The organism is Pseudomonas sp. AC255 (assembly GCF_979258175.1).
Map to the genome: position 1 here is coordinate 2,047,508 of NZ_OZ409841.1, position 57,671 is coordinate 2,105,178.

Annotated in this window: 47 protein-coding genes and 2 pseudogenes (2 of these 49 running past the window's edge); 12 read left to right on the top strand and 37 right to left on the bottom strand. The window is 58.6% G+C overall.

Annotated features, from left to right (window positions below; all coding sequences use genetic code 11):
- From ACZZ0K_RS09500 to ACZZ0K_RS09530, 7 genes and pseudogenes are all read right to left on the bottom strand, one after another.
- Nucleotides 1–304: the start of an MFS transporter gene (locus ACZZ0K_RS09500; RefSeq protein WP_252882125.1), read on the bottom strand. The gene continues 995 nt to the left of window position 1, outside the view; only the first 304 of its 1,299 coding nucleotides appear in the window; the start codon lies at nt 302–304; its stop codon lies beyond the left edge, outside the window.
- 57 nt (nt 305–361) lie between these two features.
- On the bottom strand, nt 362–1,369 hold the full coding sequence (locus tag ACZZ0K_RS09505) for a sugar kinase (RefSeq protein ID WP_252882124.1): 1,008 nt from the start codon (nt 1,367–1,369) through the stop codon (nt 362–364).
- Nucleotides 1,362–2,144 carry a sugar phosphate isomerase/epimerase family protein gene (locus ACZZ0K_RS09510; protein WP_150740936.1) on the bottom strand — a complete coding sequence of 261 codons (783 nt, stop codon included), beginning with the start codon at nt 2,142–2,144 and terminating at the stop codon, nt 1,362–1,364. Before ACZZ0K_RS09510 ends, ACZZ0K_RS09505 begins: the two co-directional genes overlap by 8 nt.
- Before the next feature lie 147 nt (nt 2,145–2,291).
- Nucleotides 2,292–3,320 (bottom strand): LacI family DNA-binding transcriptional regulator, encoded by a 1,029-nt coding sequence (locus tag ACZZ0K_RS09515; RefSeq protein ID WP_290127630.1) that lies wholly within the window; start codon nt 3,318–3,320, stop codon nt 2,292–2,294.
- A gap of 133 nt (nt 3,321–3,453) precedes the next feature.
- Complete coding sequence (locus ACZZ0K_RS09520) at nt 3,454–4,095, bottom strand: DUF1345 domain-containing protein (protein WP_252878283.1); 642 nt, start codon at nt 4,093–4,095, stop codon at nt 3,454–3,456.
- Between the two features lie 162 nt (nt 4,096–4,257).
- Nucleotides 4,258–7,356 (bottom strand): efflux RND transporter permease subunit, encoded by a 3,099-nt coding sequence (locus ACZZ0K_RS09525; protein WP_252882123.1) that lies wholly within the window; start codon nt 7,354–7,356, stop codon nt 4,258–4,260.
- Nucleotides 7,357–7,371: 15 nt separating this feature from the next.
- Nucleotides 7,372–8,528, bottom strand: a pseudogene (locus ACZZ0K_RS09530) (efflux RND transporter periplasmic adaptor subunit).
- 253 nt (nt 8,529–8,781) lie between these two features.
- Between ACZZ0K_RS09530 and ACZZ0K_RS09535 the strand changes: the two are divergent.
- Both ACZZ0K_RS09535 and ACZZ0K_RS09540 read left to right on the top strand, forming a co-directional pair.
- Nucleotides 8,782–9,483 (top strand): response regulator, encoded by a 702-nt coding sequence (locus ACZZ0K_RS09535; RefSeq protein WP_016774890.1) that lies wholly within the window; start codon nt 8,782–8,784, stop codon nt 9,481–9,483.
- Nucleotides 9,484–9,487: 4 nt separating this feature from the next.
- Nucleotides 9,488–10,789: an ATP-binding protein gene (locus tag ACZZ0K_RS09540; RefSeq protein WP_258706768.1), complete on the top strand. Its 1,302-nt coding sequence runs from the start codon at nt 9,488–9,490 to the stop codon at nt 10,787–10,789.
- Between the two features lie 15 nt (nt 10,790–10,804).
- Here ACZZ0K_RS09540 and ACZZ0K_RS09545 read toward each other — a convergent pair whose 3' ends face one another.
- Nucleotides 10,805–10,984, bottom strand: a complete 180-nt coding sequence (locus ACZZ0K_RS09545; RefSeq protein WP_016774888.1) for a hypothetical protein — start codon at nt 10,982–10,984, stop codon at nt 10,805–10,807.
- A gap of 286 nt (nt 10,985–11,270) precedes the next feature.
- On the opposite strand from ACZZ0K_RS09545, the pseudogene ilvA reads away from it, so the two are divergent.
- Nucleotides 11,271–12,260: pseudogene (ilvA, locus tag ACZZ0K_RS09550) on the top strand (threonine ammonia-lyase, biosynthetic); the annotation flags it as partial.
- A gap of 30 nt (nt 12,261–12,290) precedes the next feature.
- Here the strand turns inward: ilvA and ACZZ0K_RS09555 are convergent.
- Together ACZZ0K_RS09555 and eco are read right to left on the bottom strand one after the other, a co-directional pair.
- The gene (locus ACZZ0K_RS09555) at nt 12,291–12,596 is read right to left on the bottom strand and encodes an NIPSNAP family protein (protein ID WP_258706767.1); all 306 of its coding nucleotides are present in this window, start codon (nt 12,594–12,596) and stop codon (nt 12,291–12,293) included.
- A 14-nt stretch (nt 12,597–12,610) separates the two neighbouring features.
- Nucleotides 12,611–13,096, bottom strand: coding sequence for a serine protease inhibitor ecotin (gene eco / locus ACZZ0K_RS09560; RefSeq protein WP_258706766.1), 486 nt, complete (start codon nt 13,094–13,096; stop codon nt 12,611–12,613).
- Nucleotides 13,097–13,465: 369 nt separating this feature from the next.
- Here eco and ACZZ0K_RS09565 point away from each other — a divergent pair, with 369 nt between their 5' ends.
- Nucleotides 13,466–13,735 carry a DUF1652 domain-containing protein gene (locus tag ACZZ0K_RS09565; protein ID WP_041480220.1) on the top strand — a complete coding sequence of 90 codons (270 nt, stop codon included), beginning with the start codon at nt 13,466–13,468 and terminating at the stop codon, nt 13,733–13,735.
- Here the strand turns inward: ACZZ0K_RS09565 and ACZZ0K_RS09570 are convergent.
- The 22 genes from ACZZ0K_RS09570 to ACZZ0K_RS09675 form a co-directional block, all read right to left on the bottom strand.
- A complete protein-coding gene (locus ACZZ0K_RS09570) occupies nt 13,732–14,130 on the bottom strand; it encodes a hypothetical protein (protein ID WP_095180121.1) in 399 nt (132 codons plus the stop codon). The genes ACZZ0K_RS09565 and ACZZ0K_RS09570 overlap by 4 nt on opposite strands.
- Before the next feature lie 90 nt (nt 14,131–14,220).
- A complete protein-coding gene (locus ACZZ0K_RS09575) occupies nt 14,221–14,490 on the bottom strand; it encodes a DUF2790 domain-containing protein (protein ID WP_095180120.1) in 270 nt (89 codons plus the stop codon).
- Between the two features lie 270 nt (nt 14,491–14,760).
- Nucleotides 14,761–15,153, bottom strand: a complete 393-nt coding sequence (locus ACZZ0K_RS09580; RefSeq protein WP_463559080.1) for a sel1 repeat family protein — start codon at nt 15,151–15,153, stop codon at nt 14,761–14,763.
- Complete coding sequence (locus tag ACZZ0K_RS09585) at nt 15,150–15,749, bottom strand: SEL1-like repeat protein (RefSeq protein ID WP_460061532.1); 600 nt, start codon at nt 15,747–15,749, stop codon at nt 15,150–15,152. The genes ACZZ0K_RS09580 and ACZZ0K_RS09585 overlap by 4 nt, the downstream gene beginning before the upstream one ends.
- A complete protein-coding gene (locus tag ACZZ0K_RS09590) occupies nt 15,746–18,301 on the bottom strand; it encodes a LysM peptidoglycan-binding domain-containing protein (RefSeq protein ID WP_463559081.1) in 2,556 nt (851 codons plus the stop codon). Before ACZZ0K_RS09590 ends, ACZZ0K_RS09585 begins: the two co-directional genes overlap by 4 nt.
- Entirely contained in the window at nt 18,298–18,531 is a 234-nt protein-coding gene (locus tag ACZZ0K_RS09595; protein WP_463559082.1) for a hypothetical protein, read from the bottom strand. The genes ACZZ0K_RS09590 and ACZZ0K_RS09595 overlap by 4 nt, the downstream gene beginning before the upstream one ends.
- Nucleotides 18,504–19,307 carry a LysM peptidoglycan-binding domain-containing protein gene (locus ACZZ0K_RS09600; RefSeq protein WP_463559083.1) on the bottom strand — a complete coding sequence of 268 codons (804 nt, stop codon included), beginning with the start codon at nt 19,305–19,307 and terminating at the stop codon, nt 18,504–18,506. Before ACZZ0K_RS09600 ends, ACZZ0K_RS09595 begins: the two co-directional genes overlap by 28 nt.
- Nucleotides 19,308–19,335: 28 nt before the next feature.
- Nucleotides 19,336–20,193, bottom strand: a complete 858-nt coding sequence (locus ACZZ0K_RS09605) for a DUF4123 domain-containing protein (protein WP_095180118.1) — start codon at nt 20,191–20,193, stop codon at nt 19,336–19,338.
- The gene (locus ACZZ0K_RS09610) at nt 20,184–22,232 is read right to left on the bottom strand and encodes a type VI secretion system Vgr family protein (RefSeq protein WP_258706764.1); all 2,049 of its coding nucleotides are present in this window, start codon (nt 22,230–22,232) and stop codon (nt 20,184–20,186) included. Before ACZZ0K_RS09610 ends, ACZZ0K_RS09605 begins: the two co-directional genes overlap by 10 nt.
- A 275-nt stretch (nt 22,233–22,507) precedes the next feature.
- Nucleotides 22,508–23,128: a transglycosylase SLT domain-containing protein gene (locus ACZZ0K_RS09615; RefSeq protein WP_016774877.1), complete on the bottom strand. Its 621-nt coding sequence runs from the start codon at nt 23,126–23,128 to the stop codon at nt 22,508–22,510.
- A gap of 44 nt (nt 23,129–23,172) precedes the next feature.
- Nucleotides 23,173–24,111, bottom strand: coding sequence for a carbohydrate kinase family protein (locus ACZZ0K_RS09620; protein ID WP_252878274.1), 939 nt, complete (start codon nt 24,109–24,111; stop codon nt 23,173–23,175).
- Nucleotides 24,112–24,124: 13 nt separating this feature from the next.
- Nucleotides 24,125–25,621, bottom strand: a complete 1,497-nt coding sequence (gene xylB / locus ACZZ0K_RS09625; protein WP_258706763.1) for a xylulokinase — start codon at nt 25,619–25,621, stop codon at nt 24,125–24,127.
- Between the two features lie 203 nt (nt 25,622–25,824).
- Nucleotides 25,825–27,297 carry a mannitol dehydrogenase family protein gene (locus ACZZ0K_RS09630; protein ID WP_463559084.1) on the bottom strand — a complete coding sequence of 491 codons (1,473 nt, stop codon included), beginning with the start codon at nt 27,295–27,297 and terminating at the stop codon, nt 25,825–25,827.
- Between the two features lie 15 nt (nt 27,298–27,312).
- The gene (locus ACZZ0K_RS09635; RefSeq protein ID WP_258706761.1) at nt 27,313–28,416 is read right to left on the bottom strand and encodes an ABC transporter ATP-binding protein; all 1,104 of its coding nucleotides are present in this window, start codon (nt 28,414–28,416) and stop codon (nt 27,313–27,315) included.
- Nucleotides 28,417–28,580: 164 nt separating this feature from the next.
- On the bottom strand, nt 28,581–29,411 hold the full coding sequence (locus tag ACZZ0K_RS09640; RefSeq protein WP_016774872.1) for a carbohydrate ABC transporter permease: 831 nt from the start codon (nt 29,409–29,411) through the stop codon (nt 28,581–28,583).
- A gap of 8 nt (nt 29,412–29,419) precedes the next feature.
- Complete coding sequence (locus tag ACZZ0K_RS09645; RefSeq protein WP_041480415.1) at nt 29,420–30,346, bottom strand: carbohydrate ABC transporter permease; 927 nt, start codon at nt 30,344–30,346, stop codon at nt 29,420–29,422.
- 156 nt (nt 30,347–30,502) lie between these two features.
- A complete protein-coding gene (locus ACZZ0K_RS09650; RefSeq protein WP_056789755.1) occupies nt 30,503–31,813 on the bottom strand; it encodes an ABC transporter substrate-binding protein in 1,311 nt (436 codons plus the stop codon).
- A gap of 342 nt (nt 31,814–32,155) precedes the next feature.
- Entirely contained in the window at nt 32,156–33,061 is a 906-nt protein-coding gene (locus ACZZ0K_RS09655) for an AraC family transcriptional regulator (protein WP_056789758.1), read from the bottom strand.
- An 88-nt stretch (nt 33,062–33,149) separates the two neighbouring features.
- Entirely contained in the window at nt 33,150–34,013 is an 864-nt protein-coding gene (locus tag ACZZ0K_RS09660) for a PI-PLC domain-containing protein (protein ID WP_258706760.1), read from the bottom strand.
- Between the two features lie 107 nt (nt 34,014–34,120).
- Nucleotides 34,121–35,425: a glycosyltransferase gene (locus tag ACZZ0K_RS09665; protein ID WP_258706759.1), complete on the bottom strand. Its 1,305-nt coding sequence runs from the start codon at nt 35,423–35,425 to the stop codon at nt 34,121–34,123.
- A gap of 96 nt (nt 35,426–35,521) precedes the next feature.
- Entirely contained in the window at nt 35,522–39,010 is a 3,489-nt protein-coding gene (locus ACZZ0K_RS09670; protein WP_258706758.1) for a M35 family metalloendopeptidase, read from the bottom strand.
- A gap of 606 nt (nt 39,011–39,616) precedes the next feature.
- Nucleotides 39,617–39,976: a response regulator gene (locus ACZZ0K_RS09675; RefSeq protein ID WP_095180108.1), complete on the bottom strand. Its 360-nt coding sequence runs from the start codon at nt 39,974–39,976 to the stop codon at nt 39,617–39,619.
- Nucleotides 39,977–40,240: 264 nt separating this feature from the next.
- Here ACZZ0K_RS09675 and ACZZ0K_RS09680 point away from each other — a divergent pair, with 264 nt between their 5' ends.
- The 5 genes from ACZZ0K_RS09680 to ACZZ0K_RS09700 are packed head-to-tail and all read left to right on the top strand — an operon-like array spanning nt 40,241 to nt 46,767.
- Complete coding sequence (locus tag ACZZ0K_RS09680; RefSeq protein WP_258706757.1) at nt 40,241–43,714, top strand: response regulator; 3,474 nt, start codon at nt 40,241–40,243, stop codon at nt 43,712–43,714.
- Nucleotides 43,714–44,547 carry a CheR family methyltransferase gene (locus ACZZ0K_RS09685; RefSeq protein ID WP_016774863.1) on the top strand — a complete coding sequence of 278 codons (834 nt, stop codon included), beginning with the start codon at nt 43,714–43,716 and terminating at the stop codon, nt 44,545–44,547. The genes ACZZ0K_RS09680 and ACZZ0K_RS09685 overlap by 1 nt, the downstream gene beginning before the upstream one ends.
- Nucleotides 44,544–45,137, top strand: coding sequence for a chemotaxis protein CheB (locus ACZZ0K_RS09690; protein WP_252876376.1), 594 nt, complete (start codon nt 44,544–44,546; stop codon nt 45,135–45,137). The genes ACZZ0K_RS09685 and ACZZ0K_RS09690 overlap by 4 nt, the downstream gene beginning before the upstream one ends.
- Nucleotides 45,131–46,345: a hybrid sensor histidine kinase/response regulator gene (locus ACZZ0K_RS09695; RefSeq protein WP_041480260.1), complete on the top strand. Its 1,215-nt coding sequence runs from the start codon at nt 45,131–45,133 to the stop codon at nt 46,343–46,345. Before ACZZ0K_RS09690 ends, ACZZ0K_RS09695 begins: the two co-directional genes overlap by 7 nt.
- A 44-nt stretch (nt 46,346–46,389) precedes the next feature.
- The gene (locus ACZZ0K_RS09700; protein WP_056789776.1) at nt 46,390–46,767 is read left to right on the top strand and encodes a response regulator; all 378 of its coding nucleotides are present in this window, start codon (nt 46,390–46,392) and stop codon (nt 46,765–46,767) included.
- Between the two features lie 43 nt (nt 46,768–46,810).
- On the opposite strand, the gene ACZZ0K_RS09705 is transcribed toward ACZZ0K_RS09700, so the two are convergent.
- The 3 genes from ACZZ0K_RS09705 to ACZZ0K_RS09715 all read right to left on the bottom strand — a co-directional run bounded on the left by ACZZ0K_RS09705 (nt 46,811) and on the right by ACZZ0K_RS09715 (nt 51,167).
- Nucleotides 46,811–48,481: an ATP-binding protein gene (locus ACZZ0K_RS09705; RefSeq protein WP_150635167.1), complete on the bottom strand. Its 1,671-nt coding sequence runs from the start codon at nt 48,479–48,481 to the stop codon at nt 46,811–46,813.
- Complete coding sequence (locus ACZZ0K_RS09710; RefSeq protein ID WP_056789781.1) at nt 48,478–49,980, bottom strand: ATPase domain-containing protein; 1,503 nt, start codon at nt 49,978–49,980, stop codon at nt 48,478–48,480. Before ACZZ0K_RS09710 ends, ACZZ0K_RS09705 begins: the two co-directional genes overlap by 4 nt.
- 131 nt (nt 49,981–50,111) lie before the next feature.
- A complete protein-coding gene (locus ACZZ0K_RS09715; protein WP_258706756.1) occupies nt 50,112–51,167 on the bottom strand; it encodes a tetratricopeptide repeat protein in 1,056 nt (351 codons plus the stop codon).
- Nucleotides 51,168–51,338: 171 nt separating this feature from the next.
- Here ACZZ0K_RS09715 and ACZZ0K_RS09720 point away from each other — a divergent pair, with 171 nt between their 5' ends.
- From ACZZ0K_RS09720 to ACZZ0K_RS09730, 3 genes are read left to right on the top strand one after another with little or no spacing between them, the layout of a single operon-like run.
- Nucleotides 51,339–53,474, top strand: a complete 2,136-nt coding sequence (locus ACZZ0K_RS09720) for an FUSC family protein (protein ID WP_258706755.1) — start codon at nt 51,339–51,341, stop codon at nt 53,472–53,474.
- Nucleotides 53,464–53,664, top strand: a complete 201-nt coding sequence (locus ACZZ0K_RS09725) for a DUF1656 domain-containing protein (protein ID WP_024013080.1) — start codon at nt 53,464–53,466, stop codon at nt 53,662–53,664. The genes ACZZ0K_RS09720 and ACZZ0K_RS09725 overlap by 11 nt, the downstream gene beginning before the upstream one ends.
- Nucleotides 53,665–53,689: 25 nt before the next feature.
- Complete coding sequence (locus ACZZ0K_RS09730) at nt 53,690–54,613, top strand: biotin/lipoyl-binding protein (RefSeq protein ID WP_371699471.1); 924 nt, start codon at nt 53,690–53,692, stop codon at nt 54,611–54,613.
- 223 nt (nt 54,614–54,836) lie between these two features.
- Here the strand turns inward: ACZZ0K_RS09730 and ACZZ0K_RS09735 are convergent, their stop codons facing one another.
- Nucleotides 54,837–56,258, bottom strand: a complete 1,422-nt coding sequence (locus ACZZ0K_RS09735) for an efflux transporter outer membrane subunit (protein WP_039761555.1) — start codon at nt 56,256–56,258, stop codon at nt 54,837–54,839.
- Nucleotides 56,255–57,671, bottom strand: partial view of an efflux RND transporter permease subunit gene (locus ACZZ0K_RS09740; RefSeq protein ID WP_041480270.1) — the end only. 1,775 nt of this gene lie beyond the right edge of the window; only the last 1,417 of its 3,192 coding nucleotides appear in the window; its start codon lies off the right edge, out of view; its stop codon occupies nt 56,255–56,257. The genes ACZZ0K_RS09735 and ACZZ0K_RS09740 overlap by 4 nt, the downstream gene beginning before the upstream one ends.

Consider the following 57,671-nt stretch of genomic DNA (forward strand, 5'->3'; position numbering starts at 1 on the left):
CGTTGGATACCACGCCAGTCAGCGTAGCCAAGCCGCCCCAAAGAATCAGGCTGACGAAAATCAACTTCTTGACGCTGTGTTTTTGCGCGTAGATCGCGCCTGGAACCTGGAAGAAAAAGTAACCGAGAAAGAACAGCGCACCGAGCAGCGAGGACAGACCCGGTGTGATCATCAGGTCTTCGGCCATGCCCGATGCGGCGGCAAAACCGTAGTTGGCGCGATCGAGATAGGCCAGGCTGTAAGTGATGAACACGATCGGCATGATGTACCACCAGCGGCGGGTGGCGAGGGTAGCGGTTTTCATCGGTGTGACTCCTGAGCTTGTTGTTTTTGTCGCAGCAGGTTCATTGATTTGCGGTGATCAGGCGGGCCTCTTCGCGAGCAGGCTCGCTCCCACATGTGAAATGCGTTCCCCTGTGGGAGCGAGCCTGCTCGCGAATTCAGCGGTCAACTCCAAGCGAGAAGGCAACCCCTCCATGTCGCCACGACTCTGCACCGCGCGACTGCCAATCCAGTTCGCCCGCTGCACGGCCTCGGCAAAACTCTGATGCTCGAGCAGGGCGCTGATCATCCCCACCGCAAAGCCGTCACCGGCGCCCACGGTATCGACCACGTTGCTCACCGGCACGCCAGCAACGAAGCCCTGATCCAGCTGCGTGCGGTAGTAAGCACCCGCAGGCCCGAGCTTGATCGCCACGGCCTCGGCGCCCTGATCCAGATAGAACGCAGCAATGTCGGCCGGGTCGTCGAAACCGGTGAGCAAGCGACCTTCACTCAACCCCGGCAGGACCCAGTGGGCAAGGGCGGCGAGGCGATTGATCTGGCGGATCATCTCGCCCTCGCTGGCCCACAGGCTCGGGCGCAGATTCGGGTCGAATGACACGCTGCGCCCGGCGTTGCGCATCCGGGTCATCAGCTCGAAGGACATTTCCCGGCTGGAACCTGACAGCGCCGGCGGAATACCGGTGGCGTGCAAGTGACGGGCGCTCAGCAGGTTGTCGCTGATGGAGTTGGGCGACAAATGACTGGCCGCCGAACCGCGCCGGAAATATTCGACCTGCGGGTCGCTGCCATCGTCGTTGCGCGATTTGAACTGGAAACCCGTTGGATGGTTTTTATCGACTTCGACGTGGCTGCAATCCAGACCTTCCTTGATCAGCGTCTCGACCACAAAGCGTCCGAGCGAATCGTTACCGACCCGGCTCAGCCACGCGACGTTGAAACCCAAGCGCGACAAGCCGATCGCGACGTTGCTGTCGGCCCCGGCAATCCGTTTGTGAAACTGCTCGACCTTGGCCAGATCGCCGGTCTGCTCGGCGACCAGCATCGCCATGGTTTCACCGAAAGAAAGAATATCGATCTCAGACATGAGCTGGCTCCAGGCGCGATTGACCGAGGCGGGCGAGGGCGGCGACGTGTTCGCGGGTCAGTTGCACCAGATCATCGCCTTGCAGCGGGTACTCGGCGGCGCGCATAACGCCTTGGTCCATGTGCCGCAGCAGTTGTTCCCACAGATGCAGATCGCTGATGGCCGGCGGTACGGCGATCAGTTTGCCGTCGGCGCGGCGCGCAACGGCTTTGCAATGCACATAACCGACGTGACGGCCGAGCGCGCGTGCGGCGCTGGCGGCGGACTGGTCCTGCCAGTGCCAGTTGCCAATGTCGAAGGTCATCTTGATCGGCAGGTTGTACTGCTCGACGGCGGCAAAGAAACGCTGGAACGGCTCGATACGTCCGCCGTGCAAGGTCTGGTCGTTCTCCACCAGCAGTTGCACCGGGCTTTGCTTGAGTCGCTCGGCCAGTGCCTGCAAGTCAGAGTTGTCGGTGAAATAACCGAGGGACACTTTCAGCCATTTCGAGCCGAATGCCTGGGCCTGTTGCAGCGCGGTAATCAGTTCGGGATTTGGCTGCGCTTGCCCTGCGAGCCAGAGTTCGGTGGGTGAGGAATAAATGCTTTGCAGGCCCTGCGCCTGGGTAGCCTGAGCCAGTTGCGCCGGGTCTTCACGGGTCAGCAGCTCTTCACGCCACTCGATGCGATTCGCCCCGGCTGCCGCGAGGATGTCGATAAAACAATCCTGCCCACGCTGGCGAACGAGCTCGGCACCGTAGCTGGACAGACTGATGGAAACGGCGGGTTTATTCATTGTTATTGACCTCTGAAACCGGTTTCATTTTTGTTCAAAAAAATCAGGTGATTCTGTAGTTTTTTGCAGGCCCTTTCGCGAGCAGGCTCGCCCCACATTTGCAACACGGTCACCTGTGGGAGCGAGCCCGCTCGCGAAAGCGCCAGATCAGACGCCGCCAATTCCTCGGGTCGAACCCCGCTCAATCAGCACCGGCGCAAAATCCACAATTCGCGCCACCTCATCATCCCCGCGCAAGCGCTTGAGCAGACACTCAAACGCCCGCGCGCCTATCTCTTGCGTCGGCTGTGCCAGCGCGGTGATCCCGCTGCCCACCAGCGGATACCAATCCAGATCATCCAGGGCAATCAGCCCGACATCCTCGAACAAGCGCACACCGAGTGCGCGCAACGCGTGAGTCGCCGCCAGCGCCGCCACGCCATTGGCGCAAAACAGTGCTTTCGGACCGTCACCGGAGGTGCTTAGAAAAGTTTGCAGTTGCGCCTTCAGATCATCGCCGGTTTCCAGCACCGCCCCGGTCAGGGCCGAGCGTTGGGCAATCTGCGCTTGAAAACTGCTGACCCGTTCGATCCGCGAGCTGGTGCCGTCAAACGGTTCGGTGACCATCAATAGGTCCCGATATCCGCGCTGCTCAAGGTGTGTGAGTGCCATTTCAACCGCTTGCGGGTTATTCAGTCCGACCATGTCGCTGTCCAGCCCGTCGACCTTGCGGTCCACCAGCACCAGCGGCATCTCGCGGCGCAGCTCGTGCAATTCGTCACGGTGATGGCCCAGCGTGTTCACGATCAGCCCTTCGATGTTGTACGAGCGCAACAGCGCCAGATGCTGGCGTTCCTGCTCGTCATCGCGGTCGGTGTTGCACACCACCAGGCTGTAGCCGTGCGCACGGCAGGCGGTTTCCAGCCCGTGCATCACGGCAATCGAATAGGGGTTACGGATATCGGCGACGAGCATGCCGATCAGCCGAGTGCGTCCGCGTTTCAGGCCACGGGCCATTTGGTTGGGGCGGTAGCCGAGTTCATCAATCGCCTGCTCGATGCGCCGGGCAATGGCATCGGAGAGCAGCGCGCGGTCTTCGCCGATGAAGCGCGAGACGCTGGCCTTGGATACACCGGCGCGTTCGGCAACATCAAGCATGGTCACGCGGCTGCGCTGGGCGGCGGAGAAGTCGTTCACGGTCTCAAACCTTGTTATTGGATTTATAGGCCAGGCAGCGCCTGAAACCGGTTTCAGGAAACACCAGAAGCAATTCGGTCGTCAAGTAAATGATCAGAGGATTGCCCTACGTTACCGACGGGCGGGTGATTGCCTACCCGAACAAACCGGCGGCAATATTGATCGAAAAGCCCAGAATCGCAGTGTTGAACACAAAACCGATCAGCGACTGTGCCAGCACGATTTTGCGGATGCCTCGCGTGGCTACGCCAACATCCGAAGTTTGGACTGCAACGCCGATGGTGAACGAGAAGTACAGAAAATCCCAGTAATTGGGGGTGGTCAGTCCTTCAGCAAAACGCAGCGCCGGCTCTTTGCCGTCCCAGGTGTAAAACAACCTTGCGTAGTGCACGCAGAAGATCACTCCTATCAGCAGCCACGAGCCGGTCACCGTCAGTGCTGTGAGCCCGTAGTGCATGAGTTTGCGTGAGGTTTCCAGGTCTTTGCTGCCGGCCAGTTCAAGGGTGATGGTGGCGAGACTGGCCAACGCTGCAATGCACACCACAAACAGCACCAGCCCGGCGTTCTCGTCTTCGACTTCGGCGATGCGTCGCACGTCCGGTGCCTTGGCGCGAATGGTCAGCCAGAACATCAGAATCAGGTATGTCCAGACACCGACGTTCCAGCCAATGAGGATTTTGCTGACGATGGAACCGGCCGGGACCAACAGGCCGCTGGCGAGGCCGAGCAGAGCGGCGGCGGAGAGGCGAGGGTGGGTGCGGGCGAGGAAGCGCATGGTGACTCACGTTGGTGAACTGTCAGCGCACCATAGCGCAGGCGATCCGGCTTTTGTAGGAGCTGCCGAAGGCTCGGGCCGCGATCGGACGATCTTTCGACCTTAGCTTTTCAAGATCAAAAGATCGCAGCCTCGTTGCACTCGACAGCTCCTACATTTGGATCAGTGGGGTTTGGTGAACCGTTGTACGAGTTTCATCACTACGACGAAGAAGACTGGGACGAAGATCACCGCCAGCGTCGCCGTAACCATCCCACCGATCACGCCAGTGCCGATCGCCTGTTGGCTGGCCGAACTGGCGCCGGTGGCGATGGCCAACGGCACCACACCGAGAATGAACGCCAGCGATGTCATCACGATCGGCCGCAGACGCAAACGCGCGGCCTGCAACGTCGCATCGATGAGATCGTGACCTTCGTCATACAAGCTCTTGGCGAACTCGATGATCAGGATCGCGTTTTTCGCCGACAGACCAATGATGGTGATCAGTCCGACCTTGAAGAACACGTCGTTGGGCATGCCGCGCAGTGTCACGGCGAGTACCGCGCCGAGCACACCAAGCGGGACAACGAGCAATACAGAGGTCGGAATCGACCAGCTCTCGTACAGCGCCGCCAGACACAGGAATACCACCAGTAGCGACAAGCCAAGCAGAATCGGCGCCTGATTGCCTGACAGGCGTTCCTGCAACGACAAACCGGTCCACTCTTGACCCAGACCTTTCGGCCCCAGCGCAACCAGTCGTTCGATTTCCGCCATGGCCTCGCCGGTACTGTGCCCGGGTGACGGTTCACCAGATATCGCGATCGCCGGATAGCCGTTGTACCGGGTCAACTGCGCCGGGCCTTGAATCCAGTTGGCCTGAACGAAGGCCGACAGCGGCACCATGTTCCCGGCGTTGTTGCGCACATGCATTTTCAGCAAATCATCCACCTGACTGCGCTGATCACCTTCGGCTTGCACGACCACCCGCTGCATACGGCCCTGATTGGGGAAGTCATTGATGTAGCTCGAACCCACGGCAGTGGACAGCACGTTGCCGATGTCGGCGAACGAAACGCCCAAGGCATTCGCCTGCTTGCGGTCGACGATCAGTTGCACTTGCGGTGCTTCTGCCAGCGCGCTTTCACGGACGTTTATCAATACCGGACTTTTCTCGGCGGCGGCGAGCAGTTCCGTACGCGCCTGCATCAACGTCGCATGGCCCAGACCACCGCGATCCTGCAAGCGGAACTCGAAACCGCTGGACGTGCCAAGGCCATCCACCGGCGGCGGCAGCACCGAGAAGGCCATGGCGTCCTTGATCTGGCTCAGCGCCGCGTTGGCGCGGTCGGCGATTGAGCTGGCAGTATCGTCACTGCCACGTTCCGACCAATCCTTGAGTGTCGAAAACGCCAGCGCTGCGTTCTGCCCGCTACCGGAGAAACTGAAACCCAGGATCACCACACTGTCACTGATTCCCGGCTCACCGGCGTTGTGCGCTTCGAGCTGTTCGGCTACTTGTACAGTGCGGTTCTTCGTTGCGCCGGGTGGCAATTGAATATCGGTGATGGTGTAGCCCTGATCCTCGGTCGGCAGAAACGAGGAGGGCAGGCGCGCAAAACAGATTCCGAGTCCAATCAGCAGGACCACGTAGATCATCAGGTAGCGACCCGTACGCTTGAGCGCATAGCCGACCCAACCCTGATAACGGTCGGTCAATTGCTCAAATCGGCGATTGAACCAGCCGAAAAATCCGGACTTCTCGTGATGCTCGCCTTTGCCGACAGGCTTGAGCAAGGTCGCGCACAATGCCGGGGTCAACGTCAGAGCAAGGAACGCCGAGAATAGAATCGAGGTGGCCATGGACAGCGAGAACTGTTGGTAGATCACCCCGACCGAACCCTGCATGAACGCCATCGGAATAAACACCGCGACCAACACCAGCGTTATGCCGATGATCGCCCCTGTAATCTGCGTCATCGCCTTGCGCGTGGCTTCCTTGGGCGACAGGCCCTCGCTGGCCATGATGCGCTCGACGTTCTCCACCACGACGATGGCGTCATCCACCAGAATGCCGATGGCCAGCACCATGCCGAACATGGTCAGCACGTTGATCGAGAACCCCAGCGCCAGCATGGTCGCGAAAGTGCCCATCAACGCCACCGGCACCACCAGCGTCGGGATCAGCGTGTAGCGCACGTTTTGCAGGAACAGGAACATCACCGCAAATACCAGCAGCATCGCTTCGCCGAGGGTGTAGATCACTTTGGTAATCGAGACTTTGACGAACGGCGAAGTGTCGTAAGGAATCTTGTATTCCACGCCGGCCGGGAAGTAGCGCGCCAGTTCGTCCATTTTCGCCCGCACCAGTGTCGCGGTGTTCAGCGCGTTGGCGCCTGGAGAAAGCTGCACGCCAACGGCGGTGGACGGCTTGCCGTTCAGGCGTGTACCGAACTGATATTCCTGACTGCCGATCTCCACTCGCGCGACATCACCGATGCGCACCGTGGAGCCATCGCGATTGGCCTTGAGCACGATGTCGGCGAATTCCTGCGGCGTCGACAATTGGCCTTTGACCAGAATTGTCGCGGTGATTTCCTGCGTCGAAGGTGACGGCAGATCACCGATGCTACCTGCTGAAACCTGGGCGTTCTGCGCAACAATGGCTTCGTTGACATCGGCCGGCGTCAGATTGAACGCGATGAGCTTCTGCGGATCGATCCAGATGCGCATAGCCCGCTCGGCACCATACAACTGCGCCTTGCCGACACCGTCCAGACGCTTGATCTCGTTCATCACGTTGCGCGCCAGATAATCGCTGAGCGCCACGTCATCGAGCTTGCCGTCGCTGGAGGTCAGGGTGATCAGCAAGAGGAAACCGGAAGAGACCTTCTCCACCTGCAACCCCTGCTGATTGACCGCTTGCGGCAGGCGCGACTCGACCACCTTGAGGCGGTTTTGCACATCGACCTGCGCCAGCTCGGGATTGGTGCCCGGCTGAAAGGTTGCCTTGATCGTCGCGCTGCCCAGGCTGCTTTGCGATTCGAAATAGAGCAGGTGATCGGCACCGTTGAGCTCTTCCTCGATCAGGCTGACCACGCTTTCATCGACGGTTTGCGCCGAGGCGCCAGGGTAGACGGCGTAAATCTCGATTTGCGGCGGGGCGACGTCGGGGTATTGCGCCACCGGCAACTGCGGAATGGCCAGCGCACCGGCCAACAGGATGAACAGGGCGACCACCCAGGCAAACACCGGGCGGTCGATAAAGAACTGCGGCATATAGAAGCGTCCTGCTTACTGACCAGTGGTCTGGGCAAGTGGAAGTGGGGTTCGTCGATCTGCACCTTTTCCCCGGGACGGGCGTGTTGCAGGCCTTCGATGACAACACGGTCGCCGGGCTTCAGGCCGCCGGTGACGATCCAGCGATTGTTCTGCACCGCACCCAGTTGCACCGGTTGCTGCGCCACGCGCATCTGTTCATCGACAGTCAGCACCTGGGCAATGCCGGCACTGTCACGCTGCACCGCGCGTTGCGGTACGGTGATGCCGTTCTGGATGGTTGCCTGCTCAAGGCGTACGCGGATGAAGCTGCCCGGCAGCAAGTCGAGATCCGGATTGGGAAACTCGCTGCGCACAATGATCTGCCCGGTGCCGGGATCGACAGTGATGTCGCTGAACAGCAGCTTGCCGGGCAACGGATACACGCTACCGTCATCCTGAATCAGCGTGGCCTTCGCTTGATCCTGACCGACTTCCTGCAACTGCCCGGAGCGCAATGCCCGGCGCAGTTCATTGAGCTCGCGGGTCGACTGGGTGAGGTCGGCATGGATCGGGTTGAGTTGCTGAATCAACGCCAGCGGCGTGGTTTCGTTCTGCCCGACCAACGCACCCTCGGTGACCAAGGCGCGACCGATACGGCCGGAAATCGGCGCGGTGACGGTGGCATAGCCGAGGTTCAGTTTCGCCCGTTCCAGCGCCGCTTTGCTGGCAGCGACATCAGCTGCCGTCTGCCGTGCAGCGGCGCGGGCGTTGTCGTAGTCCTGACCGCTGATGGCCTGGTCCTCGATCAACTGCGCATAGCGTTGTTCTTGCAATCTGGCCTGAAAGGCGTTGGCCTCGGCTTTGCGCAGCGCGGCTTCGGCACTGTCCAGATCCGCCTTGAAAGGTGCCGGGTCGATGCGGAACAGCACATCGCCTTTTTTCACGTCACTACCTTCGCGGTAGGTGCGTTGCAACACTACGCCGGCCACTCGCGCACGCACTTCGGCAATCCGTGGCGCGGCGATGCGGCCGCTCAGTTCGCTGCTGATCGACAATGGCTGGGTTTTGATGGTCTCGATGCGCACGGTGGCTGGTGGTGCTTGCTCTTCGGCGTTCGAGGATGAGTCACAGGCGCTCAGCGTTAGCGCCAATGCGATCAGGCCGAGCCCGGCCAGCAGTTTTCCAGACATGTACAACCCCCAATATTGAAGGCCGCATCCTACGGCCAGACCGGGAGGTTAGCGGTGAAGCTTTGTAGCTGCTGTGTGAAATTGTGTAAGGGTTTTGCTCGGTGGTGCGCGAGGGCGTATATCCTGCAGGCCTTGAAATTTATTGCGACAGTTCGATCGCTTTCGCGAGCAGGCTCGCTCCCACAGGAGATCGCATTTCAATGTGCGAGCGAATGAGTCCCGACTGTCGCCACAGCATTCTCTGGAACACCCCATGCCCAACATCCTCCTGGTCGAAGACGACACCGCCCTCGCCGAACTGATTTCCAGCTACCTGGAGCGCAACGGTTATTCCGTCAGCGTCATCGGCCGTGGCGACCATGTGCGCGAGCGGGCGCGGATCAGTCCGCCGGACCTGGTGATCCTCGACCTCATGCTGCCGGGCCTCGACGGCTTGCAGGTTTGCCGTTTGCTGCGTGCCGATTCGGCGACACTGCCGATCCTCATGCTCACGGCCCGCGATGACAGTCATGATCAGGTACTGGGCCTGGAAATGGGCGCTGACGACTACGTCACCAAACCCTGCGAGCCACGAGTGCTGCTGGCGCGGGTGCGCACGTTGTTGCGGCGCAGCAGCCTCGGCGAACCGCTGGCGGTCAACGATCGGATCGTCATGGGCAATCTGTGCATCGATCTGTCCGAGCGCACCGTGACCTGGCGTGATCAAGCGGTTGAACTGTCCAGCGGCGAATACAATTTGCTGGTGGTGCTGGCCCGACATGCCGGCGAAGTGCTGAGTCGCGATCAGATTCTTCAGCGGCTGCGCGGTATTGAATTCAATGGCACTGACCGCTCGGTGGACGTGGCGATTTCCAAGCTGCGGCGCAAATTCGATGATCACGCCGGCGAGGCGCGCAAGATCAAGACCGTGTGGGGCAAGGGCTATCTGTTCAGCCGCTCCGAATGGGAATGTTGAGCTGATGTTTCGCATTCTGTTTCGCCTGTATCTGGTGACGATCGTCTCCTATAGTGCGGCGATCTATCTGGTGCCGGATCTGGTGGTCATGGCCTTCCGTGATCGCTTCGTCACCTACAATCTGGAATTCTCCCGAGGTCTGCAATCGCTGATCACCAAGCAGTTTCATGCTGCGCCGCAAGAGCAATGGCCGGCGATTGCGGCGGCGATGGACAAGGAATTCCAGCCGCTGCACATCGTCCTGACGCCAATCGACGACCCGGTGTTCACGCCCATCGAGCAGGAACGTTTGCACCGTGGTGAGAACGTGGTGCGCATCGGCGATTGGGGCTGGCGAACTTTGGCAGTCACTCCGCTGAATGCGGACATGGCCGTGCGTATGGTCGTACCGCCGGATCCGGTCGACGTCGATCTGTTGTACTGGAGCATTAATGTGCTCATCGGCGCCATGTTGCTCGGCTGCCTGCTGCTCTGGTTGCGCCCGCACTGGCGCGATCTCGAGCGCCTGAAAGGCACCGCCGAACGCTTCGGCAAAGGCCACTTGAGCGAGCGAACCAGAATCGCCCCGAGTTCGAACATCGGCAGCCTCGCCAACGTGTTCGACACCATGGCCGGCGATATCGAAAACCTGCTCAACCAGCAGCGCGATCTGCTTAACGCCGTTTCCCATGAGCTGCGCACGCCGTTGACGCGTCTGGATTTCGGCCTGGCGCTGGCGTTGTCAGAAGACTTGCCGGCCGCCAGCCGCGAGCGGCTGCAGAGTTTGGTCGCGCATATTCGTGAGCTGGATGAATTGGTGCTGGAGTTGCTTTCCTACAGCCGTTTGCAGAATCCGGCGCAGTCGCCTGAGCGCATCGAGGTGTCGCTGGACGAATTCATCGACAGCATTCTCGGCAGCGTCGATGAGGAGCTGGAGTCGCCAGACATAGTGATTGACGTTCTGCTGCACGGTCAGCTCGAACGCTTCGCGCTGGATCCGCGCCTGACCGCCCGGGCCATCCAGAACCTGTTGCGCAATGCCATGCGCTATTGCGAAAAGCGCATTCAGATTGGCGTGCAGGTCATTGCTGGCGGGTGTGAGATCTGGGTTGACGACGATGGCATCGGCATTCCCGACGATGAGCGCGAGCGGATTTTCGAACCGTTCTACAGGCTCGACCGCAGCCGTGATCGCGCGACGGGTGGGTTCGGCCTCGGTTTGGCGATAAGCCGCCGAGCGCTGGAAGCGCAGGGCGGCACACTTACCGTTGAGAGTTCGCCGCTGGGTGGGGCGCGATTCAGGCTGTGGTTGCCGGCCACGGCCTGAACCGTATGACGAATTTCAGGGCTGCGTTGTGCCGCTGGTCTGCAACACACATTGCTGGGTTTTACTGTCCCACACCTGGCCTTTCGGACATTCGGGCTTTTTCACGGCGTCGCTTTCATCGACAGCGAATACAGCAGGGCTGGACAGGGCGGCGACCAGCAGCGGGACGGCGAATAGCGCTTGGCGGATATTCATGGTCAATCTCCACTTTCATCGGCTTGGAGCGGAAGTTGTTGTGCTCTTTTGCAGTGACTGTTCAGTCATTAGGAAGATTCAAAGTTCTGCAGCGGGCCATTGACTTGTCATCCGCTGGCAGGCTAATTTCCAGCCCATGACTTTCACCGTATCGCGCTGCCAGCCAAGCATTATTACCGCCATTCCTCATTTGGCGGGCTAGCTCACGGCTGCAGCACCCAACCCGCCCTAGAGGCGGGTTTTTACTTTCTGTCTCCGGGGTTCTGAAAAATGTCAGGAGACGACCATGCCGCACACCCCCGACCAGCAAGCCCTGCTTGAGCATTACGTGAAAAAGATCCTGGCCGCACCGGTGTACGACATTGCGGTGCGTACGCCGTTGCAGCCTGCGCCGGCGTTGTCGGAAACATTGGGCAATCGGGTCCTGCTCAAGCGCGAAGATCTGCAACCGACGTTCTCTTTCAAGATCCGTGGTGCTTACAACAAACTCGTGCAACTGAGCGATGAGCAGCGAGCGCGGGGAGTGATCACTGCATCGGCGGGTAATCACGCGCAGGGGGTAGCGCTGGCGGCACGGGAATTGGGCATCGCCGCGACGATCGTCATGCCGTCTACCACCCCTGAGCTCAAGGTGCTCGGCGTGCGCAGTCACGGTGCCGACGCATTGCTGCATGGCGAGAGTTTTCCCTTTGCTCTGGCCCACGCGTTGCATTTGGCCGAGCAGAGCGGATGCACGTTCGTTTCACCCTTCGATGATCCTGACGTAATCGCCGGACAAGGCACCGTGGCTATGGAAATCCTGCGCCAGCATCAAGGCACGCTGAACGCGATCTTCATCCCGGTCGGCGGCGGAGGTTTGATCGCAGGTATCGCGGCCTACGTCAAATACCTGCGCCCGGAAGTGCGGATCATCGGCGTCGAATCCGAACATTCGGCGTGCCTGCAAGTGGCTTTAAGTGCGGACGAGCGGGTGGTCCTGCCCAGTGTCGGCACCTTCGCCGATGGCGTAGCGGTAGCGCAGATTGGCGCGTATGGCTTTGAGGTTTGCCGCTTCTGTGTAGATGAAGTGATCACGGTCAGCAATGACGAACTCTGCGCCGCGATCAAGAATATCTACGACGATACCCGTTCGATCACTGAACCTTCGGGTGCGCTGGCTGTTGCGGGGATCAAGCAGTACGTGGCGCGCAGTGGGGTTCGCGATCAGACATTCGTCGCCATCGACTCCGGGGCCAACATCAACTTCGACAGCCTGCGCCATGTCGCCGAACGCGCCGCTGCTTGCGGCGTGCCGGCGTGATGTCGATCAGGGCAGCAGCGGGCGCAGAAACGTGCGCTCGTAACTGACGATGAATTTCTTCTCGACCAGATTGGCAACCAGTGCGGTGCTTTCCGGGTCTGTCATTGCAATATGTCGATAGCTTTCGTAATCGGCCAGCGACGGGAAACTGAACAGGCAATAAGCAATGTTGCTCGCGCCCTCCGAGGGGAGGAAGTAGCCGTGGTGGGTGCCGCCCAAGCGCTCAACGATGTCGAGCCACGCTTTGGCATAGGCTTCGAAAGCGGGTAACTGGTAAGGATCGATCACATATCTGACGTGGCAAGTAATCAAGGGCTGGGCTCCGGTTATTCCTGCAGGGCGGTGCCGACTTTGTCCGACGCCGACCAGATGCGATAGCGCACTTCGACGTCCGACGGCGCGTACACCACGACTGGCAACTTGCTGTTGTAGCGCAACATGAAGCCGTCACCGACGACCGGAACGAAAGCGCGCTTTTTCTGGCTGCCGGGCGGGCAGGCCATCATCGTGCTCATCGGACCGATGACCTTTTCCAGGCGATAGTACGGATAGCCCCAGCCTTGCAGGTTCTTTTCATCGAGCACACCGCCCAGACGTTGACGGTTGCAATCCACCTCCAGAGTTTTGCCGGCGAGAATTTCAACCTGGAAATTCTCCTCCTGCTCTTGTTTGGGCAGATGGATGACCTGACGGGTAAACCCGGCTTCGGCTTTGGGATACGGCGCGACGTCTTCGAGCTTGGCGGCGTGGGCTAGAGTGGAAAGGTTGGCGATCAACAGGCCGGTGATCGCGCAAACGCTTAAAGAATTCATGAAGGCCTCCGTGCGGGTTGAATTGCAATGGGAGACATTCTTGCCGTCATAGTCTGCGAAAGCAAATTTGCCCGGAGATTGCAGATTGCAGTGGACGGGTGGTCGATTCATGCAATTTGCAAATAGCAGGATACTGGCCACATTTCCAAGTGCTTGATTTTGAAGGGAGCAAAACGAACCGATCAAAGGCACGTTTTATGCGTTCTTTTGGTGAGGCGCACAGGATTTGGGCGCCTACACTCCAATGGGCATTTCGCAGTACCACCACTTGCCGCACCAGGGAAACAGCGGGGGCACACCCGTGAAGGCGCAGCAGAGGGTCAGCGTGAATACTTGATTGGCAATCGCACAGAAAGGAGAGGGTTCGCCATGTTTTTATCTGCCTTGGAATTACGCAACATCATTGAAAGCAGCTTCCTGCCGAAACGCTGCCAGTGCACGTTGACACCAGACTTGTCGATGTCCGTCAAAGTATTTGGCGACCATCGAACCGACCAAGCCGATCTCTACGTCAGTGGAATCGACGCCAGCCGCCTGAACAGCTGCCGTGAAATCAACAACCTGGTCGCTGGCCTGCGTTCCGACCTCGCGCAACAGACCACGACACATCAAACCAGCGCTCGTTCTCGAGCCGTTTAACCCACCGTCTCACCCAGTTCGTCCGTCACGCGCCGGGCCTGCACAAAACCAAGGCCCAGCGCGAACTCGACCAGCACCGCGAGCAAGATCCCGGGGCCGGCATGACCATTGAGCCATTCGCCAAAACCCAACGCCGCCAAACCGAAACAGCCGACGATAAAACCATTGCTCAGTGCACTGCGTGCCACTGACGGCGGAGCATTGCGCAGCAAATAAAACATGACCCCCAACGCCGCAAACAGCACCGCGCTGCGCCGAGCGACTACGCCAGTGCCTTCCGAATAGCCAATACTCCAGATCGCCAGCAACGCCTCCGGAAAAAATCCCCAGACCAGCGCCAGCAGAAAACACAGGATTGAAGTGAAGCTCGACAACGTGCGGAACGACAACTGCATGGCCAATCCTTGCGGCAGTAGGGAAGGCCCCGAGCATAACCGCCGAAGCCACCCCAAGCCTATGGCCAACCGGAAAATCAGAAGCGTCTGTCAGTTCTGTTGACTGCAAGCGTCAGATAATTTCCTGTAACTGATTTGTGCGGGCTTGCCGGTGTTGTCGATGTATTTCATGTCGGCGGTGATGACTTTGCATTCCGAGGTCGGCGGCTCGGTTAGCGAAAGCACCTTCGCCACGTGTAGTGGCATGCCGTATTGGTAGGGTGTTTGATTCGATGTGGCGGAGGTGACGTTGGCTTGGGCCAGTGCGGCGTATGAGCTGCAGGCGAGGGTGGCAGTGAGCAGGAAGGGACGAATGTTCATGAGAGGACTCCAGCGTTGCGGGTAGGCGCCCGGCACGAAGCCGGGCGAGCCTGCCGCACTGGGCGTCAGCGGGGGAAAGCTGAGGGTGTGCGGTGATATGGAGTCTCTGACTGTGGCGTTAAGGCTGAGTTAACCGATGTGAACATGAGCTGAGTTATTTACGGTTGCTTTTCCCTTGTCTCGGGCATTTGTCGTTTGCGATATGAATCATTAGGGTACAGGCTTTGACGTGCTCGAAAAAAATTAATGATAAGGCTGTGCTGCTAAATTTCAGTACCCTAACTTATCTGGAAAAAACGAGAGCGGTGGGTGAGTGGCCTTCCACGTTTTTGCGAGTTCTTTTGCTTTTTCTAGTTGCTCTTTTGACAGCTTTTTTTCTACTTCCGGCAATACGTCGTTAACGTTGTTTATTACGTTTCCACCACCATCAAGCTCCAGTAGATTCGACAATAGTGCGTATGACTTTACCGGGTCTGATTCGAATCCGTATTTTGGTTCAGCTTCGCCAATATATGACGCGTAACCAAAAACTGCAGATGCATAGCCTGAGGCTGCAGCTTTTTCATTCCATTTTCTAAATGATGACAAATCGGCTTTTTCAATCCTCGTAGCGGCAAATCCCATCATGGCTGGTGGATAACCATTCTCTGCAGCGGCTTTCATCCATTTTTCGATTTCATCTGATCTGCTAGAGGGTAGTAGGAACATGCCTCCCCCTCTTGATACTTGGTCGCTAAACGAAATTGCGCTAATGCAAAACCTTTTTCTGCGGACTTTTCAAGCCATTCATCGTTTCCTGTTATCTCCCATAGTAGGTACATCGACTCAGCGTCACCATGAGATGCCTGATCTGTAGCAAGGGTTTTGGCTTTGTTCATCCAATCTTTAGGCGATTGCTCAGAGGAAGAACAATTATTCATAGTTACGCACAAATCTTGATCCGCGCCGCCGAGCCGAATCATAGAGTAAATATTGCCTTTCTTTGCTGACTCCTCGTAAGCCTTTTGCGCTTCTTGGGTCATATATCTGTTGTTTTTTCTTATTGATTCTCCTAGATAGTAAAGTGCTTCATTGTCACCACCCTTTGCAGCGATTTCTAAAAACTCGATTGCGGATATTGCTTTGTATTGATTGTAGAGCTCAATGCCTTTCTTCTTCGCTTCTTCTTGCTCTTTTGTTAGTGTTGCATTAGCGGTATTGCAGAGAAATATAAGGAGGACACAGAAGGTTGTAGCGAACAATTTTTTTAAGTTTATCAATTTGATTTTCCCGCTGGAGCTGAAAATTTCACAGAAGGCCTTGGTATGTAGCTGTTTTCATGCATAACAATTTTGCAGGATCCATCAATCGGCCCACCTAATATCGAAGCATTTTTCTTATATCGAGCCCTAGTAGTGTTTCCGAGTGCTTCAGTTACCGCAAGCACTGGTTCGCTCATGAAATTGTCCAACAAATAGCGGTTTTCACAGTATTTTTGCCCTGTATCAACCGGTTCGACCCCGAATTTGTTCATGCATGCGCAAGCTAGCTCAAATTGTTTTTGAGCCTCCGGTAGGCTTCCTTTCTCTTGAGCGTTAGTAGTTATATGAGTAATTATCATCTCGATCGCTGTCTGTTGCGCTAAATATGCTGTATCTCTAGTATATTTTTTCTTGCCATCGTTTGAAGCGCTAATGCTAGTTTGTTTCGCTGTGGCTATGGCGAACTCCTCCGGATTAGATATCAGTGTCAACAAAATCGGGCCTAACGCGGCAGGGGTGGCCTCTACAACCCATTTTTTTAACTCGTCTGGATTTTGGTATTCAATAATAGCATGAGCAATCGGACCACCTTTTCCTCCGCTGGTCATCGCGTCATACAAGTCCATGACAACACTCCAACCCATCAGGTAAGACATTTCCACACTAAGCCCAGCAGCTCCTAATGCGTTCAGCGCCGATGCAAACTGTCCCGCTTCTGTCTCCATCCACTCCACTTTTCTGCCTTTGGCTCTGTGCAACTCCCGGCGATACAAGTTTACAAGGTCAACCACTGCCTCATAACCAACTTCGAACTTGAAGCTACCATTTGCACCTGGGCCAAGTACCACAGCCGCTTTCAAGTTCAAAATAAAACGCCCCTTATCGAGAGACACCTGCGCCGTTCCCTGAAAGCCCGCGCCAAACGCCACCCCAACTGAACCGCTCAACTTGGCCAGCGTCAACCATGGATTTGCATTTTTCGCGTCTTTAGCGCTGCCAATCCCCGTTGAAGGTGCGGTGCGTAAGGCGGCGAGTTCTTTTGGCGGCGCCCAGTTCAATACGCCGGTAAGCTCAATGGCGGCTTGCAAACCCCCAAAGACATTGAAGCTGGCTTTTGCGCCGTTTTCGATTTGTACTTTTGCGAAACGTCCGCCGCGCAGTTGCTCTGTGCTTTTGGAGTCGGCGTAGGTGCCGGATTTCGACTTGTGTTCAAGATCAGGAGTAGGACTATCGTCACCGCTATCGGTTTTTGCTTGCTTGGCGGCTGCGTGATCGGCGCGTTCTTCTTTTGCAGAAGCGTCTTCACGTTGTGCGCGTTTTACCGGGCTCAGCGACGCTCCATATTTGACGTTGCCGAAGATAGGGCTCAGCTCGACGCTGCCAGCTAACAATAACGACGCTCCAGCGTAACCCCAGGCCTTTGCACCAAAGTGAAAGGAGAAGCGGCCGAAACTCATTTGTCGTGGGCTGCCGTCCAAGAGATAGTCAAGCATGATTTCTTGAGCGTTGGCTTTGGCAGGCATGTCCACTTTCATTAACTGAACTTCGCCCCGTGCCAAGTCCAGGCTCAATCCCATCTCCCCAGATATCTGGAAGCCTTCCGCGGCGGACATCTTCGGGCCTTCTAGCTTCAGTTCACCGTGAATGCTCGGCTGTGGAGGAGTCAGGCAGCGGACGAATTGAGCCTGAGGACTTGCATCAAACAGCCTTACTTCGCCGCGCACACTTTTCTGGAACACTAGTTGCTGAAGGTGCTTGCCCCAGTTAGTTAGGGCCGCGTCGTCTTCTAGTTCAGTAACCTCATAACCTTGCTTTTTCAAGTGCGCGTAAAAGTCTTTAGCTTTGAACCAGCCTTTTTCGTCGAAACAGTCGCCAGCCTGATCACTGATTTTTATTGCGCCCTGATCCAAGAGCCATTGGCGGAACGAACTGATTTCACTGTTTTTATCGGAGCCTTCGGTAGCATCGGTTGGTAGACTTTCTTTTACCTTCTTTATCGAGCCAGCCGCCTTTTTTAAATCTTCTTTGATGATTTTTTTTGCATCTTTCAGGTTCGCCATGCTGAACCATCCAAGGGGCGTGCCCTTGGCGTCAGAAAGGCTGACTTCACGCAGTGGAAAGCCTGGCTTTACCATACGGTCGATTGGTTTCGGTTGGAACTCTTCTGGTTCCCAAATTAAATAACGACCAGGTTTACTGGTGCTGACATTTTTTTGGGCTGTGGCCTGGAGGTCATCTTTGATTTTTTGTAGTTGATCCCACTTGGCACGTTCTGCATCAACGAGGCCGGCTGGCGCCTGGGCATTTTGGCCTGTTGCCTCGATCCAGCGTTTGTATTTCTCTTGAAGCTGCGCTGTAACTTCTACCTGCTTTTTCTCTGTGTCCAGATACAGTTTGAACTGCTCGATACCGGAAGGGAGTCCGTCACTGATCAAGGCGAATTCCGGAAGAGCAAGACCATACTCGGACGCTTTGATGATGGATTCAGTATAAGCGTGGTAATCAAGCGCTTCGCCATTTTTGTGTAGTGTGTAGACATAACCGACCAGATCGGCGGTGCAGTCAGTCATGCCACTGCAGATATTGTCGTAACTTTTTTCTTTTCCGCCAAGGCTTTGGCAACGTCTTCCAGCGATACCTGCTTGAAGTCTTTGTTGCCGAGGAACTTCTTGCGAGCCTCCAGATAAGCTTGCACACGTGCCCGCGCTTCAATCGCCCTCTTGGAGTACAGCGAGCCGCTTTCGTAGGTGTAGCCTTCCAACTTAGCGGCCGCTACCGCTTCTTTTTTAGCGCGACCCACTCAGCCCGCCGCTTGTAAAAATCGGCATATGCTTTGTGAACGTGCTGGTCAGTAGCTATGTCTGTCGCTAGACGGTCGAGGCGAGATACCGGCGTGTCCTCATCCGTGGACTGAGCAGGAGCGACTGCCGGTTTGTTTCCATTAGCGTCGTTCTGCCTTTTTTTAGCGGTGGCGGGATCGATTTCGATCTCATCGCCCATCGCTTCAAACTCTTCCATGCGTGCACGCTGCGCGCCAGTGAGAAAGTTGCTCAACTTGGGCTCAAGGAAGTATTCCAGCAAACCAGATTCCTGCAACCCGTTCAGGCGTGCATCACGTGATTTGCTGGGCGCAATCATTTTATCCAAGGCAAACATGGATTCTTTGATAGCGGACTTTGCCCGTTCGGGAAGCAGCCAAAATTCTTGTTCTTCGGTGGCATAAATCGCACTGGCAAACTTTTTCGAGCAGGGAGGCGCGTGCGGTTTGAAAGTCTTTGAGCTCTGATCTGGGGTGTCTTTGACAGGCTCCAGTTCAACCAGATCCTCCGCAGAGCACTGAGTTGCGGCTTCCGGGGTCGTTTGCGCGGGCGGTTGAGCTGCGGCAGGTGTCTGAGCGGCAGGCACAGCAGGCGATTGAGCGGCTTTTGGAACGCTCAGGTTCCATCCGACTTTGACATTATCCGGGTTGGTGATGAAGGGGTTCATCTGACGAAGTTGCGCCACAGTAGTGTTGTAGCGCGTAGCAATCTGGCCCAGAGTTTCGCCGGGCATTACGGCGTGATTTGTAATTTCCATGGTGATTCCGTTCTGTTGTCGCGTCGCCTTAGTGTTGGGCAACGGCGGCTGATTCCAGGAGCCGATCTACTTTGATAAACGACTCGTCCTTTGATTGCAGGATCGCCATGATCCCAGGCTGGGTCTCGAACAGCGGACCGTTCACGACATGGCCAAGCTTGAGCAGGTGATCGCCATCATAAATGTTGTTTTTGAGCAGCATGTCGAGGTTGTCCGCCATGTCATTCAAGCGGTCATCGGATGGCTCATTGAATGCTGTGTATTCCTCATCGATCCAGTACATCCAGCCCAGGCGCGCTTGTACTTTCGCGGCCGCCTCGGGCAGATTGAACGCCGCTCTGTCACCGTCCCACGTTGATTGATCGGTGGCCTTCCAGGTCAGCCATCGCCCACGCTCTTGACCGAAATGAATCGGCGCAGGGCTGTAGACCGCCTCCCAGCAGCCTAGTAACTGGTCGAATGCTTTATCGGCGGTGTAGGCCAGCGCAGCCCATAAACTCGGCTTGTGGAAACTCAGCAGACTTTGGCCACCTGAACCATCGTTTGCCTTAAGCAGCCAGCGCGCATGAGCCAGAGCTTTTTCAGGATCCCGGGTTGAGATTGCAATTCCCGAAAAGCGTTCCTCACATAGTTCCACAGCGACCTTTGCCACTTTGCCGCCCTTTGGGGCCACCAGCCACAATGGCTCGTCAGGAATCTCTGCAAGGTCTGTCCCTACAAACAGACCTTGAGCGACGACGGGTTCGCCTAATCGATAAAGACGACCCAAAGCGTCTGGCTGGAGCCCTTGGTCGATGATGAAACACAGCGATTCGCTTGTAGCGGGCAGGTCTGAAAAGTCGTAACGAGGCTCGGCGAGGAGAGCGCTCAGCGCTTTTACATGCATGTGCAATCCTTACGGCTGCAAGCGCCGTTACTCTGTTTTCCGCACAGCGGGGTGATACCTGACTCATTAAGACGGGCAGGGAGCGGTGCTTTCCCCGCCTTATCCGCATCCACAACCTTCATCGGCCCCGGCAACAACGGCGCCGCCGGCGTGCCCACCCCGGGCGAGCCGCCGGTATTGACCTTCACCTCAGCGCCGCTGATGGTCACGCCACCCGCATCGACCTTGACGAAGCTGCCGCCAGCCTTGGCGGTCAGTTCCATGGCGCCTTCGACCACGACTCTCTGGCCGGCGTAATAATGGATTTCGTTGCCGGCCTCAACAAACTGCCCAGTCCCAACCTTCACATGCTGCGTCACTCCCACCGTCAGGTGATCATCCGCGCGCATCTCACTGATGCGATTCAGATGGGTGATCCGGTGTTCTTCGACCTTGAACTCGCTCAACACGTTGGCTTCAACGGTGTCGTGGCGTTCGTTGCCGACGCGGATTTTCTGGTCGTGTTCGATGTTTTCGTCCCAGTCGCGCTGGGCGTGGATGTAGATCTGTTCGGCGCCTTTTTTGTCTTCGATGCGGAATTCGTTGTAGCCCTTGCCGCCCGGGGAGCTGAGGGTTTTGAAGGTGCTGCGGGTCTTGTTGGCCGGGAGGTCGTAGGGGACGACGTTTTCCTTGTGGTACAGGCAGCCGGTGACGAGTGGCTGGTCGGGGTCGCCTTCGAGGAAGGTGACGAGGACTTCCATGCCGATGCGCGGGATGGCAATGCCGCCGTAGGCTGCGCCGGCCCAGCCGCTGGCGACGCGCATCCAGCAGGTGGTTTTATCGTCGGACTGGCCGTCGCGGTCCCAGTGGAATTGCACCTTGATGCGGCCGTATTGATCGCAGTGGATTTCTTCACCGGCAGGGCCGGTGACGACGGCGGTCTGGCTGCCGAGGACTTTCGGTTTCGGGTGTTCGAGGGCAGGGCGGTAGTGCGCGTCCCACGGGGTGGCGAGGAAGCTGTTGCGGTAGCCCTGATGGAAATCGCTTTTGTTGTCGGTGACGTCGCTGGTGACGTTTTCGCCGAGCACTTGCGGCTGTTTGCCTTCGTGGAAGACTTCCAGCAGCAGCCACAGGTCGTTCCACTCGGCGCGCGGGTGTTCGGCGAGCGTGAGGAAATGGCCGCTGGTCAGCGTCGGTTCATCACCTTTGCCTTCGGCGAGTTTGTAGTCGCTGCGATGGCGTTCGAGGGCGCGAGTCGAGAGGAACTTGCCGCGCTCGCGGGTGGTGAAGCGGCCGGGGTAATCGTAGTCTTCCAGATCCGGGGCGAATTCGGATTTGACCGCGCCTTCGGGCAGCAGCTTTGGTTTTTCGAAATCGTAGTCGCGACGGCTGACGCGGGTGGTGCGGGTTTCCAGGCGCAGGTTGAAGCGCTTGATCACCGGTTTCTCCGCAGCCATGCCGGAGTCTTGCTGATAGCTGACCGGCTTCAGTTTGCGGAATACGGTCTGGTCGTCGCCGAACACCAGTTTGTGGCCGCTGCTGCTGTGCTGGAAGTGGAAGTGAATGCCTTCCTCTTCGCACAGACGCTGGATGAAATGCAGGTCGGACTCGTCGTATTGCACGCAATAATCGCGTTCCGGATACTCGGCGCCGAGCTGGAAGCTGTAGGCGTCGGAGAGAATGCCGCGATCTTCCAGCACCTGGGCGATGATTTTCGGCACCGTCAGTTGCTGGAAGATCTGCTGATCATGGTTGTGCTGCAGATAGGCCAGTTGTGGCATCAGGCTGATGCTGTAGCGGGTCAGGGTCTTGCCGGAGTCGCCCTGCTCGATGCGATAGACCTGGCCGTGAATCTTGCCTTCGCCGGTGGCGCCGAACGTCAGGCAGGCGCGCTTGTGCAGCAGCTCTTCGAGCTTCAGGTCGGGGCGGGCGCTGACCAGTTCGAGGTCGAAACGGAACGGTTCGTTGAGGGCTTCGCGACCGGTGAAGCTGAGGACTTGCAAGTCGGCGTTGGCGTCTTCGATCGAGAGGGTGATGTGGGTTGCATTGGCGTCCAGCATGCCTTGAATTCCGTCCGTTGAATAAGCAGGTGATGGATGTTGCAGGATTAGACGGCCTCATTCAAGGCGCAAATGGCGTAGGTGTGGGGCCTTGATGCCATAGGGAAAACCCTTAGGAGGGCGGTTTGGGTCAGTGAAATCGGGCCTTTCATAGACTTTGATGGTGTTTGAGAGATTGCCATCGCGGGCAAGCCCGCTCCCACAGGTTGCTCGTGTGTAGACAAAATCGGCGTTCACTAAGGTCCTGTGGGAGCGAGCCTGCTCGCGATGGGCTTCTACAACCAATGCCAGAACCGGCTCCAGAACCCGCGATTGAGGTCTTCCTTGCACCCGGCGTATTGCTGCGCATACAGATCCGAACGGTTCTGCACCTTGCGTGCGGTCGGCGGTAGCCAGGCTTTGCTCGCGTAGGTCTTGTTGCGGAAGCCGCCCCAACCTTCGTGGTAGTTCAGGTACTGGTTATAGGCGTCGTATTTGTACACGCCGTTGATCGAGGTGGTCTTGTCCATGTACCAGCCGACGAAGTCGATGGCGTCGTCGAAGTCTTCGCGGTCGGCCCAGTTGCGGCCGGTGCTTTTCTGGTAGTCGGCCCAGACTTCATCCTTGGCTTGCGCATAACCGGAAGCGGTCGAGACGCGGCCCCAAGGAATCACCCAGAGCAGGTATTTGCGCGGCGTCTTGGCGTCGTAGCGGTAGCCGGATTCCTGATACATGATCGCGAACGGCACCTGGATCGGCACGCCCCAGCGTTTCTGGGTGACTTGCGCAGCGTCGTACCAATCGCTTTTCTCGCGGAAGATTGCGCAGATGTCTTCCGGGGAGCGGGGCGGCGAGGTGCCGCAACCGCTCAGCAGGGTGGCCAGGGTCAGGAGGGCGAGGATGTGCCTGTGATTCAAGAGCTGTTTTCCGTCGTGCGCAAAAAGGCCGACAGTCTACGCGCTCAGCTCAATTGATGACGATAGGGCAGATCCGGACCGGTTTTGCTGCAGGTCAGTGCGGCGGCTTGTACGGCGAACCTGAGCATGCCGTCGATTTGCTCTCGACTGAGCTGCTGGACGCCTTCGACCGAGTCCAGCGAATGTTCGGTCAGCCAGGTGATCAGCGCGGCCTGGAAGGTGTCGCCGGCGCCTACCGTATCGGCGATCTGAACCTGATTGGCCGGCACCGACCACGAGCCATGGGTGCGACTGAACACCGTTGCGCCGTCGCCACCGCGTGTCAGGAACACGATCTGGCAGCGATGCTCGAGCCAGCTTTCAATAACATGCTGCGGATCCTGCTCGGGATAGAGCAGGCTCAGGTCTTCGTCGCTGACTTTGATCAGATCAGCCAGTCGTACCAGCGTGGCGATGCGTTCGCGCCATAGCTCGATGTTCGGCTCGGGATTGAGGCGCACGTTGGGGTCGAGGCTGATCAGGCGTTTGCCGCTTTCGCGTTGGACCAGTTTCAGCAACGTGTCGCCAATCGGCTGCACCACCAGCGAAAACGAGCCGATGTGCAGGCCGCGCACCTCGTCGCCAAGTGTCGGCAGATGCGCCTCGCTCAGTTGCCGATCGGCGCAGCCTTCGCCACGGAAGCTGTAATGCGGCGAGCCATTGGCGCCTACCGCGACCATTGCCAGGGTGGTCGGGGCGGCAAAATCCACCAGATAATCCGGGCGCACGCCTTCGTCCTGCAGCACTTGCTGCAAACGGCGGCCGAGGTAGTCGGTGGACAGCCCACCGAAGAGCGCCGAGTCCACGCCCAAACGCCGCAAACCTACGGCAACGTTGAACGGCGAGCCGCCGGCAATTGCCTTGAAATTGACTTTCGAGGCCAGACCGCTGGCGTCGTTTTCGCTGAAAAAATCAAACAGGGCTTCGCCACACACCAGGTACATAGTTGTTTGCTCGTTATAGGGTTGCGACATGCTGTTGATAGCGTTCGTAAGCCTGCTGGAACGCCGCGACATTGGCGGCGATCGGCAGGGTTTCACTGCGCGCGTCGAGTTTGACGCAGCGTTCGCACAGATCGGCCAGGGACACATCATCGCCGTTCGAGCGCGATGCGCACCACGCCGCTTGAATCGCCGCACCCAGTGCGGCGGCTTCGCTTTGTTCGGTGCAGATCACCGGGGCGTTCATGATGTCGGCGACGATCTGCCGCCACACCGCGCTCTTCGAGCCGCCGCCGATCAGGCAGATGCGCAGGCTTTGTAAACCATTCTGGCGGAGCAAATCCAGCCCATAGCGCAAACCGAAGGTGGTGCCTTCGACAGCCGCGCGGCACAGATTGGCCTGGGTCAGATTGTCCATCGTCAGCCCGTGCAGGCTGCCGGTGGCGTGGGGCAGGGCGGGCACGCGTTCGCCGTTGAGGAACGGCAACATGCTCACGCCTTCGGCGCCGATCGGCGACTGCGCGACCAGTTCGTTGAAGGTCGGCAGATCGAGCCTGAACAGTTCGCGAATCGCACCGGTGGCGTTGGTCAAATTCATGGTGCAGATCAGCGGCAGCCAGCCGCCGCTGGAGGAACAGAACGTGGCAACCGAGGCGTCGGCGCTGACGTTCGGTGCGTCGGAGAACGCGTAGACCGTGCCGGACGAACCGAGGCTCATGGTGATCGCGCCGGGCTGGATATTGCCGGTGCCGATGGCGCCCATCATGTTGTCGCCACCGCCGCTGGAAACCACCGCGTTGGGGTTGATGCCGAGTTGCTCGGCGATTGCCGGGAGGAGAGTGCCGACGGCGGCGTGCGCGTCGATCAGCTCCGGCAGCGCGGTTTGCAAACGGCCGCTGGCGTCGATGTCGCGCAGGATCTGCACATCCCATTGCCGCGTGCGCACGTTGAAATAACCGGTGCCGGAGGCATCGCCGTATTCGCTGCAAGCGCGGCCGGTGAGCCAGTAATTGAGGTAGTCGTGGGGCAAAAGGATTCGGGCGATGCGTGAGAACACGTCGGGATGCTGCTCTTTGGTCCACAGCAGTTTCGACACCGTGTAGCCCGGCGCAATGACCACGCCGAGGCGTTCCAGCGAACCTTGCTCGCCGCCCAGTTGCGCGAGCAAGCGCTCGTTTTCAGGTGTGGTTTCGGTATCGCACCAGAGCTTGGCCGGGCGCAGCACTGCGCCTTGCTCATCGAGCAGGACCAAACCGTGTTGCTGGCCGGAGACGCCAACGCCGAGGATCGCCTGGCCGTCGACATTGGCGGCTTGCAAGGCCTGGCGGGTGGCGCTGACGAAAGCGTCGAGCCACTGTTGAACGTCTTGTTCGCGGCGGCCGTTGGCGCCACTGATCATCGTGTGCGGCGCTGCGCCCAGACCGAGCACCTGGCCGCTGCCGGCATCGAGGATGATCGCTTTGGTGCCTTGGGTGCCGCAGTCGATACCCAGGAAGAGCTTTGTTGTTGTCATGTATGGGCCTGTCAGATTGCGCTGAAGATCAAGAGCTACCCCCTCACCCCAGCCCTCTCCCCCATGGGGGCGAGGGGAAAAGGAGCAGATTTTCATGCCTTTCACACTCTGTATTCGACTCGGAATTTCAGGTCGATGAATAACGGAAGAACCACGCGGTCGGTTCCCTTTCCCTCCGGGAGAGGGCTAGGGTGAGGGGCTTTTCAGCCGAGCACCCGTTCCAGAGTCCCCGAAACCCCAACCTCGCGCAAACTCTGGCAGCACCACTCGAACGCTGCAACAAACTCCGCCGACTTCGGTATCGCTGTGCCGAAAATCTCTTCAACAGCCAGCAACCGCTCCGTGATCAACCCATCGTCCGCCACCAGCCCCTGGCAAAACGCCGCTCGCGGGTCCGGAATCGAATACGTATCGCCATTCTCATCCACGCCCTTCAAATACAGCCCCCACGCCGCCACGACCAGCGCTGCACGTTTGGTCTCGTGGCCATCGGCGATCAGCCGATTGATCGTCGGGACGGTGAACTTGGGAAACTTCGATGAGCCATCCGAACACACGCGCTCCAACTGATCGGCAATCGCCTGATTGGAAAACCGCGCGACCAGCGTGTCCTTGTATTCGCTCAGATCAATGCCCGGTACCGGGGCCAGCTGCGGCGTGACATCCAGATCCATATAAGCGCGCATGTAACGCACGAACAGCGGATCGTTCATGGTCTCGTGGACGAAGCGATAACCCTTGAGGAAACCCAGATAGGTGAGCGCCAGGTGACTGCCGTTGAGCAGTTTGATTTTCATCTCTTCGTACGGCGACACATCGTCGGTGAACTGCACGCCGACCTTTTCCCATGCCGGGCGGCCGTTGACGAATTTGTCTTCCAGCACCCACTGCACAAATGGTTCGCAGACCACCGGCCAGGCATCGTCGACGCCGTGTTTGTCGGCCAGTTGCAGGCGATGCGCGGTGCTGGTCATCGGTGTGATGCGATCAACCATGGCGTTGGGGAAACTGACGTTCTGGTCGATCCAGTCGCGCAGATCCGGCTCACGCAGGGCGGCGAAGGCCAGCAGTGCCTTGCGCGCGACCGCGCCGTTGTGCGGCAGGTTATCGCAGGACATCACAGTAAATGCCGGAACGCCCGCCGCACGCCGTTTGGCCAACGCGGCGCAGAGGAAACCGAACACGGTGCCCGGCGCCTCGGGCTGGGCCAAGTCGTGTTGAATCTGCGGCAGATGCGCCATGAACTCGCCGTTGCTGTCGTCGATGCAGTAACCGCCCTCGGTGATGGTTAGCGAAACGATACGGATCTGTGGTTCGGCGAGTTTGTCGATCAGCGTCTGGGCGTCATCTTCGGCCAGCAGCATGTCGCGGATCGCGCCAATGACGCGCACTTCGGTGTCATCGCTGTCGCCCAGCTCAAACAGGGTGAACAGGTAATCCTGCTCGCGCAGATCATCGCGGGCGCGGCGATCTTCCGGGCGTAGCCCGACGCCGCAGATTGCCCAGTCCAGCGCTTCGCCAGTGTTCATCAAGGCATCGGTGTAATACGCCTGATGCGCACGATGGAAACCACCGACGCCAATGTGGGCGATGCCCTGGAGTGTGTCGCCGAGGTCGTAGCCTGGCAGTTGCACCTGGGCGGCGAGGCGATTGAGGTTCTGTTGGTTGAGTTTCATCGGATAGTCTCGAAATCAGGCCGCAGCACGCAGCGGACGGGTCAGCGCCACACCTTCGGCATCGAACAGATGGCAGTGAGTCGGGTCCAGGCGCAGGCTCAATTGCTCGCCGTAACGGCTGGCCAGATCGCCGCGCACGCGCATGGTCAGGGCTTCGTCGGCGCTGGTGGTGACGTGGCAGAAGGTGTCGCTGCCAAGGCGTTCGCTGACGTCGGCAGTCACTTGCAACGTGCAGTCGCCGGGTTGCGCCAGTTCAAGATGTTCCGGGCGAATGCCCAGCGTGACAGCGCTGCCGACACTGAGGTTGGCGGCGTTGAGCGGCAGGGTGATGCGTGTGCCGGCGTCCAGCGAAACTTCGCAGCTGGCGCCGTCGATGCGGGCAATCTTGCCTTTGAGGAAACCCATTTTCGGCGTGCCGAGAAAGCCCGCGACAAACAGGTTGGCCGGGTTGTGATACAGGTCCAGCGGCGAGCCGACCTGCTCGATCCTGCCGCCATTGAGCACCACGACTTTGTCGGCCATGGTCATCGCTTCGACCTGATCGTGGGTCACATAAATCATCGTCGCTTGCAGGTCTTTATGCAGGCGCAGCAGTTCCAGACGCATCTGCACGCGCAACGCCGCGTCGAGGTTGGACAGCGGCTCATCGAAGAGGAAAATCTTCGGGTTGCGCACGATGGCGCGGCCGATCGCCACGCGCTGACGCTGACCGCCGGACAGCTGTTTGGGTTTGCGCTCGAGCATCGGCCCGAGTTCAAGAATGCGTGCCGCTTCGCCGACCTTGCGCTCGACCTCGGCTTTCGGCACGCCGGCCAGGTCGAGGGCGAACGACATGTTCTTTTTCACGGTCATGTGCGGGTACAGCGCGTAGGTCTGGAATACCATCGCCAGATCACGCTTGGCCGGGCTGACTTCGGTGATATCGCGGCCATCGAGTTCGATGGTGCCGCCGCTGACCTCTTCAAGGCCGGCGATCAGGCGCAGCAGGGTGGATTTGCCGCAGCCCGACGGGCCGACGAAGACCACGAATTCCTTGTCGTTCACTTCAAGGTCGATGCCCTTGATGATGGAAAAGCCTTCGAAGCCTTTTTGCAGATTCTTGATTTTCAGGTTGGCCATGAGATGGGCCTCCGCAATTTATTATTGGGTTAAACCAGATCGGCTTTTCTGTGGGAGCGAGCCTGCTCGCGAAGGGGCCGTGTCAGTCGACATCAGGGTTGAATGACACTCCGCTTTCGCGAGCAGGCTCGCTCCCACAGGGGATAGGGTTGGATTCGGGATGGTCATTTCACGGCACCGAACGAGAGGCCGCGTACCAGTTGCTTCTGGCTGATCCAGCCAAAGATCAGAATCGGCGCACAGGCCAGGGTCGAGACCGCCGACAACTTGGCCCAGAACAATCCTTCGGGACTCGAATACGAGGCGATCAATGCGGTCAGTGGTGCGGCATTCGATGAGGTCAGGTTCAGCGACCAGAACGCCTCGTTCCAGCACAGGATCAGCGACAGCAGCACGGTAGAGGCGAGGCCGCCCTTGGCGATCGGCAGCAGCACGCGGACCATTTCCTGCCACAACGTCGCACCGTCGAGGCGGGCGGCTTCGAGGATGTCTTTGGGAATGTCCTTGAAGTAGGTGTAAACCATCCAGACCACGATCGGCAGGTTGATCAGCGTGTAGATCACGATCAGCGCGATGCGCGTGTCGAGCAGGCCGAAACTCTTGGCCAGCAGGTAGATCGGCATCAGCACGCCCACCGGCGGCAGCATTTTGGTCGAGAGCATCCACAGCAACGTGCCTTTGGTGCGCTGGGTTTCGTAGAACGCCATCGAGTACGCCGCCGGCACCGCGATCAACAGACACAGGGCGGTGGCGCTGAAGGAGATCACCACCGAGTTCCAGGCGAAGCTGAAGTAGTCGCTGCGCTCGTTGATGTGCAGGTAGTTCTCCAGCGTTGGCGTGAAGATGAACTGCGGCGGCGTGGCGAAAGCGTCGATTTCGCTCTTGAAACTGGTCATCACCATCCAGAAGATCGGGAAGAAAATCACGATCGCGATGGCCCAGGCCAGCGTGCCGAGCAGCAGGCTTTGCAGGCGGCGGGATTGTTGGAGCGTCATGGCAGGCCTCACGCTTTGTCAGTCAGGTTTTTGCCGATCATTCGCACCAGAATGATCGCGGCGATGTTGGCGATGACCACGGCAATCAAACCGCCGGCCGAAGCCATGCCGACGTCGAACTGCACCAGCGCCTGGTTGTAGATCAGGTAGGCGAGGTTGGTCGAGGCGTAGCCGGGGCCACCGTTGGTGGTGGTGAAGATTTCGGCGAACACCGAGAGCAGGAAGATCGTTTCGATCATCACCACCACAGCAATCGGCCGCGCCAAATGCGGCAGGGTCAGGTGCCAGAAAATCGCGATCGGGCCGGCACCGTCCAGGCGCGCAGCTTCTTTCTGTTCCTGATCCAGCGACTGCATGGCGGTCATCAGAATCAGGATCGCGAAGGGCAGCCATTGCCACGAAACAATGATGATGATCGACAGCAGCGGGTAGTGCGCCAGCCAGTCCACCGGTTGCGCGCCGAACAGCTTCCAGATGTAGGCGAGGATCCCCGAGACCGGGTGGAAAATCAGGTTCTTCCAGATCAACGCGCCGACGGTGGGCATGATGAAGAACGGCGAGATCAGCATCACCCGCACCAGACCGCGACCAAGAAATTCGCTGGCCTCCAGCAACGCGCTGATCAATACGCCGAAGACCACGCTGATCAGCAACACGCTGCCAACCAGCAGCAATGTATTGGTCGCGCCGGGCATGAAACCCGAATCAGTGAGGAAATAGGTGAAGTTCTCCAGCCCGACGAATTCATTCTCGCCGGGGTAGAGCAGGTTGTAGCGGATCATCGAAAAGTACAGGGTCATGCCCAGCGGCACGATCATCCACAGCAGCAACAGCGCCACCGAAGGACTGACCAGAAACCAGCCGGGATTGCGCACGCGCAGCTTGCGCTGCGGTGGCGACAGGTCGATGTGGGCTTTGGCAGTTGAAGTATTCATGGCATTCACAACCGAGTCATACAGACCTATGGAGATCCCCATGTGGGAGCGAGCCTGCTCGCGAAAGCGCCGGATCAGTGTCATGTGTGTTGGCTGACACGACGCCTTCGCGAGCAGGCTCGCTCCCACAAGAGGCAGGAGCAAGGCATTCAGCGGTTACTTGGGATAACCCGCGCGCTTCATCTCGCGTTCCGTGGTCTGCTGCGCCGCCGCCAGCGCCTGATCCACCGTGGTCTGGCCGATCAGGGCTGCCGAGAACAGCTTGCCGACCTGGGTGCCGACTGCCTGGAATTCAGGAATGGTCACCAGTTGAATACCAATGTACGGCACCGGTTTCAGCGTCGGTTTGCTCGGGTCAGCGGCTTTCAGCGATTCCAGCGTCACTTTGGCAAACGGCGCGGCGCTCATGTAAGCATCGCTGTAGGTCGAAGCGCGGGTGCCCGGCGGCACGTTAGCGATGCCATCGGTCTTGGCAACCAGTTCGCCGTACTCTTTGGACGTGGCCCAAGCACTGAAGGTTTTTGCTGCGTCCTTGGCCTTGGAGCTGGTCGGAATCGCCAGCGCCCACGAATACAGCCACGCCGAGCCTTTATCCGTGACTTGATGCGGAGCGAAGGTGAAACCGACGTGATCGGCGACCTTGCTCTGGGTCTTGTCGGTGACGAAGGAACCGGCGACGCTGGCATCGACCCAGATCGCGCATTTGCCGCTGTTGAACAGGGCGAGATTTTCGTTGAAACCGTTGCTGGATGCGCCTGGCGGGCCGGATTTCTTCATGGTGTTGACGTAGAAATTCAGCGCGTTTTTCCACTCCGGGCCGCTGAATTCCGGTTTCCACTGCTCATCGAACCAGCGTGCGCCATAAGCATTGGCGACCGTGGTGACCAGCGCCATATTCTCGCCCCAGCCGGCCTTGCCGCGCAGGCAGATGCCGTACTGCTCTTTGTCTTTGTGGGTGAGCTTTTCGGCAAACCCGGCGATCTCTTCCCAGGTCGGCCGCTCCGGCATGGTCAGCCCGGCTTCCTTGAACAGGTCGGTGCGGTAATAGGTGATCGAACTCTCCGCGTAAAACGGCAGCGCATACAGCGAACCCTTCACCGACAGGCCTTCGCGCACCGACGGAAAGACATCGTCGAGGGCGTAACTGGCCGGCAGGTCCTTCATCGGCTCCAGCCAACCCTTGCCGCCCCAGAGTGCCGCTTCGTACATGCCGATGGTCAATACGTCGAACTGGCCGCCCTGTGTGGCGATGTCGGTCGTCAGGCGCTGACGCAGGACGTTTTCTTCCAGCACCACCCAATTGAGCTTGATGTCCGGATGCTCGCTCTCGAAGGTTTTCGAGAGTTTCTGCATGCGGATCATGTCGCTGTTGTTGACGGTGGCGATGGTCAGGGTCTGGGCGCCAAGGCTGACGCTGCTGAGGGTCATGCAGGTGAGAGCGAGCAGAGCTTTTGCAGTGGGTTGCATCGTGCACTCCTTTTCTGACACCCGACGGGGCAGAAGGACAGTTATTGTTTTTGTGTCTTCCGAATGCAGGAAGAATCTGCGCTGATTACAGCCTTCCACGGCGGAGCTGACAAATCATCCCTAGCACTTTTGTTGATACTTTTTTGCACTGGGGTTTGAGCGGGTGAACGCAGGGAAGGGGTTTTGCGCGAGGGGGCGTTAGCGAATGCGTACAGATTTCGCCAGCCGGGGCACGGTTTTTTGTGGGAGCGAGCCTGCTCGCGAAGATGGTGTGTCAACCGCAGGATTTTTCACAGACAGACCGCTTTCGCGAGCAGGCTCGCTCCCACAGGTGGCGTGTCGTCAGAGATGGTTCTGTTCAGTCAGCCGCTGCACCGCCAGCCGTCGATAGTGCGACGGCGTCATGCCCTTGAGTTGCTGGAAGCGTCGATTGAAGTTGGAAATATTGTTGAAGCCCGACTCGAAGCACACCTCGGTCACCGGTTTGTCACCATCGGCCAGCAGCTCACAGGATTTGCTGATGCGCAGGCGATTGACGAATTCGATGAAGTTGCGCCCGGTGGCCTGCTTGAATACCCGGCTGAAATAGGTCGGTGTCATGCCCAGGTGCTCGGCCACTTCTTCCAGAGAGATGTCCCGCGCGTAGTGGCTGAAGATGTAGTCGACCGCGCGGTTGGTGCGGTCGATGTTGTGTTCGTCGGCCAGTTGCGGCGTGGTGGCACCGGACAACAACTGGAAATCATCACTGGCCGCGAGCAATTCCATCAGGATGAAAAAATGCCCGAGGCGAGTGATGCCGGTGCTGTCGGCGATCCGCTGCATCAGTGTCATGGCCTGACGGATCGTGCGCTTGCAACGAAATTCGATGCCGTACTGCGCACGCTCAAGCAGTGGCGCCAGGGATTTCAGCTCAGCGAACACCTGGTGCCCGCTCTCGAACAATTCGTCGGTGAAGTTGACCAGCATGTCGCGCTTCTCCACCACTTCATCCTCGGCGACCTGGCTGATCCAGTTGTGCGGCAGGTTGGGACCGGTCAGAAACAGGGTTTCCGGATAGAAGTTGCCGATGTAATCGCCGATGAACACCTTGCCGGAGCTGGCCACGATCAGGTGCAGCTCGTACTCCTTGTGGAAATGCCAGCGCACCAGCGGGCAGGGGAAGCCGTGCTGGCGGTAGATGATGGACAAACCGTTATGGTCGTCCATCAATTCGTAGGAAGGGTCGGTCACGCGAGCGGTTCGGGTCATGACGGGGCACTTTTTTATTATCGCTGCGCGATCATGCCTCGTTTTTTGCCATTTGTGCCACTTCCGACCGGCCGTCCGTGGTGACCGCTCAGCTGAGCTTGTCGCGTGCCTTTTGCAGGTTGGCCATTTGGCAGAAACGCACGATGTTGGAATTTTTGATGAAGTCGAAATTGATAATGTTGCACTTGCGCGCCCAATCGGATTTTTCCGGGTCGAACCACTCGTCAAGACTGTCGAGGATCCGCTGTGGGCCGCCGAGTGTGTAACTGGTTGCCGACAGCGACCATGGGCGGAGCGTACTGACAGGTGTGCTCAGTACGTTGTCTATGTAGCCATAAAGATCCGAGGTGCTGACCTGTGATTTGCCGATCCACTTGTGATTGATTGGTCTGTAGAAGCGAAAGTCTTCGCTTTCCCAGGTCATCGGCGCGGCCACCATAATGCGTTGCAATGGGTTGATGACTTTCAGTTGGCCAATTGTCAGATGCAGATTGTCGGTGGGAATGATCCGTTCCCCAAGGTGTTCCAGCAAAGCTGTTTTGAATTCCTCATGGTTGAATGGATCTGTAGCGCTGGAAAGTTCATGAAAGTCCAGAATGATAAACTCATTCGGGCTTCTTTCATAAAACCCCTTAACGTCCCTGATCAGGTCTTCAAGCGTTCGCGAAGAGTTGAATCCATTGTGGTGGAAACGGAATCTCGCCAGTTGTTTCGCCTTGCTGTTGTATACAAGGCGAACATCAAGTGCGCGAGCGCCGCGATTCAACTGCGAATAAAAGGAAACGTCCTGGCAGGCAAGCCAGTTTTTCCCGGGAATAAGGGCGTAAGACGCTTCCCAGTCACAACCGGCGTTATGCGCGCCGGGCAGGGTCATTTCAAATAACGAAAGATTATCGATTTGTGGTGAATAAGCCATCCATTGATGGGTTGGTATATCGTCGAAGTTTTCCATGTTGCACATCCTGCGAAGTGGTTAGTAAGTTGCGCGCAGGATGTTTATAAGCATGTTCGTGCTATTGCGAAAGTTGGCTTTTAATGCAAGTCATGTAATTGATGTAATCAGCGCTCTGTTGGGCTCAACTGGTTTTTGGCTTCGATCCATTGAGCCATGTATTGAGTGCTTTTGAGTGTGTGATGTCGCAACATGGCGCCGGTGAAGTTGTCGTTTCTAAGTTGTGCCAAGTGTTGTCGGCAATCATCTATCCGGTTGATCAGACGCGGGCCATGTACGCTGCGCTGATAACGCTGCTGCAAAAGTGCCGAAGCGTGAATCTGCGCCTGCTGCCAGCGCGCCGGATTTTCGTACAGTTGCACCGCCTGTTCGGCAAAGGTGTTTGCGTCGAGGGCGACGGCTCCCGGCCACGGAGCGTCGCCGTGCATGGCTTCGGCGCCGATCGGTGTGGTCACACTCGGCGTGCCACAGAGCATGGCATCGAGCAGTTTGCCCTTGATTCCCGCGCCGAAGCGCAATGGCGCAAGGCAGACTCGCGCTGCCGACATCACTTCAAGTGCATCTTCGGCCCAGTCCATGATGTGAAAGCCTTGGGCCGGGTTGTGCAGTGCGGTGGCTTTGGGCGGCGTATAGGCGCCATAGATATACAGTTGCGCGCGAGGCAGGCGCGCGCGGATCAGCGGCCAGAGCGTGGTCTTCATCCAGAGCACGGCATCCCAGTTCGGCGCGTGACGGAAGTTGCCAATGCTGAGGAAATGCTCCCGCTCTTCGAAACCTGGCGGGGCGGTGTCCGGAAGATCAATCATCAACGGACACCAATGCAGGATTTGCCGAGGCAGGCCGAATTGCTCCACCAGCAGGTCGATCTCGACTTCGGAAATCATCAGGTTCAAGTCGCAGCGATACAGCGCAGCGATTTCCCGTTTGGCCAGATCGGTGCCGGCCATCAACTGGAATTCTTCGTGCAATGCCGGTGCAAACAGCTCGGTGAAATCAGTCTGCTCGTCGTTGCTTTTCAGCCGGTCCTTCAGGCGCTGATGACGCGCATGCCGCAGGCTTTGCAGGTCGGAAGTTTCCAGGAGGCGCAGGGCGTCCGGGCAGTGTTTCTCCACACGCCAGCCAAACTGTTCTTCCATCATGAACTGATCGAACAGCACGATATCTGGTGCCAACTCGCTGATGAACGTGTCGAAACTGCTGTTGTTGAGCTCGATCGAGACTTCGCGAATGCCCAGCGCCGTCAGATCAGCCTTGTGTTCACCCGGGCCGGCCGGGCTGCTGAAAGTGATGTCCCATCCCTGATCGAGAAATGTCTCGAGGATCTGCATGACATGCCCGCTGGCCGCCGATGAGCGCGGTTCTGGCCAGACGTAGCCGATGACCAGAACTTTGGTGGTACGCGAATGGCTCACGACTGATCCTCTGACCCATGGAAGAAAAAAGGGCGCAATTAAACCACAGCGAAGTGATTGAAATGCACCCTGTCCACCGACCAGCCGTTTCAGCGCTTAAATGACCGGTTTGGCGAGATTGAGCAGCAACGGCCCTTGCAGAAACTTGCCGGCAGCGGTGTTGCGCACGGCATTGTCGATAGTCTTCACATTGAAGCTCAATATGGCCGGACGCGTTTGCGCTTGATCGAGCAGGGACACCGCAAGCATGTACGACTCAGCGTTGGCCAGGGCCGGATGGTCCTGGACCAGTTTCGGCAGACTGGTTTTTACCTGGTTGAACTCGACGAATCCCGGTCGGTGCGCCAGAGCGTGATGTGGATTGATCAGGTTGTCCGGATGCGCCTTGCGCGCGTCCCGAGCCAGCTCCAGCAGTCCGACCGCATCGAATTCCGCCTGATGCAACTCCGGGTAGACCTTGCCGTAGTACAGGTCGAGGGTGTCCGGGCCACCGTGGGACATTTCGTGAATCAGCACGTCGGCGACGCTGCCGTCGTCGTAACGCGACAACTTGTAAAACTCATCGAGATTGTCCGGATAAATCGACAGAAACCGGCCTGCGGACTCATCGATTTTTTCGCCGGTGCGCAGCGCTGTCTGCCAACGCTTATAGGCCGGTGGCGAAAGCGAGGCGATCACGCCGGGTTGATGCGGGCGGAACGTCACATTGCTGAAGCTGATCGACTCGAGATCCTTGCGCATCGCGCTGAGATGTTTCGACACGTGCTGTGCCACTTCATCGGAATCGTTACCGAACACATGCTTGAGCACCGCGCGAATGTCGTCGTTGGAAGACAGTTGCGACAGCGCGTTGATGGAGTTGTCCAGCTTGGTCCGGGCGCGGGGAATGGCTTTTTTCAGATAACCGCGGGTGTAACTGAATGGCTTGAAGCGGCCGAACAGGCGCTTCAACGGGGCGAAATTACCCAGGTCGAGCAGTTTCAGGCGCGGGCCCCAGGCACCGCCGGTGCGGATGCTCAGCGCATGCCAGTCCTGGTTGCGTTCCTGCACTGCGATGTCGATCGCCTCGCCAAGCGCGTCGGCGCCTCGCCAGGTCGCCTGACGCACATCGCCGGTGTGGGAGAGCCTGAGCCAGTCCCGACTCTCGACGCCATGGATCAACCTTTTCAATTGCACGCTGGCGGTGTGCGCGGCGTCGAGCGCGGTTTCGCCGGCAAAGACCACGCCGCGTTTGACCAGACGAAAACCTTTGCGGGCGAGGGCGGGCAAACCGTCGAGCGGGTTGATCAGCGACACGGCCGCTCGGGCCACGGCTTTGGCGACTTTCAGCAGTTTGAGCGTGGTCGACCCGGTCTTGGCGATGATGCTCGCTGCCGACGCGCCAAGACCGACCAGCAGGCCGATGACCGACAGGCCATCCAGAATGCAGCCACCAATGCCTTCGGCGACACGGTCGGTGCGTCCGGAACGAATGTCTTCAATGCACTGTTTGAACGGCACGATGACGTTGATTGCCAGGTTCTCGACGATCTCCCTGGTGTCACGCCATTCTTCCAGGCCGTTGCGCACATCCAGTGCGGCATACAACTCTTCGCGGCGGGCGACAGGATGGTTATCCAGTACGCATTGGGCGATCTCATCCAGTTGCGCAGAAAAGAACAGCGGAACCGCGCGCACATCAGTCTCTTGCAGTTGCAACTGCCAGAGCTTCTCCACCACTACTTTGGAAGTCATGCCCTGGCGTGGTTCGCTGCCTTCGCGGTAGGCGGCGTAATCGAGGGGCCACTCGCTGGCTTTGTTCTTGTCCTGAAAATCGTACTTGCTGCCAGTGTATGAAAGGGTCGGCCGTTGATGAATGAGACCGGTGTCTTGCAGCTTGAGGGCCAGGTCCGGACGCTCGTAGCAAACGCCGCGCAGCGTGAACAATTCGTAAGCGCGCAGCCGATCACCGTTGTCGCAGCAAAGAATGATCCCGTAACGCCCGTTTGCCTCATCTCGCTGGATTTGCGTTTCTTGCTGCGGATTCAGTGGGTTGACCTCCTTCCTGACGGTGTAGAAGGTCATTTGGCCGCTGGTCAAAGCCTGACGATCATGCTCTGGCATCTGCGTGATCGCCATTTTGATCAGGGACGATAGACCCTCGCGCACGTTCCGGTAGTAACGATCAAACGCCTGGTCAAACAGTTGCGACGGCGATTGCAGTTCGGCCAGGCGGGTGAAGGCATCGGCCGGGGGGTGGAAGTTGTCGCGGGTCTTGAATTTGTCCGAAAGTTGCCCGTCTTCAACCAGATCGCCGGAAAGATACAGATCGAGAATCGACAGGCGTAGGCGCAACAGGCCGTTGATCGCGTATTGGTTGTTGTCAGTGGCGCTGGCGAGGAAATTCCAGAACTCGGTGAGAATTCCCGCCGGATGCGCAGCCTTCAACCCTTCGAGCCAGCTACGTTCGCCGAAACTGTCCAGGTACTTTATTTCGAAGGCCGGCTGTTCGAGATAGGCGCCGGCGGGCATCACTTGCTCCAGCGCACGCAAAGCGATTTTGCGCCGGTCCGGTGGCGCGGTGGACAAGCCTGTTTCAGACTGGGCCAGAGCCTCCATGTAACGCGAGAAATACGCGCTGGCCTTGATCACCGTGGTCTTGTCGTAGTCTTTGTCGCTGCGGTAAGGGATGACTCCGTTGAGTACCGCCCAGTCCACCACCGCCGGGATCGCCGCCGCTTCGTACAACTTGTCGAGCTCACCGGAAACCGGGGTCAGCTCGGAAAACGCCTTGAGTTGTGCAAACGTCATTGCACGCGAGCTGCCAGGTGCGGCGTGCTCGACCACGGCAGCGCTCTGGCGCGCAGTTACCCAGCCTGGCTTGTCCAGCGTGAGCCCGGGCGGGATCTGGTCGATCAGCAACTCCGGTGCTGCACCCGCGATCAATAGATGCGCTGCCAGTGGCGCGTTGTGCGCTTCGCTCAGGCCCAGATCAACCAGATGCTGTTCGAACAGGACGCGTACTTCGGCAGCGCTGAGTGTGGAATTCGCCGGTTGATAGAAGTCATAGCCGGCGACAAGAGGCTGATCGGAGCGCAATTGCATGTCGATGATCAGCGCAGCGATGACTAACTCATTGACCTGGCGTTCGCGCACGTCCGCGTTATTGGCTTCCAGATGCCAGCCAAGGCGTGCATGCAGGGTTTCTCCCAGGGCGCGAGCGGTTTTTCGCCTCAGGAAGTTGTGCAGGAACTTGTCCGCGTTGTCGCGTATGTCCTGTGCCGGAATCAGGTTGAAGTTGGCGAACGCCAGTACCTGCAACAGGCTTGTCGCACCTTGGGTCAGCTCATGCACTGTCTGGGTTATGACTTTGCGGTTCGCTATCGATAAATGAAACGGTGACGACTCATCGGCGTGGAGCAATTCGTGGTAGTCGCCCAAGGCGGGTGGCTCGGGCAGTTCGAAGGTCAGCCATTCAATCAGTGCCCGGGTTTCGGCAATGTTCGTCGGCACGTCATAACCGTTGAACTTCAACCATTGCACTATGCCAATCACTTGGCCGGAATAAACGACGCCGCCGATGTTCTTCGCCAAATCGGCGAGCATATCGAGTTCTTCGGAAAACACCGAAACTTCAGCATTGTCCAGTGCAATGCTGAAACGATGGGATTCGAACTCTGAGTCATAAACAACGAGAACTCCGGCGCTGGTATCCACTGCTAGTTGAATATCAGCTGAAAAAGAATGGTTGCGTAACAGCTGCGCAAACTCCGGGGTTGCAATTAAATTTTTCAAGGCATTGCGTGCTGGTTCACAGCGTTCGTCAAAACTGCTGCCGATGACCCGGGGTATGAAGCGATCTTGCACATTAAATACAGTGGCGACCGGCAGCGAGGCGCTTGCCGAGTAACTGTCGGCCGAGACTTCAAACTCAGTTGCCTTAAGGGCTTCAACAAGTAACTGAACAATAAGCGCGCGTTCCTGTTTGTCAGAAGCGGAGCAATCGACGGCGGCAGGCACGTCGGAAGAAATGAACTGCATGGGCACTATCCTGAATGAGTATCGAAAGTTCCCTGGCTGTATTTCGTTATTTATTAACGCGGCCAAAGATGATTCAGGATAGAGCTGGCAGGTTAAGCAATGGCAGTGTTAGTTAGTTGCTGATTATTTTCGGATGTGACAAGTTGCATCTGCGACGGGCATTTATCAGGTTTATTTCAGAATGCCTTTAACTTTGTCGCGCAATTGATCGATGGAGAATGGCTTGCCGATGACATGCATGCCATCGGGTACTTCGAGACTCTCGGCATAGCCGCTGGCGAACAGGATGGGCAGAGCAGGGCGCAGCTGACGGGCCTTTTGAGAGAGTTCGCGGCCATTCATGCCAGGCAGGCCGTAGTCGGTCATCATCAAATCGATGGCTTTGCCAGGATCCGCAAGGATTTCGAGTGCCGCGTTGCCGTCATCAGCCTCCAATACCGTGTATTCCAGCTCCTCCAGCACATCGACGATAAGCATGCGCACGATGGAGTCGTCTTCTACGACCAGGATAGTGGATGGAGTGGCAGACATGGCAGGACTCTCAGAAAAATGAAATCGGGGGATACCGGGCAAGCGAATTTGCCGGACTCTTGCATGAGTAAGTGGCGCATAGCCACAAGTTCCCGAGCTGATACAAAAAGAACAGGTCAGTGTGGTGCGGCAAGGATAACCGTTGGCGTCGTCCAATGCGCAGGTGTGCGTAGGAAAATGCCATCATTTGTGTGAGAAAAATGGATCCATGGCGGGGTTTTGGGGCAAACTCTCGGGTTTTCAACAGTTCGACAAGGCTGCCCCATGTCCTCTCCGTCCTCGGTTGATGAACAACGGTTCCGCAAACTTCTGAGTCGCAACGTCAGCCTGCCGCTGGGCGTCGGCGTGCTCAGTGCGGTGTTTTTCGTCTCACTGATCACCTATTTGCTGTCCGTCATCCAGTGGGTCGAGCATACCGACCGGGTGATCAATAACGCCAATGAGGCGGTGAAACTCACTGTCGATCTCGAAACCGGCATGCGCGGCTATCTGCTTAGCGGTGACGAGCACTTTCTCGACCCGTACGAAGTTGCCAAGCCGCGTATCGACGTCGCTCTCAATACGTTGCTGGAGCTGACCGCCGATAATCCGGTGCAGACCGACCGCTTGCGTCGCCTGCAAGCGTTGCAGGTGGAATGGGCCAACTACGCGCAATCGATGATCGACCTGCAGCGCAGCAGCGGCGATTATCGCGGTGCGGTCAAGGCCGGGCGGGGCAAGCGACTGACCGACGAAATTCGCAAGCAGTTCGAAGACGTCATCGAAACCGAGCAAGTGCTGCGCGCCACGCGCAACGAGGATGTGCGTCGCACCACCATCTGGAGCATCACTCTTTATCTGATTTTCATCGTTGGTATCAGCGGTTTGCTGGCCTACATCGGCCGCCGTGACCTGGTCAATCTGTCGACCAATTACAGCGCCAACCTCGCGGCGCAACAGGCCAGCGCCGAACGCCTGGAGAAGCAGGCGTGGCTGCGCAACGGCCAGACACAATTGGCCGAGCAGGTGCTGGGGCAACTGACGCTGAACCTGCTGGGGCGCAACATTCTGCAATTCTGCGCGCAATACCTCGGCACAGCCGTCGCTGCGCTTTATGTGCGCGAAGAACATGGCGGCCTCAAGCGTGTGGCGACTTATGGCTTCTCCCGCGAGCAGGAAGAACTGAATCAAACGATTTACAGCGGCGAAGGCATCGTTGGCCAAGTCGCAGAACAAGCACGCCTGATCCGTCTCGACGCGGTCCCTGGCGACTATTTCAAAGTCAGCTCCGGCCTCGGCGCAGGCCTGCCGCACAGTGTGCTGGTGGTGCCTACCAGTGATGATGACCGCGTCAATGGCGTGATCGAACTGGGTTTCCTGCGTCCGCTGTCCGAGCGCGACATCGAGCTGCTGGAGCTGATTGCCGGCAACATCGGCACCTCGATCGAAGCGGCGCGTTACCGTCAACGCTTGCAGGAAGTGCTCGCCGAAACCCAGCAGCTCAACGAAGAACTGCAAGTGCAGCAGGAAGAGCTGAAGACCGCCAACGAAGAGCTGGAAGAACAGTCGCGGATTCTCAAGGAATCCCAGGCGCATCTGGAAACCCAGCAAGTGGAGCTGGAGCAGACCAACGAGCAGCTCGCCGAACAGCGCGATGCGATGGACAAGAAAAACACCGAGTTGAATCAGGCGCAGATTCAACTCGAAGAGCGTGCCGAAGAGCTGCAACGCTCGAGCAAGTACAAGTCCGAATTCCTCGCCAACATGTCCCACGAACTGCGCACGCCGCTCAACAGTTCGCTGATTCTGGCCAAGCTGCTGGCGGAAAACCCGCAGCAGAATCTGTCGGCGGAACAGGTCAAGTTTGCCGAATCGATCTATTCGGCCGGCAACGATCTGCTCAACCTGATCAACGACATCCTCGACATTTCCAAGGTCGAGGCCGGCAAACTCGAAGTAATTGCCGAAAACACCCGCGTCGATCGTCTGGTCGACGGCTTGCGCTCGATGTTCGAACCGCTTGCTGCCGACAAGCACCTTGCGTTCACCGTCGAGGTCCAGCCGGACGCACCGGGCTTGCTGTTCACTGATCGTCAGCGTCTGGAGCAGGTGATCAAGAATCTGCTGTCCAACGCGATCAAGTTCACCGAGCAGGGCGCCGTCAGCCTGAGCATCACCGCGCAGCCGAATGATCACATCGCTTTCAGCGTCAAGGATTCCGGGATTGGTATCGCAGCCGATCAGCAGGAAAGTATTTTCGAAGCGTTCCGTCAGGCGGATGGCACCACCAACCGCAAATACGGCGGTACCGGCCTTGGCCTGTCGATCTCGCGGGATCTGGCGACGTTGCTGGGCGGTTCGATCAGCGTCGACAGCGTGCCGGGGCAGGGCAGCACGTTCACCCTGGTGTTGCCGCGTCAGTATCACGAATTCGGCGAAACGCCGGCCGCGCCGCTGACTTTTCATACCGCGCCTGCGGTGGCTACACCAGTGGCCGTTGCGGCACCGCTGGCGTCAGCGATTCCGGCTGTCATCCCGCGCTTCGCCGACGATCGCGACAAGGCACCGTTCGCCACGCGCTGCATTCTGGTGGTGGAGGACGAGCCGAACTTCGCCCGTATCCTCTATGACCTGGCACATGAGTTGGGTTATCAGTGTCTGGTCGCCCACGGCGCTGACGAAGGTTATGACCTGGCCCGCGAATTCGTCCCGGATGCGATCCTGCTCGACATGCGCCTGCCGGATCACTCCGGTCTGACTGTGCTGCAACGTCTGAAAGAACGCGCCGAAACCCGGCACATTCCGGTGCACGTGATTTCCGTGGAAGACCGCGTCGAGGCTGCCATGCACATGGGCGCCATCGGCTACGCCGTGAAGCCGACCACCCGCGAAGAGCTCAAGGACGTCTTCGCTCGTCTCGAAGCCAAGCTGACGCAGAAGGTCAAGCGCGTGCTGTTGGTCGAAGACGACGATCTGCAACGCGAAAGCATCGCGCGGCTGATTGGCGACGAAGACATTGAAATCACTGCAGTCGGCCTGGCCCAGGACGCCCTGGAATTGCTGCGCACGACCATCTACGACTGCATGGTCATCGACCTCAAGCTGCCGGACATGCTCGGCAACGATCTGCTCAAGCGCATGTCCACCGAGGACATCTGCTCGTTCCCGCCGGTCATTGTCTACACCGGCCGCAACCTGACCCGCGATGAAGAGGCCGAGCTGCGCAAGTATTCACGCTCGATCATCATCAAGGGCGCGCGCTCCCCGGAGCGGTTGCTCGACGAGGTCACACTCTTTCTGCACAAAGTCGAATCGCAGCTGTCCCATGAACGACAGAAGATGCTCAAGACCGCGCGCAGCCGCGACAAGGTCTTTGAAGGTCGCAAAGTGCTGCTGGTGGACGACGATGTGCGCAACATCTTCGCCCTGACCAGTGCACTGGAACACAAAGGCGCAGTCGTGGTGATCGGCCGTAATGGCCGCGAAGCGATTGAGAAACTTCATGAAGTCGAGGACATCGATCTGGTGCTGATGGACGTGATGATGCCGGAAATGGATGGCTTCGAAGCCACCATGGAAATCCGCAAGGATCCGCGCTGGCGCAAGTTGCCAATCATCGCGGTAACGGCCAAGGCCATGAAGGACGATCAGGAGCGCTGCCTGCAAGCGGGCGCCAACGATTACCTGGCCAAGCCCATCGACCTTGATCGTCTGTTCTCGCTGATACGTGTGTGGTTACCGAAAATGGAACGCATCTAGTGGAACGCAGCAGTTCAGCCGAGCGCAACAGCGAAATCGAATTACGCTTGTTGATCGAGGCGATTTACCTGAAGTACAGCTATGACTTTCGCGACTACTCCGGCGCTTCGATCAAGCGCCGGGTGCAGCACGCGCTGAGTCAGTTCGAGTGCGCGACCATCTCGGCCCTGCAAGAGAAAGTCCTGCACGACCCGACGGCGTTCATGCAGCTGCTGCAACTGCTGACGATCCCGGTCAGCGAGATGTTCCGTGATCCTTCGCACTTCCTGGCGATCCGCAACGAAGTGGTGCCGCTGCTGCGCACCTATCCGTCGCTGAAGATCTGGATTGCCGGCTGCAGCACGGGCGAGGAGGTCTATTCGATGGCGATTCTGCTGCGCGAAGAAGGCCTGCTCGACCGCACAATCATCTACGCCACCGACATCAACCCGCGCTCGCTGGAGAAGGCCAAGCAAGGGATTTTCTCCATGGAAAACGTCCGCGCCTACACTGCCAACTATCAGCAGGCCGGCGGTCAGCGTTCGTTTGCCGATTACTACACCGCAGCCTATGGCTACGCGATTTTCGACAAGAGCCTGTGCGAGAACGTGACGTTCGCCGACCACAGCCTGGCCACCGATAGCGTGTTCTCCGAAACCCAGTTGATTTCCTGCCGCAATGTGCTGATCTACTTCAACAAGAAGCTGCAGGACCGGGCGTTCGGGCTGTTCCATGAATCGTTGTCGCATCGCGGCTTTCTGGTGCTGGGCAGCAAGGAAACCCTGGATTTTTCCAATTATTCGAACCAGTTCGAGGCGTTGGTCAAACAAGAACGGATCTACCGCAAATCATGAATGACACCCCGAGCCTGCCTCGCATCGAGGCTGTCGTGATCGGCGCCTCCGCAGGCGGTGTCGAGGCGCTGCTGACCCTGCTCGGGCCATTGCGCAAAGGCTATGTGCTGCCGATCATCATCGTTTTGCATCTGCCGGAAGAACGCCGCAGTCATCTGGCCGAAGTGTTCTCCCGGCGCCTGGCGATGCCGGTCAGAGAAGCCGAAGACAAGCAGGACATTGAAGCCGGCACGGTGTATTTCGCCACGCCCGGTTATCACTTGTCGGTCGAAGCGGATCGCAGCTTGTCACTGAGCCTGGAGGACCGCGTACATCATTCGCGGCCTTCAATCGATTACCTGTTTGAATCCGCCGCTGACGTTTACGGCGAGACACTCGCCGCTGTCCTGCTGACCGGCGCCAATCACGATGGCGCGCGCGGGCTCGCTTACGTCAAGCGTGGCGCCGGCCTGACCATTGTTCAAGACCCCGAGGATGCACAAGTCGCCACCATGCCCCAGGCTGCACTGAACGTTCTGCAGCCGGATCATGTCCTACCCATTCACGGCATCGGCCGTCTGCTAGTCGAGCTGGAACGAATCGCATGCTGAGTAATATCCAAGCCAAACTGTTGATCGTTGACGATCTGCCAGAAAACCTGCTGGCGCTGGAAGCGCTGATCAAGCGCGAGGATCGCACGGTCTACAAGGCTCTGTCGGCGGACGAAGCACTGTCGCTGTTGCTGCAGCACGAATTCGCCATGGCCATTCTCGACGTGCAGATGCCCGGCATGAACGGCTTCGAACTCGCCGAGCTGATGCGCGGTACAGAGAAGACCAAGAACATCCCGATCATCTTTGTCAGCGCTGCCGGCCGAGAACTCAACTACGCGTTCAAAGGCTATGAAAGCGGTGCGGTGGACTTCCTGCACAAGCCGCTGGATATCCATGCGGTGAAGAGCAAGGTCAACGTTTTCGTCGATCTGTATCGCCAGAGCAAAGCGATGAAGCAGCAGGTCGAGGCGTTGGAGCAGGCCCGGCGTGAGCAGGAAGCGCTGCTGCAACAGCTGCAAAGCACCCAGCTGGAGCTGGAGCAAGCGGTGCGCATGCGTGATGACTTCATGTCCATCGTCGCCCACGAGGTGCGTACGCCGCTCAATGGCCTGATTCTCGAAACCCAGTTGCGTAAAATGCATCTGGCGCGAGACAACGCCTCAGCGTTCACCCTCGACAAGATGCAGGCGATGGTCGACCGCGATGAGCGGCAGATCAAAAGCCTGATTCGCCTGATCGAAGACATGCTCGATGTCTCGCGAATCCGCACCGGCAAACTGTCGATCCGACCGAGTCGTTTCGATCTGGTGCAACTGGTCAGCAATCTCCTGCAGAATTTTGCCTCGCAAATGGAAGCGGCAGAAACCAGCGTTTCCTTCGAGGCATCGGCGCCGGTAGAAGGTTGCTGGGACGAGTTCCGCATCGAGCAAGTGGTGTCCAATCTGCTGACCAATGCCTTGCGTTACGGTGGTCGCAGCCCGATTCAGGTGCGCGTCTATCGCGAAGATGACGAGGCCCGGGTCGAGGTACAAGACCACGGCATCGGCATCAGCGCCGAGAACCAGAAGCGTATTTTTCAGCAGTTCGAACGGGTGTCCGCCAAGACGGTGGTGGCCGGGCTCGGGCTGGGTCTGTTCATTTCCGAGCAGATCGTCGCCGCCCATGGCGGCTCCATCGTCGTCGAGAGTGAAATCAACGAGGGCGCCCTGTTTCGCGTTTGTCTGCCGATCCAGGAAAACGGCATATCCGACGCAACCTCTGAGTGACCACACGGTCGTATCAGCAGCTATTGACCGAACAAAGGCTTCCCATGAGCGTAGATGCGCAAGATGTAGTACTCGTCGTCGAAGACGAACCGGTTATCTTGATGGTCCTGACGGATTACCTGTCGGGGCAGGGCTATCGCGTGTTGCAAGCGGAAAATGGCGAGCAGGCTTTCGAGATCCTCGCCAGCAAACCTCATCTCGACATACTGATTACCGATTTCCGCCTGCCGGGCGGGATCTCCGGCGTGCAGATTGCCGATCCGGCGGTGAAATTGCGACCGGACCTCAAAGTGATTTTCATCAGCGGCTATCCGCAGGAAATCCGTGAGACCGGCAGCCCGATTACCAACAGCGCACCGATTCTGGAAAAACCGTTTGATCTGGATGTGTTGCAGGAAAAGATTCAGGAGTTGCTGGCCTGATTCTCATGCAGGAGCTGCCGAGCCTTCGGCAGCTCCTATAGATTCAGCTATTGATCATCTCCCGCACCTTGGCGGTGAGCAGATCAAACGTGAATGGCTTGGTGATCATCTGCATTCCCGAGTCGAGGAAGCCACCGCGCACCGCCGCGTGCTCGGCATAACCGGTGATGAACAACACCTTCAGACCCGGTCGGTATTGCCGACCGACTTCTGCCAGTTGCCGACCGTTCATGCCCGGCAGACCGACGTCGCTGATCAGCAAATCGATGCGTTGCGTCGAATTGAGAATCGGCATGGCGCCGTCGGCATCACCGGCCTCTACGAACGCGTAACCCAGCTCACTGAGCACGGCGCTGACCAATACGCGCACCGCAGGGTCGTCTTCAACGATGAGTACGGTTTCGCCATCCATCGCATACGGAGCCTGCTGCGAATCCGAGACGGGAATTTCTACTTCCTCACCCCGGAAACGCGGCAGATAGAGTTTTACCGTGGTGCCTTCATCGATTTCACTGTCGATCGACACATGCCCACGCGACTGCTTGCTGAAACCATAGATCATCGACAGTCCGAGGCCGGTGCCCTGGCCGATCGGCTTGGTGGTGAAAAACGGATCGAACGCACGGCTGACCACGCTCTGCGGCATGCCGCTGCCATTGTCAGTGACGCTGAGCATCACGTAATCGCCTGGCTCCAGATTGCTGTACGCAGCCGTGAATTCGCGATGCAGCACCTGATTGCTGGTTTCCACCACCAGCTTGCCACCCTCGGGCATCGCATCACGGGCATTGATCACCAGGTTGAGCAGGGCGCTTTCCAGTTGATTGGGATCGGCCTCGGCAACCCAGAGATTGTCGTCCAGGCGCATTTCCAGATGAATGCTTTCATTGAGGCTGCGTTGCAGCAGCTCGCCCATCGACAGCACCAGCGTGTTCATTTGCACGGCTTTCGGGTCGAGTGACTGACGGCGCGAGAACGCCAGCAGACGGTGAGTCAGGCCGGCGGCGCGGTTCGCTGACGTCACACCTAGATCGATCAGGCTGTCGAGGTCTTCCGTGCGGCCTCGGGCCAGACGTCGACGCAGCAATTCGAGACTGCCGATGATGCCAGTGAGCATGTTGTTGAAGTCGTGAGCGATGCCGCCAGTGAGTTGGCCGACCGCTTCCATTTTCTGCGATTGGCGCAGGGCTTCTTCGTTGTGGCGGAGTTGTGCGGTGCGCTCTTCGACTTGCTGCTCGAGGGTCTCCAGAGTCGATTGCAGGCGTCGTTCGCTTTCACTCAGGTCGATCAGCCGATCGCGCGCTTCATATTGTCGTCGTCGCCCACGGAGCGCGGCGGAGACCAGGCTGACCAGCGTCGCGGGATGGAAGGGGCGCTCGAGAAACGTCACGTTGCCCAGCAGGGTGCTGAGGCGCGACGGAGGGCCTTGTTCATCGCCGCCATGATGAGTCAGCAGGACAATTGGCATGTCCGACCACGCGGGCTGCTGGTCAAGGTAGGCGATTAGCCCTTCCAGTTCAGGTCCGCGCAGCGCTTCAGCAGCAATCACCAGCAGTCCGGCACCGACCTCCAGCTCGGTGCACAGAGCGCCGAGATTCGGCGCCACCATGCCGCCGTAGCCGGCTTCGTTGAGGATCATCAAAGCGATCTGGCTGTCGCGACCCATGGGCGCCAGCACCAGCACTCGCTCGGCCAACGGCGTGTTGACCGTCACAAGCTTTCATCCTCAAGCAATGGATTGCTCGCTCCCATGTAGGTCGGCACGCCACGCAGCACGCCCTGGAAGGATTCCAGCGGTTGGCCGATGGTCATGCCATGCGAGGAGATCCGGTATTCACGGATGGTCGACTCGTGGTTGCCGGTACGTTTCTTGATAATCGAGATCGCCCGGCGGACTTTGCCGAGGGCTTCGAAGTAGCGCAACAGAATCACCGTGTCGGCCAGGTAAGTGATATCGACCGGCGCCTGCATATCGCCCACCAGGCCGTGCTGGGCGACCGTCATGAAAGTCGCCGCGCCTTTGCGGTTCAGGTACAGCAACAGCTCGTGCATGTGCAGCACCAGCGCGTTTTCTTCCGGCATCGCCGCTTGATAGCCGTTGATGCTGTCGATTACCACGGTTTTGATACCCAGCTCATCGACGCAACGCCGCACGCGATGGGACAACTCACCGGGAGACAATTCGGCGGCGTCTACTTGTTCGATCAGCAGATTACCGGTGGCCTGCAAGGCTTTGAGGTCGATACCGAGATGACGCATGCGTTCGAACAGCAGGCCCAGCTCTTCATCGAAAATGAACAGCGCGGCTTTTTCGCCTCGAGCCACCGCTGCGGCGGCGAAGATCATTGAGATCAGCGATTTACCGGTACCGGCCGGGCCGAGAATCAGCGTGCTTGAGCCGGTCTCGATGCCGCCGCCGAGCAGGGCGTCCATTTGCGGTATGCCGCTGGACAGCTGCAGACGTGGGTAGTCGCCGCGATGTTCCGCCGCTACCAAGCGTGGAAAAACATGGACGCCGTCGCCCATGATGGTGAAGTCGTGGAAACCGCCACGGTATTTCTGCCCGCGATACTTGACCACTCGAACGCGCCGACGCTCAGCGCCGTAGCTCGGTGTCAGCTCTTCAAGACGAATCACGCCGTGGGCGACACTGTGCACGGTCTTGTCGAGGGACTCGGTGGTCAGGTCGTCGAGCAGCAGGACGGTGGCGTCGTAGCGCACGAAGTAATGCTTGATCGCCAGAATCTGCCGACGATAGCGCAACGAGCTCTGCGCCAGCAGACGGATCTCCGAGAGACTGTCGAGCACAACGCGAGTCGGCTTGAAACGTTCGACCACTTCGAAAATCTGCCTGGTCGCCTCACCCAGTTCAAGGTCCGAGGAATACAGCAGACTTTGCTGGTGTTCGGCATTGAGCAGGCTTTCGGGCGGTGTCAGCTCGAAGATCTTGATGTTTTCGTTCAGCTCCCAACCGTGGGAGAGCGCACCTTGACGCAGTTCTTTCTCGGTTTCCGAGAGAGTGATGTACAGGCAGCGTTCCCCGGCCAGCGCACCGGCGCGCAGGAAATGCAACGCCACGGTGGTTTTGCCGGTCCCGGGTTCCCCCTCGAGCAAAAACACATGGCCGCGAGACAAGCCACCGGCAAGGATGTCATCCAGACCTACAATGCCGACGGCGGCCTTTGCACTGATCAACTCGTTTGATGTAGTCAAAAAACGCCCTCTTATGACTAGGGTAATCCGGCGGCTGGCTAGAGTGAGCCGCCTGAGTAACTTGACCTCACGGCGTGTTCACGGTTCCGCTTTTCTTGGACGGGCGGCCAATTGAGTCCGCCCTGACTGGATTAAAGACCTTGTTGCAAGGCCGGGTCGTCCGGATTCAGCTGCTCCAGTTGCGCCAACAGGATCTGCACATTCTGCAGTTGGCCGCTTTCCTTCCAGTAGTTGATCAGCAACACCCGCGCCTTGCGGTCGGCGGGATGGCGCTGGACGATTTCCTGCAGCTGTTTTTGCGCCGCTTCCAGTTCTTCCGCGCTGTGCAGAGTAGTGGCGAGGTCGTAGCGATAATCCTTGTTGTCCGGCTCCAGCTCGACCGCTTTGGACATTCCGAGCAGTGCGTATTCGCGCTGGCCGTGGTGCAGCAGCCACAGGCCGAGGGCATGTTGCAGATAGGCCGAATCTGGTTGCGCCTTCAGCTGGCGGGCAAGCAACTGGCGAGCGGCATCGCTCTGGCCCTGGCGGTCAAGCACATCGATCTGCATGACCAGCGCCGCCAGGTTGCCCGGTTCCAGACGCAAGGTATTGTCCAACGCCTGTTGGGCCTGTTTGTATTCGGCGTTGTGGATATAAAGACGGGCCAGTTGCGCATAGTTGGCGGCGCTTTCCGGCTGGCTTTCCAGTGTCTGCTGCCAGCCATCAATAGCCTGCTGCAGCGGTGCGAAGTACAAACCCAATTCATCCGGGCTCAGGCCGAGCAGGGCATTGATCGCGGCGAACCGCACGGTTTGTTCTGCGTCGTCGAGCAACGGTCCGAGCAGCAGACTGCGTTGCCCACCGGGCACCAGACCGACGATGCTTTTGATCGCGGCGACGCGCACTTGCGGCGCTTCGTGATGCAGGTCGATGTCAGCCAGTTTCAAGGCCTGCGGGCTGGGGTAGTTGGGCAGCTCGCCGTGCAGCCAGACCCGGCGTTTGACCGAGATGTCCGGGCGGCCCAATTGCTGGTACAACTGGCGCGCCGCTCCGGGTTCACCAGTGCGCGCGGCGTTCAGCGCTTCGCTGTAGCCATGTTTGATAGCATCGGGAATGGTCGGTGTGCTGCTGCGCCATGACAGCCAGACGACGCCGAGGATCAGTACGAGGCCTAAGCCGATCAGCAGGTTGCGGCGGGACTGAGTCATGCGGGGTTTCCGAAAGCTTCGAACTTGAGCAGAGCGGCAAGCTTCGTTCAGCTTGGCGCGTGAGTCAAACCGTTGCCGGCGAATCGTCCTACAACACGTGTCGACTGTGAAATCCGTCAGGCTTTTGCTGCAATGTCTACGCTTGCAGAAGTCGTTTTAAAGAGAGTGCCCATGTCTGCGCTGTACACCTATTTCAAGGCTTTGATCCATCCCGGTCAGGCTGTTCTGCTGTTTGCCCTGCGGACCATCGCCGCCGGGCTGTTGACGCTTTATCTGGCGTTTATCTTCGATCTCGAACAGCCCAAATGGTCAATCATGGCCGTGGTGATCGTCAGCCAGCCACTGGCAGGGATGGCACTGGCGCGCAGTTTCGGCCAGGTGATCGGCACCACCGTGGGTGCCGCGGTGGCGGTGCTGATCATGGCGATTTTCCCTCAGGCGCCGCTGCCGTTCATCACGACATTGGCGTTGTGGCTGGCGCTGTGCACCGCGGGCGGCACCTTGTTGCGCTACACCAGTTCCCAGGCGTTCGTGCTCAGTGGCTACACCGCGGTGGTGGTGGCCTTGTTGGCAATCCCGGACCAGGAAGGCACGTTTTTGCTAGCGGTCACCCGCGTCACCGAAACCCTGCTGGCCGTTGCCTGCGTGTGCGTGGTGAGCCTGCTCACAGCCCGGCCTGAAGCAGTGGCCAAAGGTTATTTCGCCAAAATCGATCAGGTGATCAAACTGGCCGCCAGCCACGCCGCCGAAGTGCTTCGCACGGAAGAAAGCGAAGCCGATTTTCAGCGTCGGCAGATGCAACTGCTCGGCGAGATCAGCGCATTGGAGGGGTTGCGGCGCCATTTGTATTTCGATGCCCCACGTTTGCGCGATGCCGACAATCTGGTGTTGCTGCTCGGCAATCAACTGATGCTGCTGACGTCGCGACTGACCGCGCTACGGCATCAGCGCGAATTGCTCATCGAACGCTGGGAGGGCGATCTGCCGCTGGAGGTGCAGCAACTGCGGGCCGAGGAACTGACGTTGCTTGAGCAACTGGCGCAACAGGGACGTGCGCTGTCTGGCGCGGACCGGCAACGTTTCGTCACCTTGCAGCAACAGTTCGAAGCGTTGGCGTACAAGGCCGAGCAGCAGACCGAGAACATGAGTGCGGCCCTGCGTTCACTGGCCTGGGCGCTGCGTTGGGAGCAGGCGCGCCTGCTGCAGCAACTGGAGCAGATTCTCGAACTGAGCGACGCCATTCAGGAAGGGCGCCCGGCCAGTTGCCTCTATCGCGGCCAGAGCAGTCCGTTGCATCTGGATTTCACCCTGGCCTCGATGAACGCCATTCGCGCCTTTACCGCGCTGTTGGTCAGCGGATTGATCTGGATCGAAACGGCGTGGGATGGTGCGCGCGGCGGAATGATTCTGGTGGGAATTCTCTGCTCGCTGATGGCGACTTTTCCGCGTCCGCTGATGGCTGCGCAAAGCTATGCGCGAGGCTTGGGTCTGGCGCTGGTAGTGTCGGCGTTCTATCAATTCATGCTGGTGCCCGCGATCAGTGATTTCGAGCTGCTGGCCTTGCTGCTGGCGCCGCTGCTGTATGCCATTGCTGTGGGCATTTCCAGTCCGGCCACCGCCGGCATCGGCATGGGCCTTGGGCTGTCGAGTTTTCTCATGCTCGGGCCGCAAAACACCGGCACTGGCCAGAATACGGCGATCCAATGGTTCGAATTCGCCGGCGCCTACGTCAGTGCAGCGATGCTGGCCCTGATCGTTTATGCGCTGATCTTCCCGTTCCGCCCGGGCTTGCGCATCCGGCGCCTGTACGGCGAAGCGCGGGAGCAGGTGTACCAACTAAGCAAAATGCCGGCCACCGATGAACAACAATTCGCCTTCGAGAGTCGGATGACCGATCGCCTGACCAGCATGCTCGGCCTGCTGCCAGCGGCAAACGATCGCGCCATGCAACGCTTGTATGAAATCAGCCTGGCTTGCGTAGCCCTGGGCGTGGCCATGCATCAGCTGAGGCAGCAGGCGCAGAACAACGCGTTACTCACCGATGCGTTCAGCCAGCGCCTGGCATCGGCGTTACGCAAGACCGGTCGCCTGGTTGCCGGACGCGCGGATGTGCAGCTCCCGGCGCTGCTGGCGACGTTGCACCAACTCGGAGATGAGCTGGACGAGCTGCACGCCGCCAGCCATGAACATTTATGGTCGGTTTTTCGCATGCGTGTGGCGCTGCTGATTGTGGTGTCGTTCCTCGAGCGCCACGGCGAACATTTGCAACCTCAAGGTCTGGAAGGAGAACCGCAACTTGCCCATTGATTTCGAAATTGGCGGGGTTTATCTGCCGCCGATTGCCCAGGCTCTGTTACTGGCGATCCCGATTTTCATGTTGCTGGACTGGTGCTTGCGCCGCCTGGGCCTACTGCGCCTGGTCTGGCATGAAGCGCTGTTCGAAGGCGCCCTGTACGCCTGTGTCTGCGCCACGCTGATTCTGTTGATGGGAGCCTGATGTCTTGAAAGCACTAGTTGCACGAATGATGACCGTGGCAGTGGTGATCCTGGCGATCGTCCTCGGCTGGTTTGCCTGGGAGTATTACACCCGCGCGCCGTGGACACGGGATGCTCGGGTGAGGGCGGATGTGGTAACGCTGTCGGCGGATGTTTCGGGGCGTATCGTCAAACTGGCGGTGCAGGACAACCAGCATGTCGACAAGGGCCAGTTGTTGCTGGAGATCGATCCGGCGCGCTATCAACTGGCGGTCGAGCATGCCCGACGCTCGGTGGAGGTGTCCAAGGCCTCGCTGGGGCAATCGCAAGCGGCAATCGTCGCCAGTGAAGCGTTGCTCAAGCAACGTCAGAGCGAGGAGCGCCGGCGACGTACGCTGAAGCAAGGCTTCGCCATTTCCGGTGAGGAATGGGAGAAGGCCAGTACCGACGTGGCGGTTGCCCAGGCGGATCTGTTGCGCAATCAGGCCAACCTCGGCTTGGCCGAAGCCAATGTGCAACTGGCAATTGCCGCGCTGACCCAAGCCGAACTGGACTTGCAGCGCACCCGCGTTGAATCGCCAGTGAGCGGTTACGTGACCAACCTGCTGACCCGCCAGGGTGACTATGCACAAGCCGGCGGGGCACTCCTGGCGCTGGTCGACAGCGATTCGTTCTATGTCAGTGGTTACTTCGAGGAAACCAAGCTGCCGCGAATCGAGGAGGGTGATCGGGTACGCATTCAATTGATGAGCGGTGAGCGTTTCGGCGGCACGGTAGAAAGCATCGCCTTCGCCATCGCCGACCGCGAAAACGCGCCCGGCAGCCGATTGCTGGCAAACATCAACCCGAGTTACACCTGGGTGAAGCTGGCGCAACGGGTGCCGGTGCGCATTGGGATTGATGGTGACTTTGCCGGCAAGCATCGCCTGCGCGCCGGTACAACCGCCACCGTCACCGTTCTGGAACCCTGATCCCCCTGTAGGAACTGTCGAGTGCAACGAGGCTGCGATCTTTTGATCTTGGGACGTAGAGCGTCCCCGGCTACATTCCCATCAAGGATCGCAGCCTCGTTGCACTCGACAGCTCCTACACGGGATTGGTGATTCAGTGGCATAAAAAAACCCCGCGACCGAATGATACGCGGGGCAAAAATTTGGTTGGTTGCGGCCAACCAAAGGAGCTCTTTAACAACCTTTACTTGCTGGCGACCGTCTCCGGTTGCCAGCCACCGCCGAGGGCCTTGTAGATCGCGACGATGCCGCGATACAGCTCGACTTCGGCCTGGGCCTGACTGTCTTCGGCGTTCAGGCGCTCACGCTGGGCGTCGAGCAGGACGAGGAAATCGGTGGTGCCTTCGCGATAACGGATTTCTGCCAGATCAGCGGCCTTGCGACTCGATTCGCTCTGACGGATCAGCGAGATCAAACGTTGCTGACGCTTGCCGTAATCGCTGAAGGCGTTTTCCGATTCTTCCAGCGCCAGCAGCACCTGTTGCTCGTAGTTGGCCAGCGCGCCTTCGGCGTCAGCATCGGCACCGCGCAAACGGGCGCGGACGCTGCCGAGGTCAAACGCAGCCCAGGTGATGCTCGGGCCGAGTGCCCAGGCGTTGGCTGCCGAGGAACCGATCTGCGAGCCACGTCCGGCGGTCCAGCCGAGGAAGCCGCTGAGGCTGACCCGCGGGAACAGGTCGGCCTTGGCCACGCCGATGCGCGCAGTGGCCGAAGCCAATTGCCGTTCGGCGCTGAGAATGTCCGGACGACGTTGCAGCAGTTCACCCGGATCACCGATCGGCAGCGCCTTGGCGATGGCCGGCAGATCTTTCGGGCTCAGGTCGACGGTCAGTTTGTCCGGGCGCTCACCGAGCAGCGTAGCGATACGGTTTTTCTGCCGAACCTGTTCCGCCTGCAACTGCGGCACCGTGGCTTCGACGTTGGCCAGACGCGCATCGGCGCGTTCGACATCGAGCTGATCACCGACACCGGCGTCACGCAGGCTGATGGTGATCTTGCGCGACTCCTGCTGGTTGTTCAGGTTGGCCACGGCGATCTTTTCCCGCAGCTGGGCGCCGCGCAGTTGACCGTAGGCGTCGACCAGTTCGGCAATCATGGTGACTTGCAGCTGGTAAAGATCGGCTTCGGCGGCCTGCTGGTCGGCATCGCTGGCTTCCAGATTGCGCTGGATGCGGCCGAACAGGTCGAGCTCCCAGGCCATGTCCAGACCGAGGTCATAGCGCTCGCTATTGACCCGGTCGGTGGTCTGGCCGGGAATCTGGCCCTTGCCCAAGTCGCTGCTGGCGCGGCTGGTGATGGTCGGCATCGCATCATTGCTGGCGTCGTCGCGGATCGCCCGGGCGGCTTTCCAGCGGGCGAACGCCACGCGCAATTCACGGTTGCCTTGCAGCGACTGGCTCACCAACTGGTTGAGGGTCGGATCATCGAATTGCTGCCACCAGATGCCTTCGAATTTCGAACGGTCGAAGTTCTTTTGCCCGGCGGCGCCGTCGGTGGCGGTCGTGATGTTGGCCGCCTCCGTAGCTGGGGTCTTGTAGTCGGGGCCGACGGCGCAGGCGCTGAGGGCCAGCACCAGCAGACTCGGCAGGAAGACTTTCAGACTCATTGTTGCGCCTCCAGTGGCTTTTGTAGAGTGTGCGCCTTGGCTGCTTTGCGCTGCTCGCCGCGTTCGACAAAGTTACGGATCAGTACATAGAACACTGGCGTCAGCAGCAGACCGAAGAAGGTCACCCCGAGCATCCCGGAGAACACTGCCACACCCATGGCGTGACGCATTTCGGCACCGGCGCCGCTGGAGAACACCAGTGGCACCACCCCCATGATGAACGCGAAGGAGGTCATCAGGATCGGCCGCAGACGCAGGCGGCAGGCTTCCAGCACCGCAGCGAGCGGATCGAGGCCTTCTTCCTGTTTGTCCTTGGCGAACTCGACGATCAGAATCGCGTTTTTACAGGCAAGTCCCACCAGTACGATCAAGCCGATCTGGGTGAAGATGTTGTTGTCACCGCCGGAAATGATCACACCGGTGATGGCCGACAGCAGGGTCATCGGTACGATCAGGATCACCGCCAGTGGCAGGCTCCAGCTTTCGTATTGGGCGGCGAGTACCAGGAACGCCAGCAGTACGCAGAGCGGGAACACGAACAGCGCGGTGTTGCCGGACAGAATCTGCTGGTAGGTCAGGTCGGTCCACTCATAGGTCATGCCGTTCGGAAGTTCTTCCTTGAGCAGTTTCTCGATGGCTTTTTCCGCCTGGCCAGAGCTGTAGCCCGGGGCTGCGGCACCGTTGATTTCAGCGGTGATGAAGCCGTTGTAGTGCATCACCCGATCCGGTCCCGAGGTGTCGCTGACCTTGATGAAGGTCGCCAGCGGGATCATTTCGCCTTTGTTGTTGCGTACTTTCAGCTGACCGATCTGGTCGGACTCAAGACGGAACTGCTGTTCAGCCTGAACGTTGACCTGATAGGTGCGCCCGAAGCGGTTGAAGTCGTTGGCATACAGCGAACCCAAATAGATCTGCAGGGTGTCGAAGATATCGCTGACGGCCACGCCGTGGGTCTTGGCTTTTTCACGGTCGATGGCGGCATCGACCTGCGGCACGTTCACCGTGTAGCTGGTGAACAGGCCGGCCAGTTCCGGCACGTTGTGGCTTTTGTTGATGATGTTCATGGTTTCTTTGTACAGCTCGTCGTAGCCCAGGTTGCCCCGGTCTTCGATTTGCAGGCGGAAACCACCAATGGTGCCCAGACCTTGTACCGGCGGTGGCGGGAAGATCGCCATGTACGCTTCCTGAATGTTCGCGTACTGGCCGTTCAAGGCGCCGGCAATCGCGCCGGCGGACATGCTCGGGTCTTTACGCTCGTCGAACGGTTTCAGCGTCACGAAGACGATGCCGGCGTTCGGGCTGTTGGTGAAACCGTTGATCGACAGGCCCGGGAACGCTACGGCGCTTTCCACGCCCGGCTGTTTCAGCGCGAGGTCGGACATGCGCTTGATCACGTCTTCGGTGCGATCCAGG

What these genes read in the sequence shown, in the direction of transcription:
- ACZZ0K_RS09505 (WP_252882124.1), bottom strand. Translation starts at nt 1,369, where the DNA reads ATGTCTGAGATCGATATTCTTTCTTTCGGTGAAACCATGGCGATGCTG.
- ACZZ0K_RS09510 (WP_150740936.1), bottom strand. Translation starts at nt 2,144, where the DNA reads ATGAATAAACCCGCCGTTTCCATCAGTCTGTCCAGCTACGGTGCCGAG.
- ACZZ0K_RS09520 (WP_252878283.1), bottom strand. Translation starts at nt 4,095, where the DNA reads ATGCGCTTCCTCGCCCGCACCCACCCTCGCCTCTCCGCCGCCGCTCTG.
- ACZZ0K_RS09525 (WP_252882123.1), bottom strand. Translation starts at nt 7,356, where the DNA reads ATGCCGCAGTTCTTTATCGACCGCCCGGTGTTTGCCTGGGTGGTCGCC.
- ACZZ0K_RS09535 (WP_016774890.1), top strand. Translation starts at nt 8,782, where the DNA reads ATGCCCAACATCCTCCTGGTCGAAGACGACACCGCCCTCGCCGAACTG.
- ACZZ0K_RS09540 (WP_258706768.1), top strand. Translation starts at nt 9,488, where the DNA reads ATGTTTCGCATTCTGTTTCGCCTGTATCTGGTGACGATCGTCTCCTAT.
- ACZZ0K_RS09545 (WP_016774888.1), bottom strand. Translation starts at nt 10,984, where the DNA reads ATGAATATCCGCCAAGCGCTATTCGCCGTCCCGCTGCTGGTCGCCGCC.
- eco (WP_258706766.1), bottom strand. Translation starts at nt 13,096, where the DNA reads ATGAATTCTTTAAGCGTTTGCGCGATCACCGGCCTGTTGATCGCCAAC.
- ACZZ0K_RS09565 (WP_041480220.1), top strand. Translation starts at nt 13,466, where the DNA reads ATGTTTTTATCTGCCTTGGAATTACGCAACATCATTGAAAGCAGCTTC.
- ACZZ0K_RS09570 (WP_095180121.1), bottom strand. Translation starts at nt 14,130, where the DNA reads ATGCAGTTGTCGTTCCGCACGTTGTCGAGCTTCACTTCAATCCTGTGT.
- ACZZ0K_RS09575 (WP_095180120.1), bottom strand. Translation starts at nt 14,490, where the DNA reads ATGAACATTCGTCCCTTCCTGCTCACTGCCACCCTCGCCTGCAGCTCA.
- ACZZ0K_RS09580 (WP_463559080.1), bottom strand. Translation starts at nt 15,153, where the DNA reads ATGAAAGCCGCTGCAGAGAATGGTTATCCACCAGCCATGATGGGATTT.
- ACZZ0K_RS09590 (WP_463559081.1), bottom strand. Translation starts at nt 18,301, where the DNA reads ATGACTGACTGCACCGCCGATCTGGTCGGTTATGTCTACACACTACAC.
- ACZZ0K_RS09600 (WP_463559083.1), bottom strand. Translation starts at nt 19,307, where the DNA reads ATGGAAATTACAAATCACGCCGTAATGCCCGGCGAAACTCTGGGCCAG.
- ACZZ0K_RS09605 (WP_095180118.1), bottom strand. Translation starts at nt 20,193, where the DNA reads ATGCATGTAAAAGCGCTGAGCGCTCTCCTCGCCGAGCCTCGTTACGAC.
- ACZZ0K_RS09610 (WP_258706764.1), bottom strand. Translation starts at nt 22,232, where the DNA reads ATGCTGGACGCCAATGCAACCCACATCACCCTCTCGATCGAAGACGCC.
- ACZZ0K_RS09620 (WP_252878274.1), bottom strand. Translation starts at nt 24,111, where the DNA reads ATGTACCTGGTGTGTGGCGAAGCCCTGTTTGATTTTTTCAGCGAAAAC.
- xylB (WP_258706763.1), bottom strand. Translation starts at nt 25,621, where the DNA reads ATGACAACAACAAAGCTCTTCCTGGGTATCGACTGCGGCACCCAAGGC.
- ACZZ0K_RS09630 (WP_463559084.1), bottom strand. Translation starts at nt 27,297, where the DNA reads ATGAAACTCAACCAACAGAACCTCAATCGCCTCGCCGCCCAGGTGCAA.
- ACZZ0K_RS09635 (WP_258706761.1), bottom strand. Translation starts at nt 28,416, where the DNA reads ATGGCCAACCTGAAAATCAAGAATCTGCAAAAAGGCTTCGAAGGCTTT.
- ACZZ0K_RS09640 (WP_016774872.1), bottom strand. Translation starts at nt 29,411, where the DNA reads ATGACGCTCCAACAATCCCGCCGCCTGCAAAGCCTGCTGCTCGGCACG.
- ACZZ0K_RS09645 (WP_041480415.1), bottom strand. Translation starts at nt 30,346, where the DNA reads ATGAATACTTCAACTGCCAAAGCCCACATCGACCTGTCGCCACCGCAG.
- ACZZ0K_RS09650 (WP_056789755.1), bottom strand. Translation starts at nt 31,813, where the DNA reads ATGCAACCCACTGCAAAAGCTCTGCTCGCTCTCACCTGCATGACCCTC.
- ACZZ0K_RS09655 (WP_056789758.1), bottom strand. Translation starts at nt 33,061, where the DNA reads ATGACCCGAACCGCTCGCGTGACCGACCCTTCCTACGAATTGATGGAC.
- ACZZ0K_RS09660 (WP_258706760.1), bottom strand. Translation starts at nt 34,013, where the DNA reads ATGGAAAACTTCGACGATATACCAACCCATCAATGGATGGCTTATTCA.
- ACZZ0K_RS09670 (WP_258706758.1), bottom strand. Translation starts at nt 39,010, where the DNA reads ATGCTCGCCGATTTGGCGAAGAACATCGGCGGCGTCGTTTATTCCGGC.
- ACZZ0K_RS09675 (WP_095180108.1), bottom strand. Translation starts at nt 39,976, where the DNA reads ATGTCTGCCACTCCATCCACTATCCTGGTCGTAGAAGACGACTCCATC.
- ACZZ0K_RS09680 (WP_258706757.1), top strand. Translation starts at nt 40,241, where the DNA reads ATGTCCTCTCCGTCCTCGGTTGATGAACAACGGTTCCGCAAACTTCTG.
- ACZZ0K_RS09690 (WP_252876376.1), top strand. Translation starts at nt 44,544, where the DNA reads ATGAATGACACCCCGAGCCTGCCTCGCATCGAGGCTGTCGTGATCGGC.
- ACZZ0K_RS09695 (WP_041480260.1), top strand. Translation starts at nt 45,131, where the DNA reads ATGCTGAGTAATATCCAAGCCAAACTGTTGATCGTTGACGATCTGCCA.
- ACZZ0K_RS09700 (WP_056789776.1), top strand. Translation starts at nt 46,390, where the DNA reads ATGAGCGTAGATGCGCAAGATGTAGTACTCGTCGTCGAAGACGAACCG.
- ACZZ0K_RS09715 (WP_258706756.1), bottom strand. Translation starts at nt 51,167, where the DNA reads ATGACTCAGTCCCGCCGCAACCTGCTGATCGGCTTAGGCCTCGTACTG.
- ACZZ0K_RS09720 (WP_258706755.1), top strand. Translation starts at nt 51,339, where the DNA reads ATGTCTGCGCTGTACACCTATTTCAAGGCTTTGATCCATCCCGGTCAG.
- ACZZ0K_RS09730 (WP_371699471.1), top strand. Translation starts at nt 53,690, where the DNA reads ATGATGACCGTGGCAGTGGTGATCCTGGCGATCGTCCTCGGCTGGTTT.
- ACZZ0K_RS09735 (WP_039761555.1), bottom strand. Translation starts at nt 56,258, where the DNA reads ATGAGTCTGAAAGTCTTCCTGCCGAGTCTGCTGGTGCTGGCCCTCAGC.